Here is a 43,709-nt window from a genome sequence, read left to right as displayed (position 1 = left end):
GAAGCTCTCCAGGTGGTGCTGCAGCCAGGCCACGCTCTCGGCGTCCAGGTGGTTGGTGGGCTCGTCCAGCAGCATCATGTCGGGCTTCGACAGCAGCAGACGGGCCAGCGCCACGCGCCGCCGCTCGCCGCCCGACAGCTTGTCCACTGGCCAGTCGTTGGGCGGACAGCGCAGGGCGCCCATGGCCATCTCGATCCGGCTGTCGATGTCCCAGAGGTCGCCGGCGTCCAGCTTTTCCTGGAGCCCGGTCATCTCCTCCATCAGTTCGTCGCTGTAGTCCTCGCCCAGCTTGGCGGCGATGGCGTTGTATTCGTCGAAGAGCTTCTTCTCCTCGCACCAGGCGATGACGTTGCCCCAGACGTCGAGCTGGTCGTCAAGCTTCGGCTCCTGCTCCAGGTAGCCACGCTTCACGCCGTCGGCAGCAAAGGCCTCGCCGGTGAAGTCCTTGTCGATGCCGGCCATGATCTTCAGCAGGGTCGACTTGCCCGAGCCGTTGACGCCCACGACGCCGATCTTGGCGTCCGGATAGAACGACAGCCAGATGTCCGAGAAGGTCTTCTTCGGCGCGCCGGGGAAGGCCTTGGTCAGGCCTTGCATTTGATAGATGTATTGCTGCGCCATGGGGCGTCCGCACCGCTCGATCGAAGTGATTGGGGATTCGAGGCGTGCAGATAGCGGGGGCGGCGCCCATGCGCAACGCCGGGGCGACAATCGCTCCCCTTTGTGCAGGAGGGATCAGGCCCAGGCTTGCTTCTGGGTGCTCCCCGTGTCGCCGGCCTTGGCCACGACGCTCGGCCCACCCGGCCTTCGACGCCCTGCTCGACCGGACGGTCCGCGCGACGGCCTGAAGCTCGGCCGGAACCCCGAGCCGCGTTCCGCGTACTCATCGCAACGAGGCCGATTCGGCCTGACGAAGCGAAGGAGTGCTCCCATGCACAAGGACGAGATCAAGGGCGCCGCCAAGGACGCCAAGGGTTCCGTGAAGGAAGGCCTGGGCAAGGCGACCGGCAACGACCGCATGGCCGCCGAAGGCGCCTCGGAGCGGGTCGCCGGCAAGGTCCAGAAGGGCGTCGGCTCACTCAAGGACGCCGCGCGTAACGCCCTCAAGCGCTAGAAGCTCAGGCGCGCCCCGTCCCCCGAGCGACGAGACCTAAAGCGTCCCCAACGGAACGCCTTCCCGTCGTTTGACGCGGGCGCCTTTCGAGGCCAAGGGCCGCGCTGCCTGGCGCGGCCCTTGTTGCCTCGGGCGTAGGGGGCCGCGCTGCCTGGCGCGGCCCTTGCTGCGTCGGCTTCAGGGCGCGACGGCGGCGAGCCGGTAGCCGACCCCGGGCTCGCTGACCAGCAGCAGCGTCCCACCGGCGCTGCCGAGCTTCTGGCGCAGCTGGCCGATGTAGACCCGCAGGTACTGGATGTCGGCCCGCTCGCTCCCCCAGACCGCGCGCAGCAGGCCCTTGTGGCTCACCGTGCGGCCGAGGTTCACAGCCAGTTCGGCCAGGAGGTCGTATTCCTTCGGCGACAGCTTCAGGGCCTCCCCGGCCTTGGTGACCAGGCGCGCGCCCAGGTCGATCTCGACATCGCCCGTGCGCACCACGGGCGCGGAGCCCCTTGCCTGCACCGCGTGCCGCAAGCCCGCCCGCAGGCGCGCCAGCAGCTCCTCCACCCCGAACGGCTTTTGCACATAGTCGTCGGCGCCCAGGTCCAGGGCCTCGACCTTCATCGCCTCGGCGTCGCGGGCGGAAAGCACCACGATCGGCGTCTGGCCCTTGGCGCGGATCTCGGCGATCACGGTCAGCCCATCGCGATCCGGCAGGCCCAGGTCCAACAGGACGAGATCCGGCGCGTAGTGGGCGAACCAGCGCAGACCCTCGGCGGCCGTGCGCGCGGTCACCGGGCGGAAGCCCGCCGCCTTGAGGGTCGCGGCCAGCGCCGCATTGAGGCTCGCGTCATCCTCGACGACCAGCACCGTAGCGGGGTCGGCGGCGTCGGTCATGCCGGCTGGGCGACCGCCCTGGCGAGCGGCGCCGACAGCCGCACGCGCGCGCCCTTGCCGCCGGCCAGGTTCTCGGCCTCGACCTGGCCGCCTTGGGCCTCGAGGAAGCCACGGGCGATCGACAGCCCAAGTCCGGTCCCCGGCGGGCGGCCATCGCCGGCCACGCCGCGGGAAAACTTCTCGAACATCGGCTCGATGGCGTCCGGGAAACCCGGGCCCTGGTCTTCGACCTCGATCCAGCCGGAGCCCGCGCCGGCGCCGCTGCGGAGCCAGATCTTCGAGCCGGCGGGGGCGTACTTGCCGGCGTTCTCGAGCACGTTGGCGAGCGCGCTTTCAAACAGCGATGCGTCGACCATCAGCGGAGGCGCGTCGGGGCTCACCTCATTGAACACCACCCGGCCGGAGAGCGCGCCGGCCGCGCTGCGCAGGGCTTCGGCCGCCAACTCCGCGGGCTCGACGGCCGCCGTCTTCACCACCACGGCGCCAGCGTCCAGCCGGTTCATGTCCAGCAGGTTGCCAACCATCGCCGACAGCCGGGCGGTCTCGGTCTCGGCCAGCGTCAGCAGTTCGGCGCGGGTCTTGGCATCGTGCGTCTTTCCGAACTTCTGCAGGCTCTGCAAGGTGAAGAGCACCGTGGAGAGTGGTGTCTTGAGGTCGTGCGAGACGGCGGCCAGCAGGTCGGCCTTCAGGCGCTCGCTCGCCACCTCCACGCGGCTGTCCAGCACCTGGGCGGCATAGGCCTCGCGGTCGAGCGCCACGGCGAGGTAACCGCTGACGATCTCCACCAGCCGCTCGGGGTTGGCAGGCCGTCCGTCCTCACCGAGCGAGATCGTCACGCCGATCACCGCCTGCTGGCGCTGCGGCGTCACCACTGGCCAGAAGTCGTAGGCGGCGCCCTCCACGGGATAGGCCCCGCCGCGGGTGGGCATGCGCGCGGCCAGCGCCCAGCCGGCGGCTTCCTGGTCCGCCGCCGAGAGCTCCCCGCCGCCGGCCTGTGCGGCCACGGCGAGCTCGGCCTCTCCCTGCAGCAGCACGACCGAAGCGGCCTGGAAAAGCCGCGCCAGCGCCGCCGCGCAGGCCTGCGCCGCCCCCGTATCGCCCTTCGCGGCGACCAGGCTCTGGGCCAGGGCCTGCAGGGCGGTCGCCTGGTCGGCGGCGTTCCACGCCTCCACCGCACGGCGCCGCGACTGGGCGGCGACCGCGCTGACGATGGCCGCAGTGATCAGCAGCAGCATGAGCGCCCACAGGTTCGCCGGCTCGGCGACGTCCAGGCTGTAGCGCGGCTCGATCAGGAAGAAGTTGAAGGTCAGCAGACCGGCGACGGCCGCCGCCAGCGCGGGTCCCCAACCGAAGCTCACCGCGGCGATCACCACCGGCAGGACGAAGATAAGCGACAGGTTTGGGATCGTCTGCACGCGGTCGACGAGCACGGCGGCCAGGGTCGCGGCTGCGACCATCGCCAGCGACAAGGCGTAGGCCGCAGCAGGGTGCAGACGCTCGTGGCGCTGCTCGGCATGGCGCTCGGCGGAAAGGCTCATCGCGGGCCTCCAATCGCAGCTCGACGGTGGCAAAGAAGGCCCCTCGACCGGGCCGATGCAAGGATTTCAGCCCCCAGCCCCCACAACCACATGGGATTCTTATGTGGTCCGGCGCGACAAGCATCCTCCGATAAGCTGCACGGTCCCTGCCTCCCAATGTCCGCCGCCACCGCTGAGTCCAGCGACGTCCCGAGCCGCCCCGCGCCCAGCCTGCGTGGCTTCATGGGCCTGGCCTTGGGCTCGGCGGGCGTCGTCTACGGCGACATCGGCACCAGCCCGCTCTATGCCTTCAGGGAGTCCATTTCCCACGTGGCCCGCGTCGGCGGCCGGGTCGCTGAGGGAGACGTCATCGGGGTCATCTCCCTGATGCTCTGGACGCTGATGGTGATCGTGACGTTGAAATACGTCTGGATCCTCATGCGCTTCGATAACCGCGGCGAAGGCGGGACCCTGTCGCTGATGGCGCTCGTCCAGAAGGCCGGCGGCCGCGCCTCCGGCGCGATCCTGGTGATCGGGATGATCGGGGCCGGCATGTTCTTCGGCGACGCCATCCTGACGCCGGCGATCTCGGTGCTCTCGGCTGTGGAAGGGTTGAAGGTCGTCCACGGTCTCAGCGGCCGGATCGACGCCTTTGTGGTGCCGCTGGCGCTAGCGGTGCTGGTCGCGCTGTTCGTCGTGCAGAAACGCGGCACAGGCGGTATCGGGCGCTGGTTCGGACCCATCTGCCTCGTCTGGTTCGCGACCATCGCCGCGCTTGGACTGATGGCCCTGACCCGCGCGCCCCAGGTGCTGGGCGCGCTCAATCCCGTGCCCGGCCTCGCGCTTCTCGCCCACCACCCGAAGATTGCGCCCGCGATCCTGGGCTCGGTCTTCCTCACCGTCACCGGCGCTGAGGCGCTCTACGCCGACATGGGCCACTTCGGGCGCAAGCCCATCCAGTTGACCTGGGTGGTCCTGGTCTTCCCCTGCCTGATCGCCAACTACCTGGGCCAGGGCGCCCTGGTCCTGGCCGACCCAAGCGCCCTGGAAAATCCGTTCTTCCACCTGGCCCCGGCCTGGTTCCAGCTGCCCCTGGTGGCCCTGGCGACCGCCGCCACGGTGATCGCCAGCCAGGCGGTGATCTCCGGCGCCTTCTCCATGACCCAGCAGGCCGTCCAGCTTGGCCTGCTGCCGCGCCTCACCCTCAAGCCGACGTCGGAGTCGCAGGTCGGCCAGATCTATGCGCCGCAGATCAACTGGATCCTGCTGCTCGGCGTCGCGGCCCTGGTGCTCGGCTTCCGCTCCTCGGATGGCCTGGCCAGCGCCTACGGAGTCTCCGTGGTCGGCGCGATGATCACTTCCTCCATCCTCGCCGTCGTCGCGATCCATCGGCTCAAGCGCAGGCCGATCTGGCAGGCGGCGCTGGCCTTCTCGCCTTTCCTGGCGGTTGAGGCGGCCTTCCTGGTGGCCAACCTGACCAAGGTCGCGCACGGCGGCTACATCCCGCTCCTGATCGCCTCGGGGTTGATCTTCCTGATGTGGACCTGGATGCGCGGGGTGCGGCGGGTGTCGCGGGCGGAGCAGAGCGACCTGACGCTGGCCGACGTCCTGCCGATGCTCACCCAGCGGCCGCCGCTCCGCGCTCGGGGTGCGGCGGTGTTCCTGACCGCCGACCCCAAGTCCGTGCCCGCCGCCCTGATGCACAACCTCAAGCACAACCAAGTGCTGCACGAGCAGATCGTGCTGCTGACCGTGAAGGTGGCGCGCCGGCCGCGCGTGCCGGACGCCGAGCGTGTCGAGGTCAGCGACCTCGCCCCCGGCTTCAAGGGCATGACCCTCTCCTTCGGGTTCATGGAGACCCCCAACGTCGCCAAGGGCATGACGCTGGCCCGGGCCAAGGGGCTGAAGTTCGACATCATGCGCACCTCGTTCTTCCTCAGCCGCCGTACCCTCCTGCCCCGGCGGAGCGGTGGGCTTGGCCACCTCGCCGACGTGCTGTTCGTGTTCCTGGCCCGCAACGCCGTGCGCACCGCGGACTTCTTCCAGATCCCGCCGTCACGGGTGGTGGAGCTGGGCTCCCAGGTCGCGTTCTAGCCGAGGTTGGCGGCTGGCGTTTTCCGTCCGGGTCGGCTCTCATGCCCCGGTCGGAATCGGGGGACGCGTATGTTCAGGGAACTCACCGTCGCCGCGGCGCTCGCCGCGACGGCCGCCGGCGCCCACGCCCAATCCAAGGCGCAGCCGCCCGGCCCGTTCGCGTCGGGCGCCGACCAGCAGGCGGCGATGACCGCGGGGACCCTGACGTCCGAGGCGCTGGTTCGCCAGGACCTGGCGCGGATCGCCGCCCTCGACAAGGCTGGGCCGCGGCTCAACAGCGTCATCGCGCTCAACCCGCACGCGCTGGCCGACGCCCGCAAACTCGACGCCGAGCGCAAGGCCGGCCACGTGCGCGGACCGCTGCACGGCATCCCAGTGCTGCTGAAGGACAACATCGAGTCCGCCGACGGGACCGCGACCACCGCTGGCTCCCTGGCGCTGAAGGACAATGTCACCGGCCGCGACGCGCCCATCGTCCGCCGCCTCAGTGACGCGGGCGCGGTGATCCTCGGCAAGGCCAACCTTTCGGAGTGGGCAAACTTCCGCTCGACCCGCTCAGTCAGCGGTTGGACGGCGATCGGCGGCCTGGTGCGCAATCCCTATTCGCTGGACCGCACCGCCTGCGGCTCCAGCGCAGGGTCCGGCGCGGCGGTGGCCGCCGGCCTGGTCACCGGCGCCATCGGCACGGAAACGGACGGTTCGGTCACCTGCCCGGCCGCCGCCAACGGAGTCGTGGGGCTGAAACCCACCGTCGGCCTCGTCTCGCGCACCTATGTGGTGCCGATCTCGGCGGAGCAGGACACCCCGGGGCCGATGACCCGCACGGTCGCCGACGCCGCCGCCATGCTGAGCGTCATCACCGGCTCGGACCCGGCCGACCCGTGGACCAAGGACGCCGACGCTCATAAGGTCGACTACCTGGCGGGCCTCAGGCCCGACGCCCTGCGGGGCGCGCGGATCGGCGTGTTGCGCATGACCGCCGGCCGCTCGCCGCAGACCGACGCGGTGTTCGAGGAGGCGCTGGCGGCGCTTCGCAAGGCGGGCGCGGTACTGGTGGAGGTGCAGGGGCCGGACGAGGCGGCCATGAACGCCATCGGCGCCAACGAAGGCGAGGCCCTGCGCATCGAGTTCAAGGCCGCGCTCAACAGCTACCTGGCCGCGACGCCGGGAAAGGTGAAGACCCGCTCGCTCGATCAGCTGATCGCGTTCAACGCGCATGAGCCGCGGGAGACGCCGCTGTTCGGCCAGGAGATCTTCGAGCAGGCGGCAAAGGCCCCGCCGATGACCGACGAGGGCTACCTGCAGAAGCGCGCCGCCGCCCGGACGGCGACCCGCGCGGCGCTGGACAAGATGCTGCAGGACAACAGGGTCGAGGCCCTGGTCGGCCCCTCGACCGGCCCGGCCTTCATCGTCGACCCGATCAACGGCGCCCGCAGCCTCGGCTCCTATTCCACCCTGCCCGCGGTGTCGGGCTATCCGCACCTGACGCTGCCGATGGGCAATGTGTCCGGCCTGCCGGTGAACCTCTCGCTGATCGGCCCCGCCTGGTCCGAAGCGCGGCTGCTGGCCCTCGGCTACGCCTTCGAACAGGCGACGCACGCGCGGATCGATCCGCAGTTCCTGCCCAGCTTCGGCGCACGGCCGGAGGTCGCAAAGGCCTATGATCCGCATTGAGGGGCTTGCCGAGCCGGGGTTTCGCCCCAATCTGAGCGTGAAGCTTCAGCATCCCTAAAATAAAGGCGCCGGTCCTCTGGCCAAGCTTTGGAAAAAATCGGCAAGCCGGAGCGCCCTGGCGCGGCAGCGGGAGCGGGATCGAACGGCCGCCCTGTTCGTTGCCTCTTCCGCGCGGCCCTCTATCATGGGTTTCGAGGACAGGAGGGCCGAGCGCTTGTTCGACGTCGCGACGCCGAAGCCAGATCCGCTGCCGCGCCCCGACCCCGGCGCCGCGCTGACCACCGCCGGTCCCGACTTGAGCTTCCACCTCATCGATACGACCATGATGTATGCGCCGCGCTCCGGCGGGGTGAAGCGTTACCTGACCGCCAAGCGCGCCTGGCTGGGGACCCGCCGCCCGGACATCCGCCATACCCTGGTCGTGCCGGGCGCCGCCACCCGCGTCGAGGAACCTGGTCTCTACACGGTCTCCGCCGCCAAGCTGCCGTTCGGCGACGGCTACCGGATGCCCGCCAGCCCGACCAAGTGGGCCGCCGTGCTGCGCCTGCTGGACCCGGACATCATCGAGGCGGGCGACGTCTTCGTGCCGGGCCACGCGGCGATGGACGCGGGCGACGCGCTCGGCGTTCCCGTGGTGGGCGTCTGCCACACCGACGCCCCGACGCTGGCCGCCCTGCACCTCGGCGACTGGGCCGAACAGCCCACCTTCAACTTCTGGGCCCAGGCCTATCAGCGCTTCGACCACGTGGTGGCGCCCAGCCGCCATACCGCCGCGCGCCTGGCCGAGGCCGGGGTCCAGCGGGTCAGCGTCCACCCCCTTGGCGTCGACACCGGGCTCTTTCATCCGAGCCGCGGCGACCGCCAGGCGCTGCTCAAGCGCCTCGGGTTCCCCGCCGATTCCCGCCTGCTGGTCTTCGCCGGCCGTCCGGCGCGGGAGAAGAACATCGACTCCATGGTCGCCGCCGTGGAGATGCTCGGCGATCCCTACCGCCTGGTGCTGATCGGGGCCGGCAAGGACGCTCGCTACAGCTCCCGCGTGGCCTGCATCGACTTCGAGCGTGCGCCCGAGCGGCTGGCCGGCGTCATCGCCAGCTGCGACGCCTTCCTGCACGCCAACGAGAACGAGATCTTCGGTCTGGTGGTCCTGGAGGCCATGGCCGCCGGCCTGCCGGTGATCGGTCCCAACAAGGGCGGAGTCGGCGAGCTGCTGGACCTGAGCGTGGGCCAGCTCGCCGCCGCGGTCGATCCGGCGACCCTGGCCGAAGCGGTCGAGGCGCTCTTCGCCCGCGACATGGACGCGCTCAAGCTCGCCGCCCGCCGCCGCGCCGAGACCCGCCACAGCTGGGACCACACCTTCGAAGGCCTGACCCGGCTCTACGTCCAGCTCCTCGGCCGCAGCCCTCGCCGTGCGCCACTGAGGTTGAGCGCCTAGCGCCCCGTCGGCATGTCCTTGAAGGCCACGTCCTTGTCGACGCGGATGTCGCCGGGCAGGCCCAGGACGCGTTCGGCGATGATGTTCTTCAGGATCTCGTCGGTGCCACCGGCGATCCGCAGGCCCGGCGCGAACATCAGCGAGGAGTGGAAGGCCGCCTGCAGCGGGGCCAGCTCCGGGTCGTTGATGATCCCGTACTGATCCAGCATCTCGACCGCCGTGTTGCCCAGGTCCTGCATCTGCAGGGCGGTGACCACCTTGCCGATCGAGCTTTCCGGCCCCGGCGTCTGGCCGCGCGACAGCGCCGTCATCGTCCGGTTGCGGGTGTGCTTCAGCCCCTCGGTCGCCACGTACCAGTCGGCGAGCTTCTCGCGCAGCGCCTGGTCCTTGATCGCCGGCGCGCCGTCCAGGCCGGTGATGTTCCGCGCCGCCTCCAGGAACTGCGCCCATCCGGTCCCGGACGGCCCGCCGACCGCCAGCCGCTCGTTCATCAGGGTGACGAGGCTCACCTTCCAGCCGTCGTCGACCGCCCCGATCCGCTGGCTGTCCTTGACCCGCACATCGGTGAAGAACACCTCGTTGAACCCGGACCCGCCGGACATCTGGTGGATAGGCTTCACGTCGATGCCCGGGTCGTGCATGTCGACCCAGAACATGGTCAGGCCCTTGTGCTTGGGCGCGTCGGGGCTGGTGCGGCACACCACGATCCCGAAGTCCGAGAACTGGGCGCCCGTCGTCCACACTTTTTGGCCCGAGATCAGCCAGTCGCCGGAGCCGTCCGGTGCGCGCGCCGCCTTGGTCCGCGCCGCCGCCACGTCCGACCCGCCGGAGGGCTCGGAGAACAGCTGGCACCAGATCTCCTCGCCGCGCAGGGCGGGGCCCACGAACCGCTGCTTGGTTTCGTCGTCGGCAAAGGTCATGACGGTCGGCACGCACATGCCCAGCCCGATCTGGAACGGATTGCCCGGGACCGGATACCTGGCCTCCTCCTGATTGAAGATGACCTGCTGGATCGGCGTGCCACCGGCGCCGCCCCATTCCCTGGGCCAGGTGATCTGCGCGTAGCCGGCCGCGGCCTTCCTGGCCTGCCAGGCCTTGGAGGCGGCCATGCCGTCCCCGCCCTCGGGATCGCCGCCGGCGCTCGCCTTGGGGGCGTTGGCGTCGAGCCAGGCCTTCACCTCGGCGCGGTAGGCGGCTTCTTCGGGGCTGTCGTTGAAGTCCATCGCTCTCGCTCCGTGTCTCAAGCCGCGTTGCGCCGTTCGAGGTGGCTGACCAGCCGTTCTTTCCAGACCCTGGGCGCGCCGGCCACCAGGCCGAGCTGGCGCGAGCGCCGGTAATAGAGGTGGCAATCCATCTCCCAGGTGAAGCCGATGCCGCCGTGGGTCTGGATGTTCTCCTTCGCGGCGAACCAGAAGGCCTCCGAGGCCGCGATCCGCGCCGCGCTCGCCGCCAGCGGCGTCTCCGGCGCGTTGGTGTTGAGCGCCCAGGCCCCGTAGTAGGCGTTGGAGCGGGCCAGCTCGTTCTTGATGTAGATGTCGGCAAGCTTGTGCTTGATCGCCTGGTAGGAGGCGATGACGCGCCCGAAGGCGTAGCGCTCCAGCGCATAGGCTTTGGCCATCTCCAGGCACTTGTCGGCCCCGCCGCACTGCTCGAAGGCCAGCAGGATCGCGGCCCGGTCGAAGATCTGCTCGACGAGTTCCAGGCCGACGCCAGCCTCGCCAACGCGGCGGGCAGGGGCGTCCTTGAAGGCCAGCTTGGCCGCGTCACGGGTCGGATCGAGCGTCTTCAGCGCCTCGCGCGTCACGCCGGCGCCGTCCAGGTCGACCAGGAACAGGCCGGGCTTGCCGTTCTCCTTGGCCAGCACCAGCGCGACGTTGGCGATGTCACCGTCGGTGACGGGAAGCTTGACGGCGCTCAGCCGGCCGTCGGTGACGGTGGCCTTCAGGGTGGCAGCCGTCGTGGGGCCGGGGCCTTCGGAGGTGGCGATGGCGCCGATGATGGCGCCGGCCGAGATCTTCGGCAGCAGGTCGGCTTTCTGCTCGTTGTCGCCGGCCAGCATGATCGCCTCGGCCAGGAAGTAGACCGTCGAGGCGAAGGGGATCGGGGCCACCGCGCGGCCCAGCTCCTCGGCGATCACGCAGAGCTCCAGGTGGCCGAGGCCCAGGCCGCCGTATTCCTCGGGGATCGCCGCGCCCAGCCAGCCCTGCTCGGCGACGGACTTCCAGAGCGCGGCGTCATAGGCCTTGCCCCCCTTGTCGGACACAGCGGCGTCCAGCACGCCGCGCACGCGCGCCGCCCCGCAGTTGGCGTCGAGGAACTTCCGCGCCTCGGACTTCAGGAATTTCTGGTCGTCGGAAAAATCGAAGTTCATGCGCGCCTGTCCCGCCGGTTGGCCCGGCTTGCGAGGTTTCCTCGGGCAGGCAGCATACGCGCAGGCGTGGGGGTGGAAAGCGTGACCTCGCGTCAGGCGCCTGGCTGACGGTCGCCGATGTTGAAGACGCCCCGCGTGGAAACCCGGCCCACCATCCGGCCGCCTTCCCAAAGCTCCGCGATCTGTCCTCTGACGGCGGCGAGTTCGGCCAACGCCCCAGCGGTCCTGTCGTCAGGCGCTTCGAAGGCCTGGCCCAGCTGTAGCCGGCCGTCAGAGCCTACGATGTAGATCCGATATGCCTTCACCCGTCCGCCCCCCGGCGCAGGTCGCATGGTAAACGCTCCATGCGTCCCGTCTGTCAGCTACCTGACCTCGGGCCAAAAAGCCCTCGTTGTCCCTGCACAGGCGAATGTCTGGATGCGGCCTGACCGGTCCGCATTGGCGCCGGCGGGCCCGAAGGACTAGATGCAGGCCATGCGCACAGACACGCCCCAGCCCATCCGGCTCGCCGATTACCGCCCTCCCGCCTTCCTCGTGGACGAGGTCCACCTCACCTTCGACCTCAAGCCCGACGCCACCCGCGTGAAGGCCAGGCTGCAGGTCCGCCGCAACGGCGAGCACGCCGAGCCGCTGAAGTTCAACGGCGAGCGGCTGAGGGCCATCTCCGTGGCGGTCGACGGCAGGCTGCTCGCCGAGGGTGAGCGGACCATCGACGGCGAGTTCCTGACCATCCCGAATGCGCCGGACGCCTTCACCCTAGAGACCGAGGTCGAGATCGACCCCGAGGCGAACAAGGCGCTGGACGGACTCTACATGTCCGCTGGCCGGTTCTGCACCCAGTGCGAGGCCGAGGGCTTCCGCAAGATCACCTTCTGGCCCGACCGGCCGGACGTGCTGTCGCGCTTCACCGTGCGCATCGAGGCCGACAAGGGTTTCCACCGCCTGCTCGCCAACGGCAACCTGATGGAGAACGGGCCCTTGCCGGGCGGCCGCCACTATGCCGTCTGGAACGACCCCTTCCCGAAGCCCTGCTATCTGTTCGCCCTGGTGGCCGGCGAGCTCGACGTCCTGGAGGACAGGCTCGTCACCATGACCGGCCGCACGGTCGACCTGAGGATCTATGTCGACCCCGGCATGGCCCCGCGCGCCGCCTACGCCATGGACGCGCTGAAGCGGGCCATGAAGTGGGACGAGGACACGTTCGGCCGCGAGTACGACCTCGACCTCTTCATGATCGTCGCGGTGCGCGACTTCAATTTCGGGGCGATGGAGAACAAGGGGCTGAACATCTTCAACTCCTCGCTGCTGCTGGCCGACCCCGCGACCGCCACCGACATGGACTTCGAGCGCATCGAGAGCGTCGTGGCCCACGAGTACTTCCACAACTGGACCGGCGACCGCATCACCTGCCGCGACTGGTTTCAGCTGTGCCTGAAGGAAGGCCTCACGGTGTTCCGCGACCAGAGCTTCTCCGCCGACCAGCGCGGCCACGCCGTCCAGCGGATCAAGGACGTCAAGCAGCTCAGGGCCCGGCAGTTCGCCGAGGACCAGGGCCCGCTCGCCCACCCCGTGCGGCCCTCCAGCTACCTAAAGATCGACAACTTCTACACCGCGACCATCTACGAGAAGGGCGCGGAGGTGATCCGCATGCTGAAGACCCTGATCGGGCCTGAAGCCTTCCGCGCCGGCATGGATCTCTACTTCAAGCGCTGGGACGGCCACGCCACCACAGTCGAGGAATTCATCCGCTGCTTCGCCGAGGTCACCGACCGGGACCTCTCGGCCTTCTTCGCCTGGTACGAGCAGGCCGGCACGCCGAACGTCAGCCTCTCCAGCCGCTACGACGAAGCCCGCCGCGAGCTGGAACTCGAGCTGGTCCAGGAGACGGCGCCGACGCCCGGCCAGCCGACGAAGCGTCCCCTGCCCATTCCCGTCACCGTCGGCCTGCTGGACGGCGACGGCCGCACCCAGGCCTTCCTGCGTGACGGCCAGGCGCTGGACGAGACGGTGATCGTGCTCGACGGCGCGCGGACAAAAATCAGACTGACCGGCGTCGATGAGCGCCCCGTCGTCTCGGCGCTCCGCGGCTTCTCGGCCCCGGTGAAGCTCACGAGCAACGCCGAGGCGCGGGACCGCTACATCCTCCTGGCCGGCGACCCGGACCTGTTCAACCGCTGGGAGGCCGGGCAGGAACTGGCGCGTGCTCTGATCCTCGGCCGCGCCACCGGCGAGGCCGACGAGGTGGGCGAGGAACGCTATGCCGAAGCCGTGGGCCGCGCGCTCGCCGACCAGGCCGCAGATCCAGCCTTCAAGGCGCTGCTGCTGAGCCTGCCCTCCGAGCCGGACCTGGCGCTGGCCATGAGCCTGGCCGACCCCGCAGCGATCCATGAGGCGCGGGAGGCCCTTCGCGTTCGCCTCGCGCTGCATCTCTCCGAGGAGCTGAAACGCCTGCACGCCGGCCTGCAGGAGATCGGCGAGTTCTCCCCCGACGCGGCTGGCGCCGGCCGCCGCGCGCTGCGCAACGCCGCCCTCGACCTGATGGCCGCCAACCCGCGCTCCGAAGTGGGCGAGCTGGCCTATGGCCACTACGAGGCGGCCGCCAACATGACCGACGCCATCGGCGGGCTCTCGGCGCTGACTGTGATCGGCGGCGAGATCTACGAGCAGGCGCTGGCCGACTTCTACGCGCGCTGGAAGGACGAGCCCCTGGTCATCGACAAGTGGTTCGCCGTGCAGGCGCGGGACCCCGACGAAGGCGCGCTCGGCCGCGTCCTCGGCCTCACCGCCCACCCGGCTTTCGAGGCCAAGAACCCCAACCGCCTGCGCGCCCTGGTCTCCACATTCGCGAACTTCAATCCGGTGCGTTTCCACGATCCGAGCGGGGCGGGCTACCGCTTCCTCGCCGACCAGATCCTGGCCACCGATGGCTTCAACCCGATGACCGCGGCCAGGCTCGTGGAGCCGCTCGGCGGCTGGCGGCGTTACAAGCCGGCGCTCGGCGCCCTGATGAAGGCCGAGCTACAGCGGATCCTCGCCGCCCCGGGGCTTTCCAAGAACGTCTTCGAGCTGGTCAGCCGCGCCCTGGCCGAGGACGACGAAGCCTAGCCGTAGGGAGACAATTCGCCGCTGAATGACGGTGACGCCGTTTACTCTTCCCGCGTAGACTCAAGGCGGATCGGGGTGATTTGCTTTGCAACCGGAGGAGCAGCGGGCCTTGGCCGCGGGCGACAGCGAGAGCGCGGCCACGTCGCGGTCGGCGGACAGGTCCGCTGACCTGGCGATGGCGAAGCCGCCCACGCAGCGCTTTGCCCGGATCGCCATCCTGGCCGCCCTGCTGCTGCTCGCGATCTACACCGGCCTCGCGGTCACGCGGCTGTTGCGCGGCCCTCAGAGCCCCGCCGAACAGCTCGCCTCCCTGCTCGTACCCCTGCTGGTGGCCTTCGCGCTCGGCCTCCTGCTGCTGGCGGAGTCGCGTCGGGTCGAGCGGGCCCACGCGGCCTACAGCGACAGCGAGCAGCGCTTCCGCCTGGCCGTCGAGGCCGCCCGCTGCGGCATCTGGGAATGGGACCTGGCGGCCGACAAGATCTTCATGTCCGACGTCACCGCCGCGCTGTTCGGCTGGCGGGGCGGCGTGGTCGACGGCCAGCAGGTGCTGGAGCGCGTCTCCGAAGGGCACCGCGACGGCCTGCGCGAGGCGCTGGGCGCCGCGGCGGTCTACGGCGGCTTCGACGTCTCCTTCCGCGTCCCCAGCCTGACCGGCGGCCGGCCGGTGTGGATCGACGCGCGCGGCCAGGGGTTCGGCAAGAGCCCCGACGGGGGCTACGCCCGGATCATCGGCGTCGCCCTCGACGTCACCGAGGAGCGCCTGGCCCAGGCCCGCGCCCAGGCCGCCGAGACCCGCCTGCGCGACGCCATCGAGAGTGTCTCGGAAGCCTTCGTGCTCTGGGACCGCCAGGGCCGGCTTTTGATGTGCAACAAGAACTACCGCAGCTTCTTCCGCCTGGAGCCCCACGTCCTGAAGCCGGGCATCGCCCGCGAGGAGCTGGAAGTCCACGCCAAGATCGCCATGCGCCAGGAGTTCCCGGCCGTGGGGGACCGCAAGGGGGTGCGCGAGGCCGAGCTGGTGGACGGCCGCTGGGTGCAGATCTCCGAGCGCACTACCGCCGAGGGCGGCCTCGTGGTCACCGCCGCCGACATCACCGCGCTGAAGGCCCAGGAGGAGGCCAGCCGCCTCAACGAGGAGGAGTTGCGCCGCGTCGTCGTCAACCTGGAACGCAGCCAGGAACAGCTGTCGGAGCTGGCCCGCAAGTACGAGGCCGAGAAGGTCCGCGCCGAGGGCGCCAACCAGGCCAAGAGCGAGTTCCTGGCCAACATGAGCCACGAGCTGCGCACGCCACTGAACGCCATCAACGGCTTCTCCGAGATGATGGCCGCCGAGATGTACGGGCCGCTGGGCGACGGCCGCTACCGCGACTATGCGCGCGACATCCTGAACTCCGGCCAGCACCTGCTGGCGCTGATCAACGACATCCTCGACATGTCGAAGATCGAGGCCGGCAAGATGAACCTGCGCTTCGAGCCGGTGTCCTTGGATGACGTCGCCGAGGACGCGCTGCGGCTGGTGCGCAATCGCGCCGAGGCGGCCGGCCTAGCGCTGCGGCTCGACTTCAGCGACCTGCCCGAGGTCGAGGCCGACTACCGGGCCGTCAAGCAGGTGCTGCTGAACCTGCTCTCCAACGCCATCAAGTTCACGCCGCGCGGCGGCATGGTCACGGTGCGCGCCGAGCGCCGCGACGACCCCCTGGGCGAGCGGGTGCGGATCAGCGTGCAGGACACCGGCATCGGCATCCCGCCCGACGACCTGGCGCGCCTCGCCCGGCCTTTCGAGCAGATCGAAAGCCAGCACGCCAAGACCCAGCAGGGCACCGGCCTCGGCCTGGCCCTCACCAAGGCCCTGGTGGAAATGCACGGCGGCCTGCTCGACCTGCGCAGCGCGCCGGGCCAGGGCACGAGCGCCACCTTCTCCCTGCCCGTGCGCCAGAGCGCTCCGGCCATGGCGCAGGTGGGCTAGGCCCAATCAGGCCTTTCGGCAGAAGGCCGCCGACCGGCCGCCCCGCGCTTGACCGCTCCATAACTCCGGAGTTATGGGATTGACCAATAGCTAGCCGGTTATCAATCGCAGATGCCCAACGCTCACGATGTGCTCTTCAGAACGCTCGCCGATCCGACTCGGCGGGCCATCTTCGAGCGGCTGTGCCGCGAAGGCGAGCAGACGGTCGGGGCCCTGACGGCTCAGTCCGGGGTCTCGCAACCGGCCGTCTCAAAGCATCTCGGGGTCCTGAAGCAGGCCGGGCTGGTGCGCGACCGCCACGAAGGTCGCCAGACGCACTATAGCGCGCAGCTCGGCGCGCTTGCCCCCCTGATCGACTGGACAAGCCAAATGGGCGGGTTCTGGCAAAGCCGGTTCGACCACCTCGAAGATCTACTCAAAAGGATGGACCAATGAGCAACGCTGCGGCCGAAACGCTCTGCGTCGTCGTCGAACGGGAGATACCTTTTCCGCCGGAAAAGATCTGGCGCGCGCTGACGCAACCGCACCTGATCGAGGAGTGGCTCATGAAGAACGACTTCAAGCCTGTCGTGGGCCACAGTTTCAATCTCCGCGCAGACTGGGGCGCTGTCGATTGTCAGGTCCAGGCCGTCGAGCCGAACAAGACGCTGTCTTACACGTGGGGCGCCATGGGTCTCGAGAGTGTGGTCACCTGGACCCTCACCCCAACGAGCACGGGAACCCATTTGCACATGGAGCAGTCGGGCTTCCGGCCGGATCAGCAGCAGGCCTACCAGGGCGCCAACTACGGGTGGCGGAAGTTCTTTGCGAACCTGGAGCAGGTCGTCGCGCGGGCGGATTGATTGTCGCCTGCAACGGCATCGGACGCCGAGGCATAGAGATCCCATGACTCCATCGGAACAGATTGATCAGCTGATCGCAGAAACCACGGACTGGCGGGGCAAGACGCTCGCCAGCCTCCGCAAGACCATCCTTGAGGCCGATCCGGAGATCATCGAGGAATGGAAGTGGATGGGAAGCCCGGTGTGGTCTCGAGACGGAATCATCGCGGTCGGAAACCCCCACAAGGAAAAGGTGAAGCTTACCTTTTCCCACGGGGCGAGCCTTCCCGATCCTGACAAGCTCTTCAACAACGGCTTCGGCGGCAAGGTGTGGCGAGCGATCGATTTGTTCGAGGGTGACAAGATCGATGAGCGGGCTCTCAAAAATCTCATCCGCGCCGCCGTTGAATACAACCAGAGCAAATCGAAGAAGAAAGCGCCTGCGGGCGCTCGGGCGAAGGTACAAAAGTAAAAGGCAGCAAGCGCGTCGAGGAAGGAGCCAAGGCCAAAACCGCGGCCGACGCCGCTTCGTTCGAGGGCGGCGGCTTCGCGCCACTTGCGGACCTTCAGTCCTTGCCCCGAATGCGGACGTCGCGCGCTGCGGCAAGGTGTATAATCCCGGCAGCCTATTTCAGGAGGCTCGTCAGGCTGCGGTGAGGCGATCCGACACGAACATCTCGACATGCGCTGCGCCGCCGCCGCGCCAGGCAGATGGGCTTGCCCACGGATCTTTACGACTGAAGGAAGGCGAATCCGATGATGGACCGACGTGTTTTTTCGACCACCGTGGTCGCCGGCCTCGCCGCTTCGCTGATCTCCACCCGCGGCATGGCCGCCACGTCCGCCGTGGCGAAGGCGCGCAACGTCGTCCTTGTGCACGGGCTGTTCGCCGACGGATCATGCTGGTCCGAGGTGATCGCACGCCTGCAGGCGGCGGGACTCAACGCCACCTCCGTGCAAAACCCTCTGACGACGCTGCCTGAAGCGGTGGACTCGGCCGAGCGCGTGCTGGCGCGGCAGGATGGCCCGACGGTCCTGGTTGGGCATTCCTTTTCCGGCATGATCGTCACCGAGGCCGGCCTGCATCCAAATGTCTCGGCGCTGGTCTATGTGGCGGCCCGCGCGCCGGATGCGGGCGAGGACTACACGGCGTTGGCCAAGACATTTCCCACGCCGCCGGCCTCCGCCGGTATCGTTTTCGACGGCGATGAGGGGCGCCTCAGCGAGGCCGCGTTCCTACGCGATTTCGCGGGTGACCTGCCGGAAGCGAAGGCGAAGGTGCTCTATGCGGTCCAAGAGCCGTTCCACAAGGCCCTCCTCGCCGGCAAGACCACGCAGGCGGCCTGGCGGTCGAAGCCGAGTTTCTATGCCGTCTCGACGGAAGATCGGACAATCAATCCCGACCTCGAACGGTTCATGGCCAAGCGCATGGGCGCCAAGACCATCGAGGTGAAGGCCAGCCACCTGGCGCTGATCTCCCATCCTTTAGAGATCACGAATCTGATCCTGGAGGCGGCGGGGCAGCTCGCCTAGGCAATCCGGGGACGCGGTACTGGAGTGGACCCCGGAAATCAGGTGCGCGCCGCAGGCTGAAACAGCTCAACCACATTGCCCGAGGGATCCTCCGCCAGGATTTGCGACCCGCCGGGTCCCGTGACGATCTCATTGCGGAACCTCACACCCTGGGCCCGCAGGCGTTCGACCTCGGCGGCGATATCCTTGACGATAACCTGGAAGCGGGTCCACCCGCCGGGCTCAGGCTGGCGGCCATCCGGCATCGCCCGGCCGGCGGAGCTGGCGCTGCCGCTCAGCAGCAGTCTGAGAGGTCCGCGCTCCACGGCCGCAAACGCCGGCGACGCGGGGCCGACCGGGCGGAAGCCGAGATGGCCGACGTACCAATCGACCGACGCCTGCACGTCACCGACCATGTATCTTACGTTTACGGGGCTCTCGCTCATGGGTGGGTCCTCCTTGGTGCGATGCAATTGCCAACGATCATGGCGCAAGGGTGCGTCGCAGCAGGCTCTCCAGCGCAGCCCGAATGGCCGCGCGGTCGGCCCCGCCGGCGACGGCGTCGGCGGCCTCGTGGATGGCGGCGAACATCAGGCGCGCCGTGGGCTCCGGATCGACGGGTCCGAAGGCCTCGGCCTCCTGGCCCGCGCGGATGACGGCGGAGAGCCGCAGGATGGCGTTGTCGGCCAGGGGTCGGCGCTCGGCGAAATCCGCGTGGAACACCGCCTCGCCGACCCCGCGGCGCGAGAGGGTGAAGTCAATGAAGGCGCCCGCCTGTGACTCCACAAGGCTCGGCCAGTCCACCGGCCCGTCGACCTCGGTCGGCAGGGGATAGGCCGCGTCGAACTCTGACACGAGCCGCTGGCGGACCGTCTCGAGCAGGTCCTCCCAGGTCGGGAAGTAGAGGAAGAAGGTGCCCTTCGCGACGCCCGCCTCGCGGACCACGTCCTCCACCCGCACCCGAGAGCCGTTGGCCTGCAGCAGGCGCTCGGCAGCCTCGACGATCTCCAGTTTCCGCGCCTCGGGTTGGAGGCGGCGGCGCAGCGGCTTGTCCATCGGTCCATTCCTACTGACCGACAGTCATTAATACTGACCGACGGTCAGTGTCAAGCGGCCTGGTCGGGCGAGGCCAGCCGGCAGGACCCCCTTGGCCATTGGATGTCTCCGATCCTGGCGCGCCCCAGGCACGAAAGCGGTCACGCATAGTCGAACAGGCACATGAAGCCGAAATCCATGTGCAGCTGCTGGTGGCAGTGGAACAGGGTGCGCCCCGGATTGTCGGCCGTGAAGTCCACCTCCATCCGCTGATAGCCGCCCAGCATGACCACGTCCTTCAACACCCCGGCCGTCGGGCGGCCCGCGATCCGCGTGAGCTCGAAGCTGTGGCGATGCAGGTGGATGGGATGGATGTCGTCGCTGGCGTTGCTCATGCGCAGCCGATAGCGGCGGCCCTTCCGCAGCTTGAACATCGGCTCCATCTGCTTGTCGGAGAAGGCCACGCCGTTGATGGTCCAGCGGTTGAAGCCCCCGAGGGCCGCATTGTCCTTGGCGAAGGTCATGTCGAAGACCTCGTCCGGCGCCTGGGCCCCAGCGCCCGTCCGGCCGAAGCGGAGGTAGTCCCATTTGGACGCCGGCGGCTTCGACCATTTCGGCGGGCCCGTCTGGCCCGCGTATTCGACCACGACGCCCATGCCGTTTCCGCGGTCGTCGTCGGAGACATCGCCAAGCACCCACACGCCCGGACGGTTCATCGCGACGATGGCCGAAACCCGCTCGGCCGTGCCGATCCAAAGCACCGGCGCTTCCGCAGGCGTGGGGACCGGATTGCCGTCCAGGGCCACGACCTGGAAGCTGTGGCCGGGAAGCGCCAGACTGCGGATCTCCGTGGCGCTGCCATTCAGCACGTGCAGCAACAGCCGCTCTCCGGCCTTCACGCGGATCGGCTCGCCGTGGCCGAGCATGCGGCCATTGATGGTGAAGTGCTTGTAGCCGACCTCGTAGCCATGCGGCGTTCCCTTCGCCAGGGAAGCCTGCATCGCGGCTTCGCCGGAGGCCTTCAGCTTGGCGTCGACCGCGGCCGGCTGCAGGAAGTCCATGGCCATGTCGCCGCCCTGGCTGAGGCTGGGCCCGAACTCCTTCAGGGTCAGGAACACCTCCCGGTCGTAGCGGCCTGGCTCCCGTTTGGGCTCGATGTAGACCGGGCCGACCTGGCCGCCATACTGGCCGGCGGTCAGGTCCGATCCGGCGATCACGTGGGTATGGTAGAAGCGCAGGCCCGCCGGGCCAGGCGTGAAGCTGATCCGACGCGATCCGTGCGGCGGGACAAACGGCGTTCCTTCCTCGGCCGAACCGTCCACATTCACGGGAATCTTTTGGCCGTGCCAATGGAGCTGCTCAGGCCTAGCGGTGTCGTTGTGGATGTCGACGACGACCGGACGGCCCTCGTAGAAGCGCAGCAGCGGCCCGGGGAACTGGCCGTTGTAGGTCGAGGTGGAAATGTCCACGCCCGGGGCCAGCTCGATCTTCGTGTTCGCGATCCGGATAGTGTGGTCGGCCGCCGCAGGAGGGGCGGGGGGAGACGAGGCCCGCCGCGAACAGGCGGCCAGCGACGCGAGACCAACACCCAGAGATGTGGCCGCTCCCAGCTTGAGCAGGCGCCTGCGATCGAACGACATGGCTGACCTCGTTTCAGCGCGGAGCTGGATCGGAGGCGTCAGGTGGGCGCCGCGCCCAGGTGGGGCGGTCCTTCCCATAGCCCTCCGAGTTCGACATCGGAAGCCGAGAGCGAAGCGCATTGGTCTAAGAAGCGGAGCGGCGAACATAGACCTGATGGAGCATCGAGACCTGCTCTTAAGCTTCGTGCGCCTGCACATCCCTCATCACTCGGTGAAGGCGCAAAGCCATTATCTGGGAGTGGCAGTCGTCCGCCGTGGATCGGCTCGCCGGAAGCGAACGCTTGCAAGGTGGCGAGGCGCCGCAGATGGGCCGCACCGCGTCCCTACCCCGCCACGATCGTCTCATAAGCTCTTCGCGCCGCGCTGCGCTCCGTCTTCAGCGCGGCGCGCAGCTGCCGGAAATCCCGCACGCCGCCGGCCCGGGCCAACAGCGCGCGGAAGGCCGCCGGCTCCCGCTCCGGGTTGGCGCCGTCTTCCAGCGCCACCTTCAGGAGCTGGGTCAGGTTCTGCTGCAGACGCCAGGCGCGCTCGAGGTCGGCGAGCGGCTTGGCGGCGGCGAGCCCGGCGTCGCGGAAGGCCGCGAGCGCGTCGGCGGTGTTGGGCGCCATGGGCCCTCCGTCCGCGGCGTGAGCGAGCTGGAGGAACTGGGCGGCGAATTCGATGTCGACTAGGCCACCGGGGATGAGCTTCAGGTCCCAGTCGCCCTTCGGCGGCCGCTCGCGGGCCATCAGCTCGCGCATCTCGCGCACGTGGCGGGCGGTGGCGGCGCGGTCGCGCGGGCGGCGCAGCGCGGCGTCGATGGCCGCCTGCGCGGCCCCGGCGAAGGCATCGCTGGTCGCCCAGACCACGCGGGCCCGGGTCAAGGCCAGCAGCTCCCAGGTTTCCGCCTCGGCCGCGTAGTAGCCCTCGAAGGCCGCGAAGCTCACCGCCACCGGTCCCTTGGTGCCCGAGGGGCGGAGCTGCATGTCCACGTCGTAGAGCCCGCCCTCGCCCGTCTGGCTGGAGAGGGCGGCGATCAATCGCTGGGTGAAGCGGCCGTAGAAGGTGACGGCGTCCCAGGCCTTCAGCTCCGAGGCGCCCGCCGGATCGGCGGCGCGGTAGAGGGTCATCAGGTCGAGGTCCGAGCCCGCGCTCATCTCCCGCGAGCCGCACTTGCCCAGCGCCACCACCGCCACGTCGCCTGCGAAGCCGCCCCCCAGCCGCTCGGTCTCGGCCAGCGCCGCCACGGCCAGGGCGTCGATGCAGAGGTCGGCGAGCTCGGCGAAGGCCTTGCCGGCGGCAACCGCGCTCGCCGCCCCGCTCATCACCTGCACGCCGACCCGGAAGGCCTGCTCGCGGTGGACCACGCGCACGGCGTCCATTGCGCCCTCGAAACCCTCAGCCCGAGCGACCGCGGCCTGCATCACGGACCGGTCCTCGGCGATGTCGATGGTCTCGAAGAAGGTCCCGTCGAGCATGGCGTCGATCGCCGCGGGGCGCCGCGCCAGGGTGGACGCCAGCCGCGGCGCGAAGGCCATCACCTGCACGATCAGCTCGAAAAGGTTCGGCTGGGCGAGGAACAGCGACTGCAGCTGCACGCCCGACGACAGCCGCGAAAAGAAGTCGCCGAAGCGGTTGAAGGCCGCATCCGGCGATCCGGTCGCGTGGGCCGCGTCCAGCAGCCGCGGCGCGAGCCGCGTGAACAGCTCGCGGCCCCGCTCCGTGGCGGTGGCCGGGATATGGCCGTGGTGCCAGCCGCGGATGGTCCTGGCGACCTGGGCCGGGTTGGAAAAACCCATCCGCTTGAGCGTCGCCAGCGTCGCCGGATCGTCCTCGACGCCGGTGAACACCAGGCTGCCGAAGCGCGAGGACAGCGGCTCCTCGGACGGAAAGAGCTCGCCGTAACGGGCGTTGACGCCCTTCAGCGTCCGGGTGATGGCGGCGTCGAAGCTGCGCAGCTTGTCGAAGCCGGCGAGCGCCGCCACACGCCGGCGGTCCGCGTCGGCCTCGGGCAGGCGGTGGGTCTGCTCGTCGGCCAGCATCTGGATGCGGTGCTCGACGGCGCGCAGCAGGCGGTAGGCGTCGGTGAGCTCGGCGGCGGTCTCAGGCGCGACGTGGCCCGCCTCGGTGAGGGCCGCGAGCGCATCCAGCGTCCGGCGGCTGCGCAAGGCCGGATTTCGGCCGCCGAGGATCAGCTGCTGGGTCTGGACGTAGAACTCGATCTCGCGGATGCCGCCGCGGCCGAGCTTCAGGTCGACGCCCTTTGCGGAGACCCGCTCATCGACCTTGTGCGCGTGGATCTGGCGCTTGATCGAGTGGATGTCGGCGATGGCCGCGAAGTCGAGGTTCCTGCGCCACACGAAGGCGCCCAGCTCGCCGAGGAACGCCTCCGCCGCGGGGACGTCGCCGGCGCAGGGCCGGGCCTTGATGAAGGCCGCGCGCTCCCAGTTCTGGCCGACGTTTTCGTAGTACTCGATCGCCGCAGGGATCGGCACCGCGGCCTGGGTCGAGGCCGGGTCGGGCCGCAGCCGAAGGTCCATGCGGAACACGTAGCCGTCGGCCGTGCGCGCCTGCATCAGGTCGGAGAGCCGCTGGGTCAGCCGCACCGCGAAGGCCTCCGGCTCGATCCCCTCCGCCAGCGGCAGCCGGTCGGGATCGAAGAACACCGAGACGTCGATGTCGCTCGAGTAGTTGAGCTCGAAGGCGCCCTGCTTGCCCATGGCGATGCAGAACCAGCCGGGGACCGGCCCCTCGGGGCCCTCGACCAGTCGGGTCAGCCGTCCCGCCGCGACCTCGCCGCGCGCAGCGACCGTCAGGGCGGCGGCCACCGCGGCGTCCGCGAAGCGGGTGAGCGCGCCGGTGACCTGGTCCAGGTCCCACACCCCGCCGAGGTCGGCCAGGGCCGTGAGCAGGTGCAGTTCGGCCTTCAACTCGCGCAGGCGGACCTGCGCCGGCTCCAGATCGAGGTCCGCCGCCGCGGCGGTCCGGACCAGGATGTCGTCCAGCCGCGCCTGCGGCTCCGCGGCCAGCAACCTGTCCAGCCGCGCCGGATCGCGCCTGGCCAGGCTCGCCAGATAGGGCGACGCCCCGAAGATCGGGGCCAGCGCCGGCCAAGCCCGATCCAGCCGCTCCGTCCACAGGGTCTCGGCGACGACCTCGCGGGCGCGGCCGGCGGCCTTGTCGTCCACCACGGGGCCGCAGGGGCTCAGCTGTTCGGCGAGCGTCATGGCCGCAGGGCTTCCCACCCTGGCGGTATGTGGGTCAAGCCGGCCCCTCTCAGGCAGGTCGGGGCAGGATCAGCGCCACGCGCAGGCCGGGCCCCATCTCGCCCACCTTGCCCGGCCCCTCGGCGAGCTCCAGGCGGCCGCCGTGGGCTTCGGCCACCGCGGCGACCAGCGAAAGGCCCAGGCCCGCGCCCGGCTGGTTGCGGCTGTTCTCCAGGCGCACGAAGCGTTCGACCACCCGCTCGCGGTCGCCGTCGGGGACGCCTGGACCGGTGTCGGTGACCGAGAACTCGATCTCGCCGGAGGACCGGCGGCGCACCCGCAGCATGATCGCCCCGCCGGCCGGTGTGTACTTCACCGCATTGTCCAGGATGTTGGCCAGCGCCTGGGCCAGGAACTCGCGGTTGCCGCGCACCTGCAGGTCCTTGGAGAACTCGGCGGCGAAGTCGATCCCCTTGTCCTCGCAGAGCGGCTCGTAGAGTTCGGAGATGTCGGCGGCCAGCTCCGCCGGATCGAACAGCACCGGATCGGGCGCCGTGCCCGCCGCCTGCAGCCGGGCGATGGAGAGCACGGCGCCGAAGGTCTTCAGCACCCCGTCGGTGTCCTCCAGCGCCTGGGCCAACGCCTGCTTCGGATCGCCCTTGCCGGCCTCGACGTCGAGGAAGGCGGCCTCCAGCCGGGCGCGCAGACGGGTGAGCGGCGAGCGCAGGTCGTGGGCGATGGCGTCGCCCGCGTGGCGGTGGCCCGCCATCGATCGCTCCAGCCGGTCGAGCATCTCGTTGACGCCGGCCGCCAGCTCGTCGAACTCGTCGCGGGTGCCGCGCACGTGGGCGCGTGCGCCGAGGTCGCCGTTGCGCACGGCGTCCACCACCTCGGTGAGGCCCGCCATACTGCGGCTGACGTTGCGGCTGAACAGCGACCCGAAGGCCAGGCCCAGCACCACCACCAGCGCGCCCGCCCCCTGCAGGGCGGTGGTGATCTTGTTCACATAGGCCTGATCGGCCCCGACGTCGGCGCCGACGAACAGGATCTGGCCGCCGCTCAAGCGTTGCTGCAGGCCGCGGGCCGGATGCTTGACCGTGTGGCCCTGGGCGTCCTGGTCGGTGACCGAGAAACTGGTGGAGGTGAGCCCGCCAGTGAACTTCTCCACGGGACTTTCCTGGATGGAGCCGGAGATCGGCTTCTGGTTCTTGTCCATCAGGAGGTAGAGGAACGGCCGCTCGCTGGCCGCGCGCTCGATCAAGGACTGGTTGAGCGCATCGACGCCGGCCCGGTCATAGGCCGCCACCAGCGAGTGCATCTCGCGGGTGATCTCCATGTCGGTGCGCCGCGTCGCCTCGCCGGCCGTGGCCACGTAGATGTAGGCCAGGAAGGCGCTGGCCGCCGACCCGAACAGCGCCAGGAACAGCAGCGTCAACCGGAACGGGGTGGTGCGGAAAATGCGCGGCAGGCGCATCACTTCCCTTCCCATTCGTGGGAAGGGGGGACCGCCCGCCGAGCGAAGCGAAGAGCGGACGGTGGGAAGGGCAAGCGGCGAGCGCGGCGCTTGAGGCTTGCCCTCTCCACCACTCGCTTTTCAGCGAGCGGTCCCCCTCTCCCGCTGCGCGGGAAAGGAAGTTTAGGCATCCAGCCGATAGCCCGCCCCGCGGACGGTCTGCAGCATCGGCCGGTCGAAGCCCTTGTCGATCTTCGAGCGCAGGCGCGAGATGTGCACGTCGATGACGTTGGTCTGCGGGTCGAAGTGATACTCCCAGACCTTCTCCAGCAGCATGGTCCGGGTCACCGACTGGCCGGCGTGGCGCATCATGAACTCCAGCAGCTGGAACTCGCGCGGCTGCAGGTCGATCTCCTTGCCCTGGCGGTGCACCGCCCGGCCGATCAGGTCCATCTCCAGCTCGCCGACCCGCAGCAGCGTCTGCACCGAGCCCGTCTCGCGGCGCCGGGCCAGCGCCTCGACGCGGGCGATCAGCTCGGCGAAGGCGTAGGGCTTGACCAGATAGTCGTCGCCGCCGGCCTGCAGGCCGGCCACCCGGTCGCCGACCTCGCCCAGCGCCGAAAGGAACAGCACCGGCGTCTGGTCGCCCTCGCGCCGCAGGGTCTCGATCAGCTGCACGCCGTTCATCTTCGGCATCATGCGGTCGACGATCATCACGTCGAACTCGCCGTCGCGGGCGGCGGTGAGGCCCTCCTCGCCGTCCGCCGCGCGCGTGCAGACGTAGCTCGCTTCGATGAGCCCCCGCTCCATGGCGTCGGCCGCTTCCAGGTCGTCTTCGACGATCAGGATCCGCATCGTATGTCCGCCCCCGCGAAAGTCCTTGAGTTAGCCCAAAACCTTGAGCGGCAGGAAGGTCGTGCGGCCCTGGCGGAAGACGCCCACCAGGACGCCGGTCCGACCGGCCTTCTTGGCGCCGTCGACCGCGGCCGCCACATCGGCGGCGCTGGCCACCGGACGGCCGCCCGCCTGGACGATCACGTCGCCGCGTCGCAGGCCCTTCTGGCCGGCGTCGGAGGTCTGGTCGATGCTTTCCACCACCACGCCGTGCAGTTCGGCGGGCGCGTTGAGGCGCCGCCGGGTGGCCTCATCCAGCGGACCCAGCGCCATGCCGAGCACCGAGGGACGCTGCACCGGCGGCGTGACCGGGGCGCCCTGACCGGAACCGCCGGGCGTGTTGTCGTTGGAAGCCAGGTCCTTTTCGGAGGGTCGGATGCCGGAGCGCACCTCGACGACATGGTGCTTGCCCTCGCGGATCACGTCGAGCCGCAGGGTGTCGCCGGGCTTGCCCTTGGCGACCTCGCGGGTCAGCTCCGAGGAACTCTTGATGGAAACGCCGTTGATCGACACGACCACGTCGCCGGGCGTCAGCCCGCCGCGCGCCGAGGGACCGCCGGGCACCAGGTCCGAGACGATCGCGCCCTTCTGGACGCCCATGCCTTGCGCCTCGGCCATCTCGGGCGTGAAGTTCTGGATCGTGGCCCCGATGTAGCCGCGCTGGATCTTGCCGCCGGAGATCAGCTGCTTGGTGACCGCGTCCGCCACCTCCGCGGGGATCGCGAAGCCGATCCCGACCGAGCCGCCGGACGGCGAGAAGATCGCCGTGTTCACGCCGATGACCCGCCCGTAGATGTCGAAGGTCGGGCCGCCGGAGTTGCCGCGGTTGATGGGGGCGTCGATCTGGATGTAGTCGACGAAGGTCTCGCCGATGTCGCGGCCGTAGGCGGAGATGATCCCGGCCGTGGCGGTGCCGCCCAGGCCGAACGGGTTGCCCACCGCGATCACCCAGTCGCCGACGCGCGGCTTGCCGGCGTTCTCGAAGTTCACGAACGGGAAGTTCGCCCGCGAGCCCTTGACCTTGATGACCGCGAGGTCCGTGCCCTCGTCGCGGCCCACGACGACGGCGTCGAGCTCGGTCTCGTCCTTCAGGACCACCTTGATGCTCTCGGCGTTCTCGACCACGTGGTTGTTGGTGACGATGTAGCCGTCCGGGGAGATGAAGAAGCCCGAGCCGGCCGACTGCTGGGTCGGAAGCCGCGGCTGGCCCTTGTCGGTGCGGCCGCCCTGCGGGGGCGCGCTCTCGTCGTCGCCGTCACCGCCGCCCGGGGCGCCTTGACCGCCCTGGCCGCCTTGCCCGCCGCGCGGCACGATGTCGAACGGGAAGTTCTCGAAGCCCGGGATCTTGCGTAGCGCGCTGGCGTCGACGCGGCTCGTCACATTGATCGAGACCACCGCGGGCGACACGCGGTCGAAGATCTCGGCGAACGACATCGGCGCGCCGGGCGGCGGGGCGAAGATCGGCACGGTCGAGGCCTTGATGATGTGCGCCTGCTGGTCGGCGTGGGCGGCGGGCAGTCGCATGCCTGCGCCCGCGACCGCCGCGGCCATGACACCGGCGCCGGCGACGGCGCCCAGGAGATAACCGGTCTTCTTGGAAGTCATATGCCTTCTGTTCCTTGTGCGCGCCTGCTGGGGAGGTGGCGCGCCTCACAAACCTAGGTTCGATGCACGAGAGTACAACCACCCTCAAGTTACGTTTAGGTCACCCTGCGTTCGGCATTCCGACGGTTGTTGGGCGCAATCATGTCAGGCCAAATCGCTTTCCGACAGCCGTCTCACGCGTTCGGCCTCTTCAGGCGATAGTTCCGGGTCGGCGGATCGGTTCCGCAGGCGGGCCACAAGCAGGCCCGCACCCAGCACCACGACCAGGAACGGTCCGCCCCACAGCGCCAGGTTCACCCAGGAGAAGGCCGGCGTCAGCAGCACGAACTCGCCATAGCGGTCGGTGAGGTAACGCTTGATCGCCGCGTCGCTGCGGCCCTGGCGGACCTGCTGCCGGACCACCTGGCGCAGGTCGTGGGCGAGCTCGGCCTCGGAGTCGTCGATGGATTCGTTCTGGCAGACCAGGCAGCGGACGTCCTGGAAGATCGCCCGGGCGCGGGCCTCCTGGGACGGGTCGGGCAGGCGCTCGGCCGGGTCGGCGGCCGCGGCGATGCAGACGACGCCGGCCAGGGCCGCGGCGAGGGCCCGCAGCCTCACGCCGGCTGCTCCCGCCGCCGGGCGACGCCCAGCCGCATCCGGCGGTCCGACAGCGAGGTCAGGCCGCCCAGGCCCATGATCACCGGGCCCAGGAAGATCAGCGTCGCCCAGGGGTTCCAATAGGCCCGCACCAGCCAGACCGGCGCGCCTCCCGGCGCCTCCCGCCGCTCGCCCAGCACCATGTAGAGGTGCGAGGCGCCGCGGTAGCAGATGGCGACCTCCGAGGTGGTCTGGCCGCCCGCCGGGTAGAAGCGCCGCTCGGGCTCGCCGGTGCAGACCGGCTTGCCGTCCCGGGTGGCGCGGATCGTGCCGCGCTCGGCGTCGTAGTTGGGGCCTTCCACCGGGCCCACTCCCTCCAGCACCAGATGATAGCCGCCCACGTCGAGCGCGCCGCCGACCGGCAGGGTCTCGGCGGACTCGGCCTTCCAGCCGAGCTCGAAACAGGCGCCCAGTACGAAGACGCCAAGGCCCAGGTGCGCCAGGGTCATGCCCCAGGCGCCGCGCGGCAGGCCGGTGAGCCTGCGCCAGCTGTCGCGCGGCGGGACGCGGAAAAGCCGCGTGCGCTCGACGAGCTCGGCCGCGGCGCCGGCGATCAGCCAGGCGCCGATGGCGATGCCGCCCGCGCCCAGCGCCTTCTTCGGACTGACCAGGGCGAAGGTGAGCAGGCCGCAGCCCAGCGCCGCGAGCGCGGCCAGCCACAGGCGCTGGCCCACCCCCTGCAGGTCGCCGCGCTTCCAGGCCAGCAGCGGACCGGCCGGCAGGATGATCGCCAGCGCGGCCATCAGCGGCGCGAAGGTCAGGTTGAAGTACGGCGGACCCACCGAGATCGCCTCGCCGGTCATCGCCTCGCGGATCAGCGGATAGAGCGTGCCGAGCAGCACCGTCGCCGTGGCCGCGGCCAGGAGGATGTTGTTCAGCACCAGCGCGCTCTCGCGGCTGACCGGCGCGAAGAGGCCGCCCTGGGCGAGCTTGGGCGCGCGCCAGGCGAAGAGCGCGAAGCCGGAGCCGGCCGTCACGCCCAGGATCATCAGCAGCAGCACGCCGCGCTTGGGATCGACCGCGAAGGCGTGCACCGAGGTGAGCACGCCCGAGCGCACCAGGAAGGCGCCCAGCATGGAGAACGTGAAAGCCCCCAGCGCCAGGAACAGGCTCCAGCCCGCCAGCGCCCCGCGCTTCTCGGTGACGACGGCCGAATGCAGCAGGGCCGTGGCGATCAGCCAGGGCATGAAGGAGGCGTTCTCCACCGGGTCCCAGAACCACCAGCCACCCCAGCCGAGCTCGTAATAGGCCCAGAAGGCGCCGAGCGTGATGCCGACGGTGAGCAGGCTCCAGGCGGCCAGCGCCCAAGGCCGCACCCAGCGCGCCCACGCCGCATCTACGCGGCCCTCAACAAGCGCGGCGACCGCCAGCGAGAAGACCACCGACATCCCGACGTAGCCCGCGTAGAGGAACGGCGGGTGGATCGCCAGCGCCGGGTCCTGCAGCAGCGGGTTGAGCGAGCGGCCCTCCACCGGCGGCGCGGCGATCCGCATCAGCGGATTGGACGCGAACACCGTATAGGCCAGGAACACGGTTCCCAGCGCCCCCTGTACGGCCACCATCAGCGCCTTCAGCCCCTTCGGCAGACCGCGCCCCAGGGTGGCGGCGGCTGCGCCGTAGCCGGTCAGCATCAGGCACCAGAGCAGCATCGAGCCCTCGTGGCTGCCCCAGGCGCCGGCCACCTTGTAGAGCATCGGCTTTTCGGTGTGCGAGTTGGCCGCCACGTTGGCGACCGAGAAGTCCGAGGTCACGAAGGCGTAGATCAGACAGGCAAAGGCGATCGCCACGCCGGCGAACGAGGCCACCGCCGCCCCCTCGCCCGCCGCGGCCAGCACCGTCGAGCGGCGAATGCGCGCCGCAGCCGACAGGCCGAGCTGGGCGATGGCGAAGGCCAGCGCCAGGGTCAGGGCGAAAGAACCGAACTCGGCGATCATGTGCTTGGTTTCGCCTTCGCGTAGTCGGGCGTCGAGCCGTCGCCGCGCCACTCGCCCTGGGCCTTGAGCTGCTTGGTCAGTTCGCGCGGCATGTAGCGCTCGTCGTGCTTGGCCAGCACCTGCTTGGCCTCGAACACCCCGTCGCCGCGGAATGCGCCGACGGCCACCACGCCCTGGCCTTCGCGGAACAGGTCCGGCAAGTCGCCCTGGAAGGTCACCCGGTCCTGCGCCGTGCGGTCGGCGACCACGAACTCGACGCGCCCGTCCGAATGCTTCAGCACGCTGCCCATCCGCACCATGCCGCCAAGCTGGATCGAGCGGCCGGCCGGCGGATGCGCCTGGGCGGCCTGGGAGGGCGTGTAGAAGAACGAGATCGAGTCACGCAGGCCCCACAGGGTCAGGCCCACGGCCAGCGCCAGCACCGGCGCGATGGCCGCCACCAGCGTCAGGCGCCGGCGGGCCTTGGCGGACTTGGGCAGCCAGCTCATCGCCCGGATTCCGTCTTCATGGGCTCCGTGGCCGCGGCCTTGGCGAGTTCGGCCAGCACGCCGGGCTTGGCGGCGTAGCGGGCGCGGGCGTCCTTCAGCGCGGCGTCGCGCTTGGCGGTATCGCCCAGCACCGCATAGGCGCGGACCAGCTGCACCCAGCCCGCCGGATCGTCGGGGCTGACGGCCAGCCGCTGGGCGAGGCCCGCCACCATGCCGCGGACGGCGGTCATCTGGTCGCCGGAGAGCCCTGCCGGCGGCGCGGGCGTCCCTTGCGCCTGGGCGATGGCGCGCTGCAGGTCGGCGCGCCGGGGATCGGCAGCCGGCATGTCGGCCAGCAGCGCCTGCCAGTCGGCGATCCCGCCGGCCTTGTCGCCGGCCGTGATGCGGGCGCGCGCCAGGTGAAAGCGGGCGGCGACGTTCTTCGGGTCGAGCTTGAGGGTCTCCACGAAGGCCTGCTTGGCGTCGTCGGTCAGCTCGCCGCCGGCCCGGAAGACCTGCGCCTCGCCCAGCATCTCCCAAAGGTCGCTCCGCTGGGGCGCCAGCCGCACGGCGCGCTTCAGGGCGCGGACGGCTCCCGCGGGATTGTTCGACGCTCCTTCCGCCAGGGCCAGGAAGCGGTAGCCTTCCGGATCGTTCGGCCGCTCCTTGGTGAGCTTGCCCAGCACCGCGGCCATCTCCGGCGGCGCAAGGCTCGCCGGATTGGAAACCAGCCACCTGGCCAGGCGCGCGGAAAACGGCTGGTCGGCCATGCCCGGCGATCCGAGGCCCAGGTAGAGGGCCAGCGCCAGGGCGGGGGCGGCGATGGCGGCGACCAGCACGGGGGCGCGGCTCGGGCCGGTCGACCAGGCCTCGACGGGCTGGTCCGTCGCGGCGAGCAGGCGCCGTCCGGCCTCTGTCTCGGCGCTCCGGCGTTCGCCTTCGCCAATCAGGCCGCGATCGGCGAGATCGCCGATCTCCGCGAGCTGCCGGCGATAGAAGACGGAGGTGGTGTCGGCCGGCTCGACGCGAACGGCCGCCTGCGCGGCGCGGAGCAAAATCAGGATGGCCGCGGCTGCCGAAAGGACGCCGGCCGTGGCCCAGAAGGCGATCATGGGCGGCGTGTTAGCCGAAAGCGCCCCTCAGTGCGAGTGGGTCATCCGGCCTTGGGCTTCAAGGGTTGCGGAGAGTCGGCCTCGCAGGCGGCGGCGGAGCGCCGGCGGAGCAGTTCGGCGGCCTTGTCGTCGCGCACCAGGCCGTTGAAATCGGCCGCGGCGCGCAGGTAGGCATGCGCGATCTTCAGATCCTCGACGTCGCCGGTGCGGACCTGGTCGAACACCTCGTCGACATAGTGGTCGATCATGCCGCCGATCTTCTCCATCGCCTTGGCGTGGGCCGCCGAGAAGCCGCCGTAGTTGGCGCAGCGCCGAATCTCATGGGCGAAATGCAGCAGGGTCATGACCCGGCCCACGACCTTGGCGTCCGGCGGGCTCTCGAGCTTCGGCCCGGTCCGGCGCGGCCGGGAAAAGCCGGACGATTGCAGCGGCAGGGCGGCGGTCGAGAGCTTGTCGGCGTCGCGCAGGCGGGCCTCGACGAGATTGGCCAGCGACTGCTTCTGTCCCACGATCCGACGGCCCCAGCCGGTGTCGCGGGTAAGCTCGATGCAGACCTCCAGCTCGAAGACCTGCTGGGTGATCAGCTCCACCAGCCGGCCGGCGGCGCGGCCCGCTTCCGGCCCGGCGTCGAGGTCCATGCCGCCAATGGCCCTCAGCTCTTCGTCGACGGCGTTCATCACCCGCTCGGGGAAGCCGCCCAGCTCGGAATCGGCCAGGTAGCGCTCGGTGGGCTTGTCCATGACCGCCGAGATGATCCGCAGCACCATCCAGGGCGGCGTGAGCTGGCCGGCCAGCATCTCGAAGAAGCGCGGGCCGGCGTCCTCGGCGATGGCCACGGAATCCTTGTAGGCGAGCCGGGCGGCGGCGTTGGTGTCTCCGGTGGGGTGGGCGACCCACTCCGGCAGGCGCGCGATCGCGCGGCGCACCACCGGCGCGATGTCCAGGCAGGCGGCCAGGGCCTCCGCCCCGCCGGGCCTGGCCCGGTCGCAGAGCTCGGCGGCGGCGCGGAAATCGCGCTGGTCGCTGGAGCGCAGGGCGTCGGCCGTCACCCGCACCAGGCTGTCGAAGGCCGGGTTGGGGTCCGGCGGGCGGCGGTCGCTGGCGATGGCGGTTGCGACGTCGGCCGAGGCCTTGCCGGCGGCGGCGACGTCGGCCGGGACCTGCGCCTTCAGGCCGCGCCAGATGCAGGCCAACGTCCGGGCGGGAAAGACCAGGCTGTTCTTGTCGGAGCCGTCGCCCACGCAAAGCGGCGCGACAGGTTGGAATACCGCGTTGCGCAGCAGCCGGTCGCGGGTTTCGGCGTCGACGATCTGCCGCACGCTGGCCAGCACCGTATCGCCGCCGGTCTCCGCCAGCGCCCGTTGCAGTCCGCCCACGATCTTGTCCGGCGCGGATTCCACCAGTGTCCTGACGATCTCGATCTTCCGGTCGGACAAGGCGACCATGCACAGGCTCCAGGCTGCGGACGCGGTCCGGCGGCGGCCAACATGCATAAGGCGAGTTAAGGTTGTCCGAAGGCGGTCGTTCTTGTCAGGCTTCCTTGTCAGGCTTCCGCGCGCGGCAGATCGACCTCCAGGCGCAGTCCGCCCAGGCCGGAGTCGCCGAGCTTGAGGGCGCCGCCGTAGGCCCGCGCCAGCTCGTCGATGATCGAGAGGCCAAGGCCGGAGCCGGGCGCCGTCTCGTCCAGCCGCGCGCCGCGCTGCAGCACCTCCTCGCGCCGGTCGCGCGGCAGGCCCAGCCCGTCGTCTTCCACGACCAGCCGGAAGCGCGCCGGGCCGGCGGCCTCGGCGCGCACCTTCACGCGAGACCGGCACCACTTGCAGGCGTTCTCCACGGCGTTGCCGGCGATCTCCAGCAGATCCTGCCGCTCGCCCAGGAAATAGAGGTCGTCGGCTGCGTCCCAGTCGATGCTGACGCCCTTGTCGTGGAAGATGCGTTGGAGCGTTCGGGTGAGTTCGTCCAGCACCTCGGCCACCGAGGTGCGTTCGCCCTGCCCCTGGGTGCGGGCCGCGGCGCGGGCGCGGCGCAGGTGGTGGTCCACCTGCTGGCGCATGGCTTCGGCCTGCCGGGTCACCACCTCGGCGAGCGGGCCCGGCCGCTGGCCGGCCTCGGCGATCATCACCGAGATCGGGGTCTTGAGCGCGTGCGCGAGATTGCCGACGTGGGTCCGCTGGCGGTCGACGACCTGCCGGTTGTGGTCGACCAGGGCGTTCAGCTCATCGGCCAGCGGCGTCAGCTCGCTGGGGTAGGTCGCGGCCAGCCGCTCGGCCTTGCCGCGCCGCACCGCCGCCACCTCGCGGCGCAGCTCGAACAGTGGCCGAAGTCCGACGCGCACCTGCATCACGATGGCCACGACCAGGCCCGCGCCCAGGACGATGAAGGCCGCCGCCGTGGCGGCCACGAAGCCCTGGACGTCGCGGTTGACCGAGCTGCGGTCCTCGGCGGCCAGGAAGATGATCGGGGCCTTGCGGCCGGGTTTCCAGTTCTGCTGCGCCCGCGCCCGCAGGGGCTCGTTCAGGGGGCCGCGGGTATCGTAGGAGATGTGCCGGCCGGGCTTGGCCTTGAGCCGCGCGACCAGGTCGGGAGGCGCGTTCAGCACGGCGTCGAACAGCGAATGGGACCGCGCGAGGGGCCTGAGCTTGCCGTCGGCGGTCGGCTCGGCGATCTCCCAGTAGCGGCCGGAATAGACCCTGAGCGCCCGTTCGTCGGTGAACGGCGGGGCGAACACCTGCCCCTCCTCGACCGTGGAATAGGTGACCAGATTGACGGTCAGGTCGTTGAGCGTCTGGTCCACCCGCCGGACCGCCGCCTGCTGGAACAGCAGTGCGAAGACGATCGCGGTGACCACCAGGGCCGCCAGGCTCCAGCCCAGCGCCAGCAGCACCAGCCGTCGCGCCAGCGAGGGGTGGCGCAGCGACCCCGGAAGCCACGTCACCCGGTCACGAGGCCGTCATCGGGCCGGTCACGAGGCTTGCGCCTCCGCGCCCCGCTCGTCGTCCGGGCAGGTCAGGCGATAGCCCAGCCCGCGCACCGTCTCGATCCGATCGGCGCCGATCTTCTTGCGAACCCGGCCGATGAACACCTCGATGGTGTTGGAGTCGCGGTCGAAGTCCTGGTCGTAGAGGTGTTCGACCAGCTCCGTGCGGCTGATCACCCGGCCCTGGTGCATCATCAGATAATGCAGCAGCCGGTACTCCAGAGACGTCAGCCGAAGGGGCTCGCCGTTGACGCTGGCGCGGGCCGCCCTCGGATCCAGCCGCAGGCCCCCGCACGCGAGGTTGGGCGCCGCGTGGCCCGCCGAGCGCCGCAGCAGGGCGCGCAGCCGCGCCAGCAGCTCCTCGGTGTGGAAGGGCTTGGTGAGATAGTCGTCGGCGCCGGCGTCGAACCCGGCCACCTTCTCGCTCCAGGCGCCGCGCGCCGTGAGGATCAGCACCGGGGTGGCCATGTTCTCGCGCCGCCAGCGCTCCAGCACCGAGACCCCGTCGACCTTGGGCAGGCCGAGGTCGAGGATCACTGCGTCATAGGGTTCGGTCTCGCCCAGGAACTGGGCTTCCTCGCCATCCGGGGCGTGGTCGACCGCATAGCCGGCGTCGGCCAGCGCCAGCTTCAGCTGCCGCGACAGGTCGGGATCGTCTTCGACTAACAGGATGCGCATGGTCGCGTCCTTTCACTGCGGGCGGCGCGAACCGCCCTATTGGCCCACCATCTGGCCGGTCTGGGCGTCCACGGTGAACACCACGATCTGGCCGTTGGTGAGTTGCCACTGGATGAGATAGGCGGGCCGGCCGCCGGCTTCACCCATCGTCGTGTTCAATTGCCGGCCCGGGTAGCGCTTGGCGATCATCGCCAGAACCCGTGACAATGGGACCTGGCTTCCCGCCTGGGCGCCGCCCGCGCTCGCCTCGACGCGGCTGGGCCCGCGGTCCTGGGCGCCGGCCATGGCCGTGACGGGCGCGGCGCCCAACAACAGGGCGGCGATCAGCAGGTGGCGTTTCATGAGCCCGCTCTAGGCGCCCGGGACTGAACCGGGCCTGAACGTGAAGCTTATGGAGCCGTGGGCGAACGGTGTCACGCCTGTCGCTCAGGGACGCCGTTTCGCGGTGTATGGCCGCTCCCGCTTCCAGGTGTCGGCGAGCTTTTCGAGCTCGGCGTCGGGCTTGTCGGGCAGCGCCACCACAAGGCGTGCGAAGAGGTCGCCGCGGCGGCCTTGCGGGTCGGCGAGGCCTCGGCCCTTCAGCCGCAGTCGGGTGCCGGTGTTGGCGCCCTTGGGGATAGTCAGGGTCACCGGGCCGTCAGGGGTCGGCGCCTCGGCCTTGCCGCCGAGCACGGCGTCGTAGACCGTCACCGGCACGTCCATCACCAGCACCTCGCCCTCGCGGCGGAAGATCGGATGCGGGGCGATGGTGAGCTCGATGAAGGCGTCGCCCGGGCCCGAGCGGCCGGGAGAGCCCTGGCCCTTCAGCCGCAGCGTCTGGCCTTCCTGGGCGCCCTTGGGGATGGTGACGTCGATGGTGCGGCCGTCGGAGAAGGCGATGCGTTTCTTGCCGCCGCGGATCGCCTCCTCCAGGTCGATCTCCAGACCGGCGCGCACGTCCGAGCCGCGCTGCGAAAAGCCGCCGAAGCCGCCGCCCGCGCCGCCGGCGCGCCCGCCGCGGGCGCCGCCGAACATCTCGCCCAGGATGTCGCCCAGGTCGACGCCCTCGAAGCTCTCCGCACGGTGGGTCCCGCCGCCCCGGAAGCCGCCGCCGGGCGCTGGGCCCCAGGGGCCCTGGCCACCGCCGAACCCGCGCATGGTCTCGCGCCCGTCGGCGTCGATCTCGCCGGCGTCGAACTTCTTCTTCTTGGCCGCGTCGCCCAGGATGTCGAAGGCCCCGCTGACCCGCTTGAAGCGCTCCTCGGCCTCCTTGTTGTTCGGATTGGTGTCGGGGTGGCTGGCCTTGGCCAGCTTGCGGAACGCCTTGCGGATGTCGTCCGCGCTCGCCGTGCGCGGGACGCCCAGGACCTGATAGGGGTCACTCGCCAAGAAACTCAGCCCTTCGGAATGGTTGTGGTGATCAGCGGTCTAGATTGGTCGGTTCGCCGCCGCACGCAAGAGGCCATGTTGCCAAAATACCACACCGCCTAGTCCCGACCCCGCTCGGGGATCAGATCGGGCGCGGCGAAGTCGAGCGCGTCCTCGGGCTCGCTCAGCACGCTCTCGCTGATCGTCTGGCCGCGCACCGAGACGCCGGCGCGGTGCACGCTCTCCGGATCGCCGGAAACCAGCGGGTGCCAATCGGCCAGGCCGCGGCCCTCGTGGATGCGGCGGTAGGCGCAGGAGAGCGGCATCCAGGCCAGCTGCTCGATGTTGCCGGGCGTCAGCTTGACGCAGTCGGGCACGTGTTGCTTGCGGTTGGCGTAGTCGGTGCAGACGCAGGCGCCGGCGTCGAACAGCTTGCAGTGCACGCGCGTCGGGACGATGTCGCCGGTGTCTTCCTCCTCGAAGCGCACCAGGCAGCAGAGGCCGCAGCCGTCGCACAGGCTCTCCCACTCGGCGACGGTCATCTGCGCCAGGGTCTTGCGACGCCAGAAGGGTTCGCCGGGCATGGCCCGCATTTAGGCGCTCGGACCGGTCACGTCGAGCGCGCGGGCCTTGGAGGCCGCGCTCATCTCTGCATTTGCATCAGCTGGTCCATGGGCAGCATGTTGGCGTTGAGATTGGCCATGATCCACAGGGACCCGATGATCACCAGCGCAACGATGAGGACGCCAAAGGCGAGCGCCAGGATGTTGTTGGTGCTGTCAGGGCCGGTCGAGATGTGCAGGAAGAAGACCAGGTGAATGCCCATCTGTGCGATGGCCAGGACGACCAGGGCGACGGGTATGGCGGGGGCCCATATCGCGTGCGACGCGGCCGCGTAGAATGATGCAGCCGTAAGCCCTGTCGCGAGCACGAGACCGATGAGATAGCCGCGTATGTCCTGAGCTACGTGGCTGCCGCCCGCGCGTTCGTCACCGGGTGCGACGTCAAAGCCATCACCAGCCGCTTCCAGGTCGGTCGCCATCAGCCAGCTCCCATCAGATAGACCATCGTGAACAGGGCCACCCAGATAATATCCAGCGCATGCCAGAAGAGCGTGTAGCAGAGCAGCCGTCGCATCATGGTCGGCCTGAAGCCCTTGGCCCAGATCTGGGCCATCATGGTCCCCAACCAAAGCAGACCTACGGAGACGTGCAGGCCGTGGAGTCCCACCAGGGAGAAGAACGCGGTTAGGAAAGCGCTTCGCGACGGACCCGCACCCTCCGCGATCATGCGGGCGAACTCGCTCACTTCGAGAGCGACGAACGCGAAGCCGAGAAGCCCGGTGACCAGCAGGCAGATCTGCGTCCATAGCTGGCTTCGGACCGAAGCGGCGATCCACGCCATGCCGCATGCGAAACTGGAGGCCAGCAGGCATCCAGTTTCCACCCCGACGTTGGTCAGGTCGAACAGCTGACGGGCCTGCGGCCCACCCGCCGTAGCCTTCGCCAGGACCGCATAGGCCGCGAAGAAGGCCGAAAACACGACAAAGTCGCTCAGAAGAAAGAGCCAAAAGCCGTAGGCGGTGACGATCCGCTTCGACGCCGGCCCGCTTGCGCCATGGCCGGTCGCTTCGTCGCCGTGATGGCCGACCCTGTTGGGGTCGTCCAAGGTCACCGGCATGGCGGTTTCGACGGCGCTCATGTCGGCCTGCGCAGGCTGGGAAGCATGGCGAGGCGGGCCGCGCGACGGACGCGGTCGAGCCGGGCGACCTCCTCGGCTGGAATCTCGTACTCGTCCACGTCGCGCCACGCGAAGACCACGAAGGTCGCGAAGGCGCCGACAAGGCCGAGCGCCACGAGCCACCAGATGTGCCAGATCAGGGAAAAACCGGTGACGGTGGCGAAGAACGCGGTGACGACTCCAGTGGGGCTGTTGCGGGGCATCTCGATCGCCCGGTACTCCGGCTCGTCGACCAGGTGCTGCGTCTCGATCGCGTGCTCCTTGATCCCCCAGTAGGCCTCCTGGCCCCTCACATCGGGCAGCACCGCGAAGTTGAAGGCCGGCGGCGGCGAGGACGTCGCCCATTCGAGCGAGCGGCCATCCCACGGATCGCCCGTCAGATCCCTTCGCTGCTCGCGGGTGCGGATCGAGACAACGAGTTGGGCGATCTGCAGACCGATGCCGCACAGGATGACGACTGCGCCCGCCATCGCGACCAGCAGCCAGGGGCGCCACGCGGCGACGTCATAATGCTGCATCCGCCGCGTCATGCCGAGCAGGCCCACCACGTAGAGCGGCATGAACGCCAGGTAGAAGCCGATGAACCAGCACCAGAACGCGGCCTTGCCCAGCCGCTCGTCCAGGGTGAAGCCGAAGGCCTTGGGGAACCAATAGGTGTAGCCGGCGAAGGCGCCGAACACCACGGCGCCGATGATGACGTTGTGGAAGTGGGCTACCAGGAACAGGCTGTTGTGGAGCACGAAATCGGCCGGCGGAACGGCGAGCAGCACGCCCGTCATACCGCCGATCGCAAAGGTGACCATGAAGCCGATGGCCCACAGGATCGGGCTGCTGAACCGGATGCGGCCGCCGTACATCGTGAACAGCCAGTTGAAGATTTTCACGCCCGTCGGCACCGCGATGATCATCGAGGCGATCCCAAAGAAGCCATTCACGTCGGCGCCCGCCCCCATGGTGAAGAAGTGGTGCAGCCAGACGAGGAACGAGATGATGCAGATCGCCATGGTGGCGGCCACCATCGAGCGGTAACCGAACAGCGGCTTGCGCGAGAAGGTGGAGACCACCTCGGAGAAGACGCCGAATGCGGGCAGCACGAGGATGTAAACCTCCGGATGTCCCCAGACCCAGAAGAGGTTCACGTACATCATGGGGTTGCCGCCAGCCTCGTTCGTGAAGAAGTGGAATCCAAGGTAGCGGTCGAGCAGCAGCATCCCGAGGGTCGCCGTCAGGACAGGGAAGGCGGCGACGATGAGCAGGCTTGCGGCGAGCGCGGTCCAGCAGAACACCGGCATGCGCAGATAGGTCATGCCCGGCGCCCGGATCTTCAGGATCGTGGTCACGAAATTCAGGCCGGTCATCAGCGTGCCGATCCCTGAGATTTCCAGCGCCCAGAGGTAGTAGTCGACGCCGACACCGGGTGAATATCTGAGCTCGGAGAGCGGCGGATAGGCGACCCAGCCGGTGCGCGCGAACTCACCTATGACCAGCGACATGTTTATCAGGAGCGCTCCGGAGGCGGTCAGCCAGAAGCCCACCGAGTTCAGGGTCGGGAAGGCCACGTCGCGCACGCCGAGCTGGAGCGGCAAGACGAAATTCATCAGCCCGATGACCAGCGCCATCGCCACGAAGAAGATCATGATCGTGCCGTGCGCCGAGAAGATCTGGTTGTAGTGCTCGGGTGGCAGGTAGCCGTTCGACTGGAACGCCAACGCCTGCTGAGAGCGCATCATGATCGCGTCGATGAAGCCGCGGAGCAGCATCACCAGCCCGAGGATGCAGTACATCACCCCGATGCGCTTGTGGTCGACGGAGGTGATCCACTCCCTCCAGAGGTAGGGGACGTATCCCTTCGCCCACACCCAGAGGACTACGCCCAGCAGGACAAGGATCACTACGCCCGACGCGACCAGGGGGATCGGCTGATCGAACGGAATCGCAGCCCAGCTAAGCTTCCCAAGCATCTCAGTCCTCCGTCCGCGGCGACACGGTCACGTGCGGTTTCCCACGCGTGGGGCCCGGGCCGGGCGGCAGCTGCTGGGTGACGACCGCGCTGAACAATCGAGGCTGCACGGCCCGGTAGGTGAACGGCTGCACCCCCAGGCTTTGTCGCGCCAGCTGGGCGTAGGCTTGGGCGTCCAGGACCGGGCCGGAGCGCCTCGCGGCGGCCACCCAGGCGCCGAACTGTTCGGGAGGCACGGCGCGCACCTCGAACTCCATGTCCGGGAAACCATCGCCGCTGAACTGCGCGGACAGGCCATGGAAGACGCCCGGCCGGTCCGCCTGCAGGTGCAGCTGCGTGGCCATTCCGTACATGGTGTAGATCATGCTGCCGAGCTGCGGCACGAAGAACGCGTTCATCACGCTGGCCGATGTCAGGGAGAAGTGGACGGGAACGCCCACCGGCACGACCAGCCGGTTGACGCTCGCCACGCCAAGGTCCGGGTAGATGAACAGCCACTTCCAGTCGAGGGCGACGACCTGCACCTCCAGCGGCTTGGTTTTCGAGGCAAGCGGCTTGGGGGGGTCGAGGTCGTGGGCGCCGATCCAGGTGATGCCGCCCAGGAACATGATCACCAGAATGGGGATCGCCCAGACCACGACCTCGAGCCGCCCGGAATAGGCCCAGTCGGGCAGATAGCGCGCCTTGGTGTTGGAGGCGCGGTACCACCAGGCGAAAGCCAGCGTCGCGACAATGACCGGCACGACGATCGCCAGCATGATGCCAAGCGCATTGAAGAGGATGGTCCGTTCGGCCTCTCCGACGGGACCCGCGGGCTCAAGAACGCCGCCGGCGCAGCCGCCTAGCAGGAACAGGGAGAGGATCGAGGATCTAGCGGCGAGCTTGGATCCGGCGCCGACGCAGCCTGCGAGCGGAGGCTGCGGCGCAGGTGGCGGGTGAAGGCCGTCATGTTTGCCGGCAGCGGGATCTTCGGCCTTAGCTTCGCGCACCTGTCGTCTCCGCCGGAAGCGGTCGTGAGCGGCAAGCGAGGCATGACCAAGAGTGCGGCGCAGCCCGGCCCCTTTGCCCTGGCTTCCAGCGAACAACGTAAGGCAATGGGCAGTTCCCCCCGACAGCAATGAGTCACAATCGGTCCTAGAGCTGAGGGCCGAACACCGCCGCCCGCCCTTGCACTCGCCGCCCGGCGCTGTATCTGAAGCCGTCCCATGCGCGCGCCCATTCTTGCCCTGAAGGACGTCCGCCTGGCGGACGGGCCGTTGATGCTGTTCGACGGCGTCGACCTCGCCCTCGATGCGCGGGTGCGCGCCTGCCTGGTCGGGCGCAACGGCGCAGGCAAGTCGACCTTGCTGCGCATCCTGGCCGGCCAGGTCGAGCCGGACGGCGGCGAGCGCAACGTCGCGGCGGGGACCCGCATCGCCTTCGTGCCGCAGGAGCCGGAGATCTCCGGCGCCAGCCTGCTCGACTACGCCACGGCCGGCGGCGCGCAGACCTACCAGGCGCAGGCGGCGCTCACCGACTTCGGGCTGGATCCCGAGAAGACGGCGCAAGGCCTCTCCGGGGGCGAGATCCGCCGCGCCGCGCTGGCGCGCGCCTTCGCCGAGGACGCCGACGTCATCCTGCTCGACGAGCCCACCAACCACCTCGACATCCTGGCCATCGAGACCCTGGAGGAGGAACTGGCCGCTTCCCGCGCCGCGGCGCTGATCGTCAGCCACGACCGCGCCTTCCTGGAGCGGGTCACCACGCGCAGCTTCTGGCTGGAGTATCGCCGGGTCAAACGGCTCGACGCCGGCTTCGCGGCCTTCGAGGACTGGGCCGAGAAGATCACCGCCCAAGAGCTGGAGGAGGCTCGCCGGCTCGACCGCTTCATCCAGCGCGAACAGCATTGGATGGCCAGGGGTGTCACGGCCCGCCGGGCCCGCAACGAGGGCCGCAAGCGGCGCCTGGAATCCCTGCGCCAGGACAAGGCCGACCGCCTGAAGGACACGCGCAAGGAGCTCAACATGGGGCTCGCCAGCTCCGGGGTTTCCGGAAAGCGCGTGGTCGAGGCCAAGGGCGTCTCCAAGGCGTTCGGCGAGCGGGTGCTGCTGAAGGACTTCTCCACCCGCATCCTGCGCGGCGACCGGGTGGCGGTGGTCGGCCCGAACGGCGCCGGGAAGACCACGCTCGTCAAACTCCTGCTGGGTGAGATTCCGGCCGACAGCGGCGAAGTGAAGCTCGGGACCAATCTGGAGATCAGCTACATCGACCAGGCGCGGGCGACGCTGTCGCCGGAGATGACCCTGCGCGACGTCCTGCTGCCGGCCGGCGGCGACCACGTCCTGGTGCGCGGCGAGCCGCGGCACGTGGCCTCCTACGCCAAGGACTTCCTGTTCACCGAGGCCCAGCTGCGCCAGCCGGTGCGCAGCCTTTCGGGCGGCGAGCGCAACCGCCTGCTGCTGGCCAAGGCGCTGGCCAACCCGGCCAATGTGCTGGTGCTCGACGAGCCGACCAACGACCTGGACATGGACACCCTCGACCTGCTGGAGGACCTGCTGGCCGACTACGAGGGCACGCTGATCCTC

The 43,709-nt window shown here is 69.7% G+C and carries 38 protein-coding genes; 11 read left to right on the top strand and 27 right to left on the bottom strand.

All coding sequences use genetic code 11. The annotated features are described in order from the left end of the window. Positions 1-621: ATP-binding cassette domain-containing protein (locus JWP28_RS02205; RefSeq protein WP_299539509.1), on the bottom strand; the 621-nt coding region annotated here is incomplete at its 3' end. 310 nt (positions 622-931) lie between these two features. On the opposite strand from JWP28_RS02205, the gene JWP28_RS02200 reads away from it, so the two are divergent. Beyond that, a complete protein-coding gene (locus tag JWP28_RS02200) occupies positions 932-1,114 on the top strand; it encodes a CsbD family protein (protein WP_299539507.1) in 183 nt (60 codons plus the stop codon). Between the two features lie 177 nt (positions 1,115-1,291). Here JWP28_RS02200 and JWP28_RS02195 read toward each other — a convergent pair whose 3' ends face one another. Both JWP28_RS02195 and JWP28_RS02190 read right to left on the bottom strand, forming a co-directional pair. Next, positions 1,292-1,990, bottom strand: coding sequence for a response regulator transcription factor (locus tag JWP28_RS02195; RefSeq protein ID WP_299539506.1), 699 nt, complete (start codon positions 1,988-1,990; stop codon positions 1,292-1,294). Beyond that, on the bottom strand, positions 1,987-3,528 hold the full coding sequence (locus JWP28_RS02190; RefSeq protein ID WP_299539504.1) for a DUF4118 domain-containing protein: 1,542 nt from the start codon (positions 3,526-3,528) through the stop codon (positions 1,987-1,989). The genes JWP28_RS02195 and JWP28_RS02190 overlap by 4 nt, the downstream gene beginning before the upstream one ends. A gap of 156 nt (positions 3,529-3,684) precedes the next feature. On the opposite strand from JWP28_RS02190, the gene JWP28_RS02185 reads away from it, so the two are divergent. The 3 genes from JWP28_RS02185 to JWP28_RS02175 all read left to right on the top strand — a co-directional run bounded on the left by JWP28_RS02185 (position 3,685) and on the right by JWP28_RS02175 (position 8,707). Next, positions 3,685-5,601 (top strand): potassium transporter Kup, encoded by a 1,917-nt coding sequence (locus JWP28_RS02185; protein ID WP_299539502.1) that lies wholly within the window; start codon positions 3,685-3,687, stop codon positions 5,599-5,601. A gap of 69 nt (positions 5,602-5,670) precedes the next feature. Further along, positions 5,671-7,275 (top strand): amidase, encoded by a 1,605-nt coding sequence (locus JWP28_RS02180; RefSeq protein WP_299539500.1) that lies wholly within the window; start codon positions 5,671-5,673, stop codon positions 7,273-7,275. Positions 7,276-7,489: 214 nt separating this feature from the next. Beyond that, positions 7,490-8,707 carry a glycosyltransferase gene (locus JWP28_RS02175; protein WP_299539498.1) on the top strand — a complete coding sequence of 406 codons (1,218 nt, stop codon included), beginning with the start codon at positions 7,490-7,492 and terminating at the stop codon, positions 8,705-8,707. Here the strand turns inward: JWP28_RS02175 and JWP28_RS02170 are convergent. The 3 genes from JWP28_RS02170 to JWP28_RS02160 form a co-directional block, all read right to left on the bottom strand. After that, positions 8,704-9,930, bottom strand: coding sequence for an acyl-CoA dehydrogenase family protein (locus tag JWP28_RS02170; protein ID WP_299539496.1), 1,227 nt, complete (start codon positions 9,928-9,930; stop codon positions 8,704-8,706). The genes JWP28_RS02175 and JWP28_RS02170 overlap by 4 nt on opposite strands. Before the next feature lie 17 nt (positions 9,931-9,947). Beyond that, positions 9,948-11,078 carry an acyl-CoA dehydrogenase family protein gene (locus tag JWP28_RS02165; protein WP_299539493.1) on the bottom strand — a complete coding sequence of 377 codons (1,131 nt, stop codon included), beginning with the start codon at positions 11,076-11,078 and terminating at the stop codon, positions 9,948-9,950. Between the two features lie 92 nt (positions 11,079-11,170). Continuing rightward, positions 11,171-11,410 (bottom strand): hypothetical protein, encoded by a 240-nt coding sequence (locus JWP28_RS02160; protein ID WP_299539491.1) that lies wholly within the window; start codon positions 11,408-11,410, stop codon positions 11,171-11,173. Positions 11,411-11,552: 142 nt separating this feature from the next. Here JWP28_RS02160 and pepN point away from each other — a divergent pair, with 142 nt between their 5' ends. The 6 genes from pepN (at position 11,553) to JWP28_RS02130 (ending at position 18,503) form a co-directional block, all read left to right on the top strand. Continuing rightward, on the top strand, positions 11,553-14,183 hold the full coding sequence (gene pepN, locus JWP28_RS02155; RefSeq protein ID WP_299539489.1) for an aminopeptidase N: 2,631 nt from the start codon (positions 11,553-11,555) through the stop codon (positions 14,181-14,183). A gap of 175 nt (positions 14,184-14,358) precedes the next feature. Beyond that, positions 14,359-16,149: an ATP-binding protein gene (locus JWP28_RS02150; protein WP_299539487.1), complete on the top strand. Its 1,791-nt coding sequence runs from the start codon at positions 14,359-14,361 to the stop codon at positions 16,147-16,149. A 111-nt stretch (positions 16,150-16,260) separates the two neighbouring features. Beyond that, positions 16,261-16,584 carry a metalloregulator ArsR/SmtB family transcription factor gene (locus JWP28_RS02145; protein WP_299539485.1) on the top strand — a complete coding sequence of 108 codons (324 nt, stop codon included), beginning with the start codon at positions 16,261-16,263 and terminating at the stop codon, positions 16,582-16,584. After that, on the top strand, positions 16,581-16,991 hold the full coding sequence (locus JWP28_RS02140) for an SRPBCC domain-containing protein (protein WP_299539483.1): 411 nt from the start codon (positions 16,581-16,583) through the stop codon (positions 16,989-16,991). The genes JWP28_RS02145 and JWP28_RS02140 overlap by 4 nt, the downstream gene beginning before the upstream one ends. Positions 16,992-17,034: 43 nt before the next feature. After that, on the top strand, positions 17,035-17,442 hold the full coding sequence (locus JWP28_RS02135; protein ID WP_299539481.1) for a DUF1801 domain-containing protein: 408 nt from the start codon (positions 17,035-17,037) through the stop codon (positions 17,440-17,442). A gap of 284 nt (positions 17,443-17,726) precedes the next feature. After that, positions 17,727-18,503 carry an alpha/beta hydrolase gene (locus JWP28_RS02130; RefSeq protein ID WP_299539479.1) on the top strand — a complete coding sequence of 259 codons (777 nt, stop codon included), beginning with the start codon at positions 17,727-17,729 and terminating at the stop codon, positions 18,501-18,503. Between the two features lie 38 nt (positions 18,504-18,541). Here JWP28_RS02130 and JWP28_RS02125 read toward each other — a convergent pair whose 3' ends face one another. The 21 genes from JWP28_RS02125 to cyoA all read right to left on the bottom strand — a co-directional run bounded on the left by JWP28_RS02125 (position 18,542) and on the right by cyoA (position 42,134). Further along, positions 18,542-18,928, bottom strand: a complete 387-nt coding sequence (locus JWP28_RS02125) for a VOC family protein (protein WP_299539477.1) — start codon at positions 18,926-18,928, stop codon at positions 18,542-18,544. A 37-nt stretch (positions 18,929-18,965) separates the two neighbouring features. Continuing rightward, the gene (locus JWP28_RS02120) at positions 18,966-19,538 is read right to left on the bottom strand and encodes a TetR/AcrR family transcriptional regulator (RefSeq protein WP_299539475.1); all 573 of its coding nucleotides are present in this window, start codon (positions 19,536-19,538) and stop codon (positions 18,966-18,968) included. 140 nt (positions 19,539-19,678) lie between these two features. Next, positions 19,679-21,157: a multicopper oxidase domain-containing protein gene (locus JWP28_RS02115; protein WP_299539473.1), complete on the bottom strand. Its 1,479-nt coding sequence runs from the start codon at positions 21,155-21,157 to the stop codon at positions 19,679-19,681. A gap of 323 nt (positions 21,158-21,480) precedes the next feature. Further along, positions 21,481-24,363, bottom strand: a complete 2,883-nt coding sequence (locus JWP28_RS02110) for a bifunctional [glutamine synthetase] adenylyltransferase/[glutamine synthetase]-adenylyl-L-tyrosine phosphorylase (protein ID WP_299539471.1) — start codon at positions 24,361-24,363, stop codon at positions 21,481-21,483. A 49-nt stretch (positions 24,364-24,412) separates the two neighbouring features. Next, entirely contained in the window at positions 24,413-25,816 is a 1,404-nt protein-coding gene (locus JWP28_RS02105; protein ID WP_299539468.1) for a HAMP domain-containing sensor histidine kinase, read from the bottom strand. 162 nt (positions 25,817-25,978) lie between these two features. Then, entirely contained in the window at positions 25,979-26,650 is a 672-nt protein-coding gene (locus JWP28_RS02100) for a response regulator transcription factor (RefSeq protein WP_299539465.1), read from the bottom strand. Between the two features lie 30 nt (positions 26,651-26,680). Next, positions 26,681-28,294 (bottom strand): Do family serine endopeptidase, encoded by a 1,614-nt coding sequence (locus JWP28_RS02095; protein ID WP_299539462.1) that lies wholly within the window; start codon positions 28,292-28,294, stop codon positions 26,681-26,683. Positions 28,295-28,438: 144 nt separating this feature from the next. Continuing rightward, entirely contained in the window at positions 28,439-28,891 is a 453-nt protein-coding gene (locus JWP28_RS02090; RefSeq protein ID WP_299539460.1) for a cytochrome c-type biogenesis protein, read from the bottom strand. After that, a complete protein-coding gene (locus JWP28_RS02085; protein ID WP_299539458.1) occupies positions 28,888-30,864 on the bottom strand; it encodes a heme lyase CcmF/NrfE family subunit in 1,977 nt (658 codons plus the stop codon). The genes JWP28_RS02090 and JWP28_RS02085 overlap by 4 nt, the downstream gene beginning before the upstream one ends. Further along, positions 30,861-31,352 (bottom strand): cytochrome c maturation protein CcmE, encoded by a 492-nt coding sequence (gene ccmE, locus JWP28_RS02080; RefSeq protein ID WP_299539456.1) that lies wholly within the window; start codon positions 31,350-31,352, stop codon positions 30,861-30,863. The genes JWP28_RS02085 and ccmE overlap by 4 nt, the downstream gene beginning before the upstream one ends. Continuing rightward, positions 31,349-32,443 (bottom strand): c-type cytochrome biogenesis protein CcmI, encoded by a 1,095-nt coding sequence (gene ccmI / locus JWP28_RS02075; protein WP_299539454.1) that lies wholly within the window; start codon positions 32,441-32,443, stop codon positions 31,349-31,351. Before ccmI ends, ccmE begins: the two co-directional genes overlap by 4 nt. Before the next feature lie 41 nt (positions 32,444-32,484). Then, positions 32,485-33,888 (bottom strand): hypothetical protein, encoded by a 1,404-nt coding sequence (locus JWP28_RS02070; RefSeq protein WP_299539452.1) that lies wholly within the window; start codon positions 33,886-33,888, stop codon positions 32,485-32,487. Between the two features lie 98 nt (positions 33,889-33,986). After that, positions 33,987-35,378, bottom strand: a complete 1,392-nt coding sequence (locus JWP28_RS02065) for an ATP-binding protein (protein WP_299539450.1) — start codon at positions 35,376-35,378, stop codon at positions 33,987-33,989. Between the two features lie 27 nt (positions 35,379-35,405). Continuing rightward, the gene (locus tag JWP28_RS02060; RefSeq protein WP_299539447.1) at positions 35,406-36,098 is read right to left on the bottom strand and encodes a response regulator transcription factor; all 693 of its coding nucleotides are present in this window, start codon (positions 36,096-36,098) and stop codon (positions 35,406-35,408) included. 36 nt (positions 36,099-36,134) lie between these two features. Next, complete coding sequence (locus JWP28_RS02055; RefSeq protein WP_299539445.1) at positions 36,135-36,440, bottom strand: hypothetical protein; 306 nt, start codon at positions 36,438-36,440, stop codon at positions 36,135-36,137. Between the two features lie 84 nt (positions 36,441-36,524). Then, positions 36,525-37,466, bottom strand: coding sequence for a DnaJ C-terminal domain-containing protein (locus JWP28_RS02050; protein ID WP_299539443.1), 942 nt, complete (start codon positions 37,464-37,466; stop codon positions 36,525-36,527). Positions 37,467-37,564: 98 nt separating this feature from the next. After that, on the bottom strand, positions 37,565-38,029 hold the full coding sequence (locus JWP28_RS02045) for a YcgN family cysteine cluster protein (RefSeq protein ID WP_299539441.1): 465 nt from the start codon (positions 38,027-38,029) through the stop codon (positions 37,565-37,567). 59 nt (positions 38,030-38,088) lie between these two features. Then, entirely contained in the window at positions 38,089-38,487 is a 399-nt protein-coding gene (gene cyoD, locus JWP28_RS02040; protein WP_299539438.1) for a cytochrome o ubiquinol oxidase subunit IV, read from the bottom strand. Next, a complete protein-coding gene (locus JWP28_RS02035; RefSeq protein WP_299539435.1) occupies positions 38,487-39,146 on the bottom strand; it encodes a cytochrome (ubi)quinol oxidase subunit III in 660 nt (219 codons plus the stop codon). The genes cyoD and JWP28_RS02035 overlap by 1 nt, the downstream gene beginning before the upstream one ends. Next, the gene (gene cyoB / locus JWP28_RS02030; RefSeq protein WP_299539433.1) at positions 39,143-41,146 is read right to left on the bottom strand and encodes a cytochrome o ubiquinol oxidase subunit I; all 2,004 of its coding nucleotides are present in this window, start codon (positions 41,144-41,146) and stop codon (positions 39,143-39,145) included. The genes JWP28_RS02035 and cyoB overlap by 4 nt, the downstream gene beginning before the upstream one ends. A 1-nt stretch (position 41,147) precedes the next feature. Beyond that, positions 41,148-42,134: a ubiquinol oxidase subunit II gene (gene cyoA, locus JWP28_RS02025; protein ID WP_299539431.1), complete on the bottom strand. Its 987-nt coding sequence runs from the start codon at positions 42,132-42,134 to the stop codon at positions 41,148-41,150. 216 nt (positions 42,135-42,350) lie between these two features. Here cyoA and JWP28_RS02020 point away from each other — a divergent pair. Then, the coding region (locus JWP28_RS02020; RefSeq protein WP_299539429.1) for an ABC-F family ATP-binding cassette domain-containing protein at positions 42,351-43,709 on the top strand (1,359 nt) is incomplete at its 3' end.

Source organism: Phenylobacterium sp. (genome assembly GCF_028290885.1).
Classification (GTDB): Bacteria; Pseudomonadota; Alphaproteobacteria; order Caulobacterales; family Caulobacteraceae; genus Phenylobacterium.
Note: the sequence above shows the minus strand (reverse complement) of the source record. Positions and strands in the feature narration are given on the sequence as shown.

Coding starts and splice junctions, on each gene's coding strand:
- JWP28_RS02070 (WP_299539452.1), bottom strand. CDS start 33,888: ATGGTCGCCTTGTCCGACCGGAAGATCGAGATCGTCAGGACACTGGTG.
- JWP28_RS02045 (WP_299539441.1), bottom strand. CDS start 38,029: ATGCCCGGCGAACCCTTCTGGCGTCGCAAGACCCTGGCGCAGATGACC.
- pepN (WP_299539489.1), top strand. CDS start 11,553: ATGCGCACAGACACGCCCCAGCCCATCCGGCTCGCCGATTACCGCCCT.
- JWP28_RS02140 (WP_299539483.1), top strand. CDS start 16,581: ATGAGCAACGCTGCGGCCGAAACGCTCTGCGTCGTCGTCGAACGGGAG.
- JWP28_RS02160 (WP_299539491.1), bottom strand. CDS start 11,410: ATGCGACCTGCGCCGGGGGGCGGACGGGTGAAGGCATATCGGATCTAC.
- JWP28_RS02085 (WP_299539458.1), bottom strand. CDS start 30,864: ATGATCGCCGAGTTCGGTTCTTTCGCCCTGACCCTGGCGCTGGCCTTC.
- JWP28_RS02060 (WP_299539447.1), bottom strand. CDS start 36,098: ATGCGCATCCTGTTAGTCGAAGACGATCCCGACCTGTCGCGGCAGCTG.
- JWP28_RS02130 (WP_299539479.1), top strand. CDS start 17,727: ATGATGGACCGACGTGTTTTTTCGACCACCGTGGTCGCCGGCCTCGCC.
- cyoD (WP_299539438.1), bottom strand. CDS start 38,487: ATGGCGACCGACCTGGAAGCGGCTGGTGATGGCTTTGACGTCGCACCC.
- JWP28_RS02035 (WP_299539435.1), bottom strand. CDS start 39,146: ATGAGCGCCGTCGAAACCGCCATGCCGGTGACCTTGGACGACCCCAAC.
- JWP28_RS02095 (WP_299539462.1), bottom strand. CDS start 28,294: ATGACTTCCAAGAAGACCGGTTATCTCCTGGGCGCCGTCGCCGGCGCC.
- JWP28_RS02165 (WP_299539493.1), bottom strand. CDS start 11,078: ATGAACTTCGATTTTTCCGACGACCAGAAATTCCTGAAGTCCGAGGCG.
- JWP28_RS02200 (WP_299539507.1), top strand. CDS start 932: ATGCACAAGGACGAGATCAAGGGCGCCGCCAAGGACGCCAAGGGTTCC.
- JWP28_RS02055 (WP_299539445.1), bottom strand. CDS start 36,440: ATGAAACGCCACCTGCTGATCGCCGCCCTGTTGTTGGGCGCCGCGCCC.
- JWP28_RS02195 (WP_299539506.1), bottom strand. CDS start 1,990: ATGACCGACGCCGCCGACCCCGCTACGGTGCTGGTCGTCGAGGATGAC.
- JWP28_RS02110 (WP_299539471.1), bottom strand. CDS start 24,363: ATGACGCTCGCCGAACAGCTGAGCCCCTGCGGCCCCGTGGTGGACGAC.
- JWP28_RS02125 (WP_299539477.1), bottom strand. CDS start 18,928: ATGAGCGAGAGCCCCGTAAACGTAAGATACATGGTCGGTGACGTGCAG.
- JWP28_RS02190 (WP_299539504.1), bottom strand. CDS start 3,528: ATGAGCCTTTCCGCCGAGCGCCATGCCGAGCAGCGCCACGAGCGTCTG.
- JWP28_RS02150 (WP_299539487.1), top strand. CDS start 14,359: ATGGCGAAGCCGCCCACGCAGCGCTTTGCCCGGATCGCCATCCTGGCC.
- JWP28_RS02105 (WP_299539468.1), bottom strand. CDS start 25,816: ATGCGCCTGCCGCGCATTTTCCGCACCACCCCGTTCCGGTTGACGCTG.
- JWP28_RS02180 (WP_299539500.1), top strand. CDS start 5,671: ATGTTCAGGGAACTCACCGTCGCCGCGGCGCTCGCCGCGACGGCCGCC.
- JWP28_RS02100 (WP_299539465.1), bottom strand. CDS start 26,650: ATGCGGATCCTGATCGTCGAAGACGACCTGGAAGCGGCCGACGCCATG.
- JWP28_RS02170 (WP_299539496.1), bottom strand. CDS start 9,930: ATGGACTTCAACGACAGCCCCGAAGAAGCCGCCTACCGCGCCGAGGTG.
- JWP28_RS02115 (WP_299539473.1), bottom strand. CDS start 21,157: ATGTCGTTCGATCGCAGGCGCCTGCTCAAGCTGGGAGCGGCCACATCT.
- ccmI (WP_299539454.1), bottom strand. CDS start 32,443: ATGATCGCCTTCTGGGCCACGGCCGGCGTCCTTTCGGCAGCCGCGGCC.
- JWP28_RS02185 (WP_299539502.1), top strand. CDS start 3,685: ATGTCCGCCGCCACCGCTGAGTCCAGCGACGTCCCGAGCCGCCCCGCG.
- JWP28_RS02145 (WP_299539485.1), top strand. CDS start 16,261: ATGCCCAACGCTCACGATGTGCTCTTCAGAACGCTCGCCGATCCGACT.
- cyoB (WP_299539433.1), bottom strand. CDS start 41,146: ATGCTTGGGAAGCTTAGCTGGGCTGCGATTCCGTTCGATCAGCCGATC.
- JWP28_RS02120 (WP_299539475.1), bottom strand. CDS start 19,538: ATGGACAAGCCGCTGCGCCGCCGCCTCCAACCCGAGGCGCGGAAACTG.
- ccmE (WP_299539456.1), bottom strand. CDS start 31,352: ATGAGCTGGCTGCCCAAGTCCGCCAAGGCCCGCCGGCGCCTGACGCTG.
- JWP28_RS02135 (WP_299539481.1), top strand. CDS start 17,035: ATGACTCCATCGGAACAGATTGATCAGCTGATCGCAGAAACCACGGAC.